We start from the raw sequence: 55,617 nt of genomic DNA on the forward strand, positions 1-55,617 counted from the left end.
GACGGTCTGGTAGAGCGAGGCCGCGCCGGGCTCGGGGCGCGGGTCGCGGACGGTGGGGACGGTGCCGCGGACGCGTTCGACGACCTGGCGCAGGTGTTCCGGGGTCGTACCGCAGCAGCCGCCGACCAGCGAGAGGCCGTACTCCTGGACGAAGGTCTCCTGCGCGTCGGCGAGGCCCTCGGGGCCGAGCGGGAAGTGCGCGCCGTCCTTGGTGAGGACGGGGAGGCCCGCGTTGGGCATGCAGAGCAGCGGGATGCGGGAGTGGCGGGTGAGGTAGCGCAGGTGCTCGCTCATCTCCGCCGGGCCGGTGGAGCAGTTCAGGCCGATCATGTCGACGCCGAGCGGTTCGAGCGCGGTCAGCGCGGCGCCGATCTCGGAGCCGAGCAGCATGGTGCCGGTCGTCTCGAAGGCCAGTGAGACCAGCAGCGGCAGGTCGCTGCCGAGCGCCTCCAGCGCCCGGCGCGCGCCCAGGATGGCGGCCTTGGTCTGGAGGAGGTCCTGGGTGGTCTCGACGATGAGCGCGTCGGCGCCCCCGGAGATCAGCCCTTCGGCGTTCTGCTGGAAGCCCTCGCGAAGCTGGGTGTACGGGGCGTGGCCCAGGGTCGGCAGCTTGGTGCCGGGGCCCATGGAGCCGAGCACCCAGCGCTGCTGCCCGGTGGAGGCGGTGAACGCGTCGGCGACCTCGCGGGCGATGCGGGCGCCGGCCTCGGAGAGTTCGTGGATGCGCTCGGGGATGTCGTACTCGCCCAGGGCCGAGGAGTTCGCACCGAACGTATTGGTTTCGACACAGTCGACGCCGACCGCGAAGTACTCCTCGTGCACGGAGCGCACGATGTCGGGGCGGGTGATGTTGAGGATCTCGTTGCAGCCTTCGAGGTCCTGGAAGTCTTCGAGCGTGGGGTCCTGGGCCTGGAGCATGGTGCCCATGGCGCCGTCGGCCACGACCACACGGGTGGCGAGTGCTTCGCGGAGTGCGTCAACCCTGCTCGGGCTGGCGGCGGAAGGGGTCGGCAACGAGGCCATGGATGATCTCCCAGGGATGCGACGGCTGTCGGCTTTGCGCACTTCCGGCAGAAGGCGCACCCGGCCAGCGTAGCCCGCTACCGGTGACCCCTGTGCGGGTGTCCCACCGACCGGACTGCATGCTGTGGCGGAAAAGGTGCGGCGGGGAAGCGACGGAACACCGCCCCTTGCCCCGCGCGGAGGTCGGCATCGGCCGATAGTGTTCAGCATTGTCGAACCGAGCGGACGAGTGGAGGAGTACGGCGCGATGGCCAAGAACATCCAGTCGCTGGAGCGGGCGGCGGCGATGCTGCGCCTGCTGGCGGGCGGCGAGCGCCGGCTCGGCCTCTCCGACATCGCCTCGTCCCTGGGCCTCGCCAAGGGCACCGCCCACGGCATCCTGCGCACCCTCCAGCTGGAGGGCTTCGTCGAACAGGACCCGGCGTCCGGCCGCTACCAGCTGGGCGCGGAGCTGCTGCGCCTGGGCAACAGCTACCTGGACGTCCACGAACTGCGCGCCCGGGCCCTCGTCTGGACCGACGACCTGGCCCGGTCGAGCGGCGAGAGCGTCCACCTCGGCGTGCTGCACCAGCACGGGGTGCTGATCGTGCACCACGTCTTCCGGCCGGACGACAGCCGACAGGTGCTGGAGGTCGGCGCGATGCAGCCGCTGCACTCCACGGCGCTGGGCAAGGTGCTCGCCGCGTTCGACCCGGTGGCGCACAGCGAGGCCCTCGACGGTGAGCGGCGCTCCTTCACCGCCCGCACGGTCACCGCGCGGGACGCGTTCGAGGAGACGCTCGCGCTGACCCGGGCGCGCGGCTGGGCCGCCGACGCGGAGGAGACCTGGGAGGGGGTGGCGGCCGTGGCGGCCCCCATCCACGACGGCCGGCGGATGCCGGTCGGGGCGGTCGCGGTGACCGGCGCGGTGGAGCGGCTGCGCCCGGGGGGCGAGCTGCGCCCCGAACTGATCGCGGCAGTACGCGACTGCGCCCGGGCGGTCTCCCGCGACCTGGGGGCCGGCCGCTTCTGACGGCCCCGGCACCGGACCCGCGTGCGCCCGGTCCGCACCGGGCACCCCTGAGCCCGTCCGCGTCTCCCCGGCCGGGCGGGCTCACGCATGCGCGGCCCCGGCGTGCCGCTCCCCCGCCGGCGGGTCGCTCTCCGCGGGCCGCCACCCCCACCGGTCCCTCCCCGTCGGCCGCAGGTCGCTTTCCGCCGGAGCGCACCACCCGGTCCGAGTCGTATGCCACACCCCCTTGACTCCCCCTCGGCCGAGCGAAACACTGCCGTTCACCGGTCGGCATTGCCGAACGCTTCACGACCATAGGCGTTAAGGTGTGGCAATGCCGAGGGCCGGTCAAGCCCTTGCAGGCGGCGCATCCCCTTCGGAGGGGGCGTCATCTGGAGCGTGTACCCCCGGAGGGACCCGGTGGTGCGCATTCCCCTGGACGAAGGACAAAGGAGTCACGGTGTCCAGCTCCGACATCTTCATCGGCGAGACCATCGGTACCGCCGTACTCATCCTGCTGGGCGGTGGTGTCTGTGCCGCCGTCACGCTCAAGCGCTCCAAGGCGAAGGACGCGGGCTGGGTCGCCATCGCCTTCGGCTGGGGCTTCGCGGTGCTCACCGGCGCCTACCTGGCGGGGGGTGTGTCCGGGGCCCATCTCAACCCGGCCGTCACCATCGGACTCGCGATCCAGGGCGGTACGCCGTGGAGCCAGGTGCCCCTCTACATCGGATCGCAGCTGCTCGGTGCGGCCATCGGAGCGGTACTGGTGTGGGCCGTGTACTACGGGCAGTTCCGGGCCCACCTGACCGACCCGGAGATCACCGGCACCGAGAACCCCGCGGAGGGGATGGTCGACCAGACCACCGACCCCCACGCGGGACCGGTGCTCGGGGTCTTCTGCACCAGCCCCGAGATCCGCAACGCCGCGCAGAACCTGGTCACCGAGATCATCGCCACCCTCGTGCTGGTACTGGCCATCCTGACCCAGGGCCTCAACGACGACGGCAACGGGCTCGGCACGCTGGGCGCGCTCGTCACCGCGCTGGTCGTGGTCGGCATCGGGTTCTCCCTGGGCGGTCCGACGGGCTACGCGATCAACCCGGTCCGCGACCTCGGCCCGCGTATCGTGCACGCACTGCTGCCGCTGCCGAACAAGGGCGGCTCGGACTGGGGCTACGCGTGGGTACCCGTCGTGGGACCGCTCGTCGGCGGCGCCCTGGCCGGCCTCCTCTACAACGTCGCCTTCGCCTGATCCGGCCCGATCCGGACGGAAGACCCCAGGCGCCCGGCAAGCGCCTCCACCCACACCACCACAGACCCCGGGGAGCACACCGTGAACGACGCACACACCGCCGGCCCGTTCATCGCGGCCATCGACCAGGGCACCACCTCCACCCGCTGCATCGTCTTCGACAAGGACGGCCGGATCGTCTCGGTCGAGCAGAAGGAGCACGAGCAGATCTTCCCGAAGCCCGGCTGGGTCGAGCACGACGCCACCGAGATCTGGGAGAACGTCCAGGAGGTGGTGGCCGGAGCCGTCGTCAAGGCGGGTGTCACGGCCGACGACGTCAAGGCCATCGGCATCACCAACCAGCGCGAGACCACGCTGATGTGGGACCGGCACACCGGAGAGCCCGTCCACAACGCCCTCGTCTGGCAGGACACCCGTACCGACGCGCTCTGCAAGGAGCTCGGCCGCAACGTCGGCCAGGACCGCTTCCGCCGCGAGACCGGCCTGCCGCTCGCCTCCTACTTCGCCGGGCCCAAGATCCGCTGGCTGCTCGACAACGTCGAGGGACTGCGCGAGCGGGCCGAACGCGGGGACATCCTCTTCGGCACCATGGACTCCTGGGTCATCTGGAACCTCACCGGCGGCACCGACGGAGGCGTCCACGTCACCGACGTCACCAACGCCTCGCGCACCCTGCTGATGAACCTGCACAACCTGACGTGGGACGAGCGCATCCTGCGGTCCATGGACATCCCGGCCGCCGTCCTGCCGGAGATCCGCTCCTCCGCCGAGGTGTACGGGCTCGCCTCCGACGGGGTGCTCGCCGGAGTGCCGGTGGCCTCCGCGCTCGGCGACCAGCAGGCGGCGCTGTTCGGCCAGACCTGCTTCTCGGAGGGCGAGGCCAAGTCCACGTACGGCACCGGCACCTTCATGCTCATCAACACCGGCTCCACCCCGGTCAACTCGTACAACGGGCTGCTGACCACCGTGGGCTACCGGATCGGCGACCAGCCGGCCGTGTACGCGCTGGAGGGGTCGATCGCCGTCACCGGTTCGCTGGTGCAGTGGATGCGCGACCAGATGGGGCTCATCAACTCGGCCGCCGAGATCGAGACCCTGGCCTCTTCGGTGGACGACAACGGCGGCGCGTACTTCGTACCCGCGTTCTCCGGTCTGTTCGCCCCGTACTGGCGCCCCGACGCCCGGGGCGTCATCGCCGGGCTCACCCGGTACGTCACCAAGGCGCACATCGCCCGGGCCGTGCTGGAAGCGACCGCCTGGCAGACCCGCGAGATCAGCGACGCCATGACGAAGGACTCCGGCGTCGAGCTGACCGCGCTCAAGGTCGACGGCGGCATGACCTCCAACAACCTGCTGATGCAGATGCTCTCCGACTGTCTGGACGCACCCGTGGTGCGGCCGATGGTCGCCGAGACCACCTGTCTCGGCGCCGCCTACGCCGCCGGTCTCGCCGTCGGCTTCTGGCCGGACACCGACGCGCTGCGCGCCAACTGGCGCCGGGCCGCCGAGTGGACACCCCGTATGGACGCGGCCACCCGTGACCGCGAGTACAAGAGCTGGCTCAAAGCGGTGCAGCGCTCCATGGGCTGGCTCGACGACACCGAGGAGTAAGCAGACATGACCATCCCGCAGAGCGTCCCCGCCCCCGGGACGCGCCCGGCCGCCGGCTCCCTCCCGAGCCGCGCCGAAACCAGGGAGCGGCTCTCCCGCACGACGTACGACCTCCTGGTGATCGGCGGCGGCATCCTGGGCATCTCCACCGCCTGGCATGCCGCGCAGTCCGGACTGCGGGTGGCCCTGGTGGACGCCGGCGACTTCGCGGGCGCCACCTCCTCCGCCTCCTCGAAGCTGCTCCACGGGGGGCTGCGCTACCTCCAGACCGGCGCGGTGAAGCTGGTGGCGGAGAACCACTTCGAGCGGCGGGCGGTCTCCCGGCAGGTCGCCCCGCACCTCGCCAACCCGCTCACCTTCTACCTGCCGGTCTACAAGGGCGGCCCGCACGGGGCGGCCAAGCTCGGCGCGGGCGTCTTCGCCTACTCGGCGCTCTCCGCCTTCGGCGACGGCGTCGGCCATGTGATCAGCCCGCAGCGGGCCCGCCGGGACGTGCCCGAGCTGCGTACGGACGGGCTGAAGGCGGTCGCGGTCTACGGCGACGACCAGATGAACGACGCGCGGATGGCCCTGATGACCGTGCGCGCGGCGGTCGCGGCCGGTGCGGACGTGCTCAACCACGCGGCGGTCACCGGGCTCCGGTTCACCCGGGGCCGGGTCACCGGCGCGGAGCTCGCCGACCGGGTCGACGGTACGGAGTTCGGGGTGGACGCCCGCCTGGTGCTGAACGCCACCGGCCCGTGGGTGGACCGGCTGCGGAGGATGGAGGACCCGGGCGCCGCGCCCTCCGTACGGCTCTCGAAGGGTGCGCACCTGGTACTGCGGCGCACCGCCCCCTGGCGGGCGGCGCTGGCGACGCCGATCGACAAGTACCGGATCACCTTCGCCCTGCCGTGGGAGGACATGCTGCTGCTCGGCACCACGGACGAGGTGTACGAGGGCGAGCCCGAGGACCTGGCGGTGACGGAGAAGGACACCGCGCAGATCCTGGACGAGGCGGCCTTCTCCGTCCGGGACCAGCAGCTCTCGCGCGACCTGATCACGTACTCCTTCGCCGGTCTGCGGGTGCTACCGGGCGGTCCTGGCGACACCTCGAAGGCGAAGCGGGAGACGGTCGTGACGGAGGGGCGCGGCGGGATGCTGTCGGTGGCCGGCGGCAAGTGGACGACGTTCCGTCACATCGGCCGCACCGTGATGGCCAAGCTGGCCGCGCTGCCGGGGCATCCGCTGGGCGACGCGATGGAACCGATGGACCGGCTGCCGAAGCGGCTGCCGCTGCCCGGGATCGCCAGTCCCGGAGCGGTGACGCACCGGCTGCTGGCGGACGGCGCCGGCTCCGGCCCCCGGCTGTCGGCGGACACCGCGCGGCATCTGGCCACGCACTACGGTTCGCTCGCCTTCGACATCACCCGGCTCGCCGAGGCGGACCCGGCCCTCGCCCGCCGTATCCACCCGGACGCTCCGGAGATATGGGCGCAGGTGGCGTACGCGCGGGACCACGAGTGGGCCGAGACCGCCGACGACGTGCTGCGCCGGCGGACGACGCTGACGATCCGCGGGCTGGCCACCGAAGAGGTGCGGACCGGGGTCGAGGCGATGCTGGCGGAGCGCGGCTGAGCGGCGCGGGCGGGCGGGGGCATGCGGGGCGGCGCGGGGAGCGTGCCGGGGGTGTCCGGACGGAGCGGGGAGCGTGCGGGGCGGTGACGCTGCCATGCCGCCGCCACACCGCCGCAATGGAACGCGGGAACAGTGGAGGGCATGAGATTCTCCGTACTCTCCCTGATCGGGCATGCCCCGCACCCGCTGACCGGCGAACTCCTCTCCCCCGCCGACCGTTTCGCCGAGGTGATCGAGACCGCGTCGGACGCCGAGCGGCTCGGCTTCGACGCGTACGCCGTCGGTGAACGGCACGCCGGCGCCTTCCTCTCGTCGAGCCCGACCGTGGTGCTGGGGGCGGTGGCCGCGCGGACGACCTCCATCCGGCTGCTGACGGGCGTCACCGTCGTCGCGATCCTCGATCCGGTCCGGGTCGCCGAGGACTACGCCACCCTCGACCAGATAGCGCGCGGGCGGCTCGAACTGGTCATCGGCAAGGGGGCCGAGGCCGGTCACTTCGCGCTCTTCGGGCTCGACGAGGACCGGCAGTGGGACCTCCAGCAGGAGAAGTACGAGCTGCTGCGCCGGCTGTGGACCGAGGAGGGGGTGGACTGGGAGGGCGAGTTCCGTCCGCCGTTGAAGAACACGACCACCGTGCCGCGTCCGTACGACGGTGCTCCGCGCGTCTGGCACGGCTCGGCGACCAGCCTGCACTCCACCGAGCTGGCCGCCAAGCACGGCGACCCGCTCTTCACCGCCAACGCCATCCAGCCGAAGGCCGCGTACGCGAAGCTGATCGCGCACTACCGCGAGCGGTTCGAGGCGTACGGGCACGATCCGGCGGACGCCCGGGTGGCGGCCGGTTCCGGCGGGCTGCTGATCGCGGACAGCTCGCAGCAGGCGGTGGAGCGGTACAAGGAGCTGTACGAGGCGCGGGTGCGGCAGTCCTTCAGGCCGCACCTGGAGGGGAAGGCCGGGTACAACACGCCGTTCCGGACCATCGAGGACGCCATCGCGGGCGGCCCGCAGCTGATCGGCAGCCCTCAGCAGATCATCGACAAGATCCTCGGCTACTACGAGGAGTACCACCACGATCTCCAGTCGATCACCGTGGACGGCCTCGGTCTGAGCCGTCCCGAGCAGTTGGAGACCTTGCGGCGGTTCGCGGAGGAGATCGCTCCGGTGGTCCGCCGGGAGGCGCCGACGAGCCTGTGGGCGTGATCCCGGCTCTGGGCGCCGGGAGGCGGGCGGGGCGGACCGCATAATGGAATGAGACATCGGATGTCTGATTCCCGTCCGTACCCAGGAGGACCGTCATGGCTGTCACCGACGAGGCGATCGAAAAGATCAAGGGCATGATCGTCTCGGGTGCGCTCCGCCCCGGCGACCGGCTGCCGAAGGAGAGTGAACTCGCCGCGGACCTGGGGCTGTCCCGCAACTCCCTGCGCGAGGCGGTGCGGGCGCTGTCGCTGATCCGCATCCTCGACGTACGGCAGGGCGACGGTACCTACGTCACCAGCCTGGACCCCCAGCTCCTGCTGGAAGCGCTGAGTTTCGTGGTGGACTTCCACCGCGACGACACGGTGCTGGAGTTCCTCGCGGTCCGCCGCATCCTGGAGCCGGCGGCCACGGCCATGGCGGCGTCGCGGATCGGGGACGAGGAGCTCGACGCACTCGCGGCGGAGCTCGACGCGCTGGGCGAGGAGCCCTCGGTTGAGGAACTCGTCGCCGCCGACCTGCGCTTCCACCGGAGGATCGTCCAGGCCTCGGGCAACACGGTTCTCTGCTCGCTGCTGGACGGCCTGTCGGGGCCGACCACCCGGGCGCGGGTCTGGCGCGGGCTGACCCAGGAGGACGCGCTCAGCCACACCCTCCAGGAGCACCGCGCCATCCTGGCAGCCCTGCGCGACCGGGACCCGGAGGCGGCGCGGGCGTGGGCGACGGTGCACGTGGCGAGCGTGGAGCAGTGGCTGCGCTCGACGCTGTAAGGGCGGGGGCGGCACGGGCCGGCTGCCGGCGGTGACCGGCAGCCGGCGGCCGGTCAGTCCTCCGCGGGGCGCAGCCGCAGGCCCTGCATCCCGCCGTCGACGGCGAGGGCGGTGCCGGTGACGGAGGCGGCGGCGGGGCTCGCCAGGTAGACGACCGCGGCGGCGACCTCGTCGGCCGAGACCAGGCGGCCGAGCGGCTGGCGGGCGTTGAGCGCGGCCCGTTCGGCCTCGGGGTCGCCGGCCTGGCCGAGCAGCCGTCCGATCCACGGGGTGTCCGCGGTACCGGGGTTGACGCAGTTGACGCGGACGCCCTCGCGGACGTGGTCGGCGGCCATGGCGAGGGTGAGGGAGAGGACCGCGCCCTTGCTCGCGCTGTAGAGGGCCCGCTGCGGCAGTCCGGCGGTGGCCGCGATGGAGCAGGTCTGGGTGATCGAGACCGAGCCGGGCCGCTCGCGGGCCGCGGCCCGCAGGTGGGGCAGGGCGTGCCGGGCGGCGCGGACCATGCCGAGGACGTTGATGTCCAGGACCCGGGTCCACTCCTCGTCGGCGTTGTCCTCGACGGTGCCGATGGAGCCGATGCCGGCATTGGAGACCAGGGTGTGCAGCCCGCCGAACTCGGCGGCGGCGCGGTCGACGGCCGCGCGGACCTGGGCGTCGTCGGTCACGTCGGCCCGGACGGCGAACGTCCCCTCGGGTGCTCCGGTGGTGTCCCGGTCGAGCACCGCGACCCGGGCGCCGCGCTCCAGCAGCAGGGTGGCGACGGCGGCGCCGATGCCGGACGCGCCTCCGGTCACCAGCGCGGACAGTCCGTCGAAGTCCTTCGTACCGGTCATCGGCCGGCCTCCTCGTGGTCGGGGAGGGCCGCCCAGACGGGGCCCTCCGGGTAGCGGTGTCCGGCGATCGACGCGGGGAGCATCCGGGCCGAGAAGCCGGGGGCGCGCGGGGTGACGTAGCGTCCGCCGGTCACGACGGCGGGCTCGGTGAAGTGCTCGTGCAGGTGGTCGACGTACTCGATGACCCGGTCCTCCCAGGTGCCGGAGACGGCCACGAAGTCGAACATGGAGAGGTGCTGGACCAGTTCGCAGAGTCCGACCCCGCCGGCGTGCGGGCAGACGGGCACCTGGAACTTCGCCGCGAGCAGGAGGATCGCGAGGTTCTCGTTGACCCCGGCGACCCGGGCCGCGTCGATCTGGACGAAGTCCACGGCCCCGGCCTGGAGCAGCTGCTTGAACACGACCCGGTTGGCGCCGTGTTCGCCGGTGGCGACCTTGACCGGCTGCCCGGCGCGGATGGCGGCGTGCGCGAGGATGTCGTCGGGGCTGGTGGGCTCCTCGATCCAGTGCGGGTCGTACGGGGCGAGGGCGCTCATCCACTCCACCGCCTCGGCCACGTCCCAGCGCTGGTTGGCGTCCACGGCGATCCGGACGTCGGGGCCGACCGCCTCGCGGGCGAGCTTCAGGCGCCGTACGTCGTCGTCACGGTCCCCGCCGACCTTCAGCTTGATCTGGGTGAAGCCGTCGGCGACGGCCTCCCTGGCGAGGCGGACGAGCTTGTCGTCGTCGTACCCGAGCCAGCCGGGCGAGGTGGTGTACGCGGGGTAGCCCTGGGCCAGCAGCTCTGCGGTCCGCTCGGCGCGGCCCGGTTCGGCGGCCCGCAGGATCTCCAGCGCGTCCTCGGGGGTGAGGGCGTCGGTGAGGTAGCGGAAGTCGACCAGGGAGACGAGCTCCTCGGGGGTCATCGTCGCGAGGAACTGCCAGACGGGCAGCCCGGCCGCCTTCGCCGCGAGGTCCCAGGCGGCGTTGACGACGGCCCCGGCCGCCATGTGTGCGACCCCCTTCTCCGGGCCGAGCCAGCGCAGTTGCGAGTCGTGCGTCAGTTCGCGGTACAGGTCCCCGAGGTCCGCCGCGGTGCGCGGCACGGGCCGGCCCAGCAGGTACGGCTTGAGGGTCTCGATCGCGGCGGCCATGACATCGTTGCCGCGCCCGATGGTGAAGCAGAACCCGTGCCCTTCGAGGGGGGCCTCGTCACCGGTGCCGGGAGCGTCGGTGCGGAGCACCACGTAGGCGGCGGAGTAGTCGGGGTCGGGGTTCATCGCGTCCGAGCCGTCCAGTTCTCGGGACGTCGGGAAGCGGATGTCGTGGACCTCGACGTCCGTGACGGACTGACTCATGCGCGCCCCCAGGGCAATAACATCGGATCTCTACAGCGAACATCCGATGTATAGCGCCATACGAGCCTCTTCGTCCAGCTGCGGGAGAAATCTGGAGGCACACAGCTCGGATGAATACGGAGGCAGATGCCCCGATTCGATCACTGCCGCACTTCGGTGATCGAGGTTCACCCACCCGTGCAAAGGGGCTTCGGATGGGAATGCTCCAACCCGTAAGGTTGGTGCGTACGTGTACGCAAGGGAACTTCGGAAGGAGGCCTGGGTGATCGAGCTCGAGGGTGTACCCGAGCTGATCGACCCGGTCATGGTGGCCGCGTTCGAGGGCTGGAACGACGCCGGTGACGCCGCCTCCACCGCGGTCGGCCATCTGGACCGGGAATGGAAGGGCGAGGTGTTCGCGGCGCTCGACGCCGAGGACTACTACGACTTCCAGGTCAACCGCCCCACGGTGTGGCTGGACGGCGGTGTCCGCAAGATCACCTGGCCGACGACACGCCTCTCGGTGGTCCGCGTCGGCGGCGACAAGCCCCGTGACCTGGTGCTGGTCCGGGGCATCGAGCCGTCCATGCGCTGGCGCTCGTTCTGCAACGAGCTGCTCGGCTTCGCCCACGAGCTGGGCGTCGAGATGGTGGTCATCCTCGGCGCGCTGCTCGGCGACACCCCGCACACCCGTCCGGTGCCGGTCAGCGGGGTCACCTCGGACCCGGACCTGGCGGCGACCATGGACCTGGAGGAGACGCGGTACGAGGGCCCGACCGGCATCGTCGGCATCCTCCAGGAGGCCTGCACCCACGCGGGCGTTCCGGCGGTGAGCCTGTGGGCCGCCGTGCCGCACTACGTCTCCCAGCCGCCCAACCCGAAGGCGACGCTGGCCCTGCTGAACCGGCTGGAGGACCTGCTCGGGCTGCGCATCCCGCTGGGCGAACTGCCCGAGGACGCGCGCGCCTGGCAGATCGGCGTGGACCAGCTGGCCGCGGAGGACAGCGAGGTGGCCGAGTACGTCCAGACGCTGGAGGAGGCCCGGGACACCGCCGAGCTTCCCGAGGCTTCCGGGGAGGCCATCGCCCGCGAGTTCGAGCGCTATCTGAGGCGCCGCGACCCCGGCCCGGGTCCGGGCCAGGCGCCCGGCGGGCACGCCACGGAGAGCGGTGACGTCCCGTACCTGCGGGAGGCGAGCGGCCGCACCCGCCCGCCCAGGCCGCAGCGCCCGGCGGAGCCCGGTCCGGGCACGGCCGGTGGAGGGCCCGAGGAGAAGAAGCCGTCGGACGACGAGAGCACCGGCCCGGGTACGGGCTCCGGCTCGGGCTCGGACTCCGCCCCGGGCTCAGGCTCCCCCGACGAGGACAGGCCGGAGAGCTGACGCCGGTCCCCCGGTACGGAACCGGCCCCGGTCCTCTCTTCTCGGAGAGGACCGGGGCCGTTCGCGTACACGGGTGCGTCCGGTTCCGCGGAGCGACGCCGTCCCACACGGCGGACGCCGTACTACAGCGCGACGCCCAGGAGCGCGTCGACGGTACGGGAGACGAGGCCGGGTGCGCCCTCGTCCGTACCGCCCTCGGAGTGCTGGCGCTCGGCCCAGCGGTCCACGGCGGCCAGCGCGGTCGCCGCGTCCAGGTCGTCGGCGAGGGCCTCGCGGACCTCTTCGACCAGGGCGTCGGCGGACGGGCCGTCCGGGCGGGAGACCGCGGCGCGCCACCGTCCGAGCCGGGCGACGGCGTCGGCGAGGACCTGGTCGGTCCACTCCCAGTCGCTCCGGTAGTGGTGCGAGAGCAGGGCGAGGCGGATCGCCGCCGGGTCCACGCCCTCGCGGCGGAGGGTGGAGACGAACACCAGGTTGCCGCGCGACTTGGACATCTTCTCGCCGTCCAGGCCGACCATGCCGGCGTGGACGTACGCCTGGGCGAACGGGTGCTCGCCGGTCAGGGCCTGTGCGTGGGAGGCGCCCATCTCGTGGTGCGGGAACGCGAGGTCGGAGCCGCCGCCCTGCACGTCGAAGCCCATGCCGAGGTGGTCCAGGGCGATGGCGACGCACTCGATGTGCCAGCCGGGCCGTCCGGCTCCGAGGCTGCCGCCGTCCCAGCTGGGCTCGCCCTCGCGGGCGGCCATCCACAGCATCGGGTCGAGGGGGTTCTTCTTGCCGGGGCGCTCGGGGTCGCCGCCGCGCTCGGCGGAGAGCAGCCGCATGGCCTCCGCGTCGAGACCGGAGACCTCGCCGAAGTGCGGGTCGGCCTCGACCGAGAAGTAGACGTCGCCCTCCAGCTCGTACGCCGCACCCGCGTCACGCAGGCGCTCGACGAGGGGCACGATGCCCGGTATGGCTTCGACCGCGCCGATGTAGTGCTTCGGCGGGAGCATCCGCAGAGCGGTCATGTCCTCGCGGAACAGGGCGGTCTCGCGCTCCGCGAGTGCGGTCCAGTCCTCTCCGTCGCGCACGGCCCGCTCCAGCAGCGGGTCGTCCACATCGGTCACGTTCTGGACGTAGTGAACCTGCCGCTTGGTGTCGAGCCACACGCGCTGTACGAGATCGAACGCGTTGTAGGTCGCCGCATGACCCATGTGGGTCGCGTCGTACGGCGTGATGCCGCAGACGTAGATGCGGGCGACGGGACCGGGGTCAAGGGTGATCCGTCCGCCGGTCGCGGTGTCGTGGATCCGAAGGTCGCGGCCCTTGCCAGGCAGGGCGGGGACCTCAGAAGCGGGCCAGGCATGCATGTCATGAGCGTAACCGGACGGAGGTTCCGGATACGAACCGGATGGCGAATCGTGTCCGAAGACGCATGCTTGACGGAATCGTCCGGCCCGGCTAACCGGCGCCGGGCGCGGCTCCCCGACCGGGTTCCGGAAGCCCCGGCCACGCGCGCCCGCACCGGTCCGCCGCACGAGTGCGCCGCACAGATCCGCTCCACGGGTCCGCTCCACGGGTCCGTCAGACCGGCGGCCACGGGATGGCGGGCCACTGCCCGCTCGGCACCGGGTGCAGCCCGGTCGCCCGGAGTCCGGCGACCCGTTCGCGCACGGCGTCCAGCTCCACCGGGGTGATGAGCCCGCTCAGCCGCCCGGCCAGCGGCGCCTCGGGCACCAGCTCGTCGGCGAGCCGGTCCAGCACCTCCACCGCGTCGGCGGTCAGCGGCTCGCCCGCCCAGCCCCAGAGCAGGGTGCGCAGCTTGTCGTCGGAGTGGAAGGTGACGCCGTGGTCGATGCCGTAGAGCAGCCCGCCCGGCGCCGGCAGGAGGTGGCCGCCCTTGCGGTCGCTGTTGTTGATCACCGCGTCGAGCACCGCGAGCCGCCGCAGCCGGGCGTCGTCCGCGTGCACCAGCAAGGCTGTCCTCCCCTCGCCCACGTCGGCGAGGCCCACCGCCTTCCAGCCGTCCTCCGGCTCCTCCCCCTCGACGAGGGCGAGCATCGGACCGGCGTCCGGCTCGGCGTCGATCCACAGCTGGCACATGCCCTCGCCGTACGGGCCCTCGCGCAGCACGGTGGGCGGGACGAGCCCCCAGCCGGTGGCCTCCGACACCTCCCAGGCCGCCACCTCGCGCTGGGCGAGGGTGCCGTCGGGGAAGTCCCACAGCGGCTGCTCCCCGGCGACGGGCTTGTAGACGCACGGCAGCTCCACGCCCTCGTGGGCGACGGTGCAGCGCAGGACCGCGTTGGAGGCTCCGGGGACGCGGCCCAGGACGGTGAGCCGCCCCTCGGTGAGCAGGGTGACCAGTTCGGCTGCGGTCGTCATGCCCCGCGCCGGTATCCGTTCTGGCGCGGGCACACGTGTCCTTCCGGGTCGAGCGGCAGGCTGCACAGGGGGCACGGCGGGCGGCCTGCGGAGACGACGTCCAGGGCGCGCTTGGCGAAGGCCCGCGCCTGGGCGCCGCTGAGGCGTACCCGGAGCATCGGCGGGCCGTTCTCCTCGTCCTGGAGAAGCCTTTCCTCCGCCGCCGCGAGGTCGTCCTCGGTCTCGACGTCGATCTCGACGAGGGCCTGGGCCTCGACGACCATGCACTGCTCGTCGCCGTCCCAGGCCAGCGCCATCGTGCCGACCCGGAACTCCTCGTCCACGGGGGTGTCGAGCGGCGCGGTGTCGGCGACGGTCATCGGGGCGACCGCGGGGACCGGCGAGTTGCCGCCGGTGCGGCGGACGACCTCGTCCAGCAGCTCGTCGATCCGCTCCGCCAGCGCGGCGACCTGGGTCTTCTCCAGGGCCACGCTGGTGACCCGGCCGCCTGCGGACGCCTGAAGGAAAAACGTACGGCGTCCAGGCAGCCCGACCGTGCCGGCCACGAATCGTTCCGGCGGGTCGTAGAGGAACACCTGACGGGACACGTCCAGCTCTCCCTTGGGGAATCGGCGGCGGACGGGGTCTGACCCCCGCCGCCCGGGGACGGTTGCCGGGAAACCCATCGACGGGCCGCCTACGGCCCGTCCACCCTATCGCCAGGAGCGATCACGGCGCCCCAGCGCCGCCCCCCACCTGGGCGTGCGATCCGTGGTCCGCGTCGTCGGCCGGGGTTGCGTCGGCGCCGAGTCCCTGCTCGCGCGGGGCGAGTCCTGCCAGGTCGCCGGTGTCGCCGAGGCGCAGCAGGAACGGGCGCAGCCGCGTGTAGCGGACGGCGGTGACCGAGCAGGGGTCGACGTGGATGCGCTGGAAGAGGTCCAGGTGCATGCCGAGGGCGTCGGCGACGACGGCCTTGATGATGTCGCCGTGGGAGCACATCACGTAGACGGCGTCCTCGCCGTACTCGGCCTCGATGCGCGCGTTCCAGGCCCGTACGGCGTCGACCGCGCGGTTCTGCATCGCACGCATCGACTCGCCGCCCGGGAAGGCGGCGGCGGAGGGGTGCTGCTGCACGACGGACATCAGCGGCTCGTCGGAGAGCTCGGCGAGCTTGCGCCCGGACCAGTCGCCGTAGTCGCACTCGGAGAGGGCGTCCTCGACGTGCAGGGGGAGACCGGGGCGCGCGTCCAGCAGCGGCTGGAGGGTCTGCCGGCAGCGCTGGAGGGGGCTGCTGACGGCGGCCACGAGCGGCAGTCCGGCGAGGCGGCCGGGCAGTCCGGCGGCCTGTTCGGCGCCGCGCTCGTCCAGCTGGACACCGGGGGTACGGCCCGCGAGCACCCCGGAGGTGTTGGCGGTGGAGCGTCCGTGGCGTACGAGGATCAGGGTGGGCATACCGGCCAGCCTAACGACCCCTCGCGCAGGTCCAGGGGCGGGGCGAAGGTGTGCTTTCGGCCGGGGCAGGGAAGAATGCGCGCCGTGATTGTCGACTGTGCCATCTACCGGGACGGGCGCCGGACGGACGGCCCCGACGACTTCTCCGACGCGCTGGACGAGGCGCGGGCCGTAGGGGACGCCTTTCTCTGGATCGGGCTGCACGAGCCCACCGAGGAGGAGTTCTCCCTGGTGACCAAGGAGTTCGGGCTGCATCCCCTCGCCGTGGAGGACGCGCTCAAGGCGCACCAGCGGCCCAAGCTGGAGATCTACGACGACTCCTTGCTCATGGTGCTCAAGCCGATCGCGTACGAACCGGACGGTGACACGGTCAGCGCGGACGAGCTGATGGTCTTCGTGGGCGACTCGTTCGTGGTGACGGTCCGCCACGGCGAGAGCTCTCCGCTGGCGGACGTACGGCGCCGGCTGGAGGCCCAGCCCGGGGTGCTGCGGCAGGGGCCGACCGCCGTGCTGTACGCCGTCAGCGACTCGGTCGTGGACCACTACATAGACGTGGCGGGCGAGCTGCAGATCGACCTGGAGGAGCTGGAGACCCAGGTGTTCGCGCCGAGCGGCAACGCCGAGTCGCAGCACACCGCGAGCCGCATCTACACCTTCAAGCGCCAGGTGATGGAGTTCCGCCGCGCCGCCGGTCCGCTGGCCGGGCCGGTGACCCGGCTCGCGGGGACCGGGGTGCCGTTCGTGCACGCGGAGTCGCAGCCCTTCTTCCGGGACGTCGGCGACCACCTCACCCGCGCCAACGAGCAGGTGGAGGGGCTGGACCGGCTGCTGTCCGACATCCTCTCGGCGCATCTGGCGCAGATGGGGGTCCGGCAGAACGACGACATGCGCAAGATCTCGGCCTGGGCGGCGATGGCCGCCGTACCGACGATGGTCGCGGGCATCTACGGCATGAACTTCGACCACATGCCGGAACTCCACTGGGTGTGGTCCTACCCGGCGGTGATCGTGCTGATGGGCGGGGCGGTCCTCGGGCTGTACCGGATGTTCAAGCGGCGCGGCTGGCTCTGACCGCACCGCCCCGGCCGCCCTGCTCTGCTCGCGGGAACGTCAGGCGAACTCGGCGCCCGCCACGGCCGGGGACCCGAGGGCGTCTCGGCGCTCGGGCTCGGCCAGGCTCACCATCCGGCGCCAGCCGGCCAGCCGCTCGTACGCGTACATCGCGTGGATTCCCGCCGCCAGGGCCGCCGCCTTCGGCCGGGGCCAGCCGAGGATGCGGCCCATGTGGCCCATGACGGCGAGACTGACGTCGCGGTAGACCCTGATCTCGGCGAGGGCGCACTCGCGCAGGATGCGCTGGATCGTACGGCCGTGGCCGGTGCGGGCGAGGCGGAGGAGTTCCTCGTGGCAGTAGGCGAGGTGGTTGTCCTCGTCGTGCGAGATCATCCGCACGGCGCGGCCGATGACGGGGTCGTCGGCGAAGTACTTGAGCAGCAGGCGCATCTGCTCGGACGCCCGCTGCTCGGTGACCCGGCTGTGGGCCAGATAGGTGACGATGTCGCGCTCCGTGAGCGGTTCCTCGCCCTTGAGCCGCTCATGGGCGAGGCCGATCCCGTGGCGCTCCAGCAGCATCGTGTAGTCGGTGTCGGCCGGGACCTCGGCGGCGGGCAGCCCGCGCTTCTTCAGCAGCGCGTCGAAGATCCGCCCGTGCTTGTCCTCGTCCGCACCGTGCCGGACGATTTTCGGGGCCAGGGCGCGCTGGCTCCGGGGGACGAGCGCGGCGATACGGGCGTTCTCCCAGCCCCCCTGCGACTCACCGCCGGCGGCAATGGAGCAGAAGAGCCGGAACGACTCGTCGTCGTCGAGGATCTCCTGGAAGAGACTTTTTGCCGAGAGCATGACTGCCACCTCCGTACCGGTGTCCGCAGATAAGAAGTCAAAGGCTCCGCGGCGTTCCGGGCAACCGGAGCGGGCGGGGTGGTGTCCGGCCCTGATCCGCCGGGCCCTTGACGCACCGGACACCACCCCGGCCGATCCGGCCGGTGGCGGTTACCCGGCGGCGCCGGAGCGCTCCAGGGCCTCCGTACCGGCGCGCAGGGCGGCGATCCGCTCCTCCAGGGTGAATCCGGCCGGGGCGAGGGTGAGGGTGGTGACACCGGCCTCGGCGTAGGCGCGCATCCCGTCGGCGATCCGGTCGACCGGGCCGAGCAGGGTGGTCTGGTCGATCAGCCGGTGCGGGACGGCGGCGGCGGCGCCGCTCTTGTCGCCGGCGAGGTACTTGTCCTGGATCTCGGCGGCCTCCTTCTCGTACCCCATGCGCTGGGCGAGCTGGTTGTAGAAGTTCTGCTTCCGGCTGCCCATGCCGCCGACGTAGAGCGCCGTGTACGGCCGGAACATGTCCGCCAGGCCCTGCACGTCGTCGCCGACCGCCAGCGGGACGGTCGGGCAGACGTCGAAGCCCGCCAGGGGCAGCCCGGCCTTCTCGCGGCCGGCCCGCAGGTGCCGCAGCGCGGTCTCCTCCAGGTGTTCGGCGGACGGGAAGATCAGCAGGGCGCCGTCGGCGATCTCGCCGGTCTGCTCCAGGTTCTTCGGGCCGATGGCGGCGATGTAGAGCGGGATGTGCTCGCGCTGCGGGTGGACGGTGAGCTTGATCGGCTTGCCGGGGCCGCCGGGCAGCGGGAGCGTCCAGTGCTGCCCCTCGTACGTCAGGCGCTCGCGGGCCATCGCCTTGCGGACGATGTCGACGTACTCGCGGGTGCGGGCCAGCGGCTTGTCGAACTTCACGCCGTACCAGCCCTCGGAGACCTGCGGTCCCGAGACGCCGAGGCCCAGGCGGAAGCGTCCGCCGGAGAGGGAGTCGAGGGTGGCCGCCGTCATGGCGGTCATCGCGGGCTGCCGGGCCGGGATCTGCATGATCGCGGACCCCACGTCGATGGACTCGGTCTGCGCGGCGACCCAGGTGAGCACGGTCGGCGCGTCGGAGCCGTACGCCTCCGCCGCCCAGCAGACGTCGTAGCCGAGGCGGTCCGCCTCCTGCGCGACGGCGAGGTTGTCGGCGTCCATGCCCGCGCCCCAGTAACCGAGATTGATGCCGAGCCGCATATCCGCTCCCCTTACTGATCAGTAACGTCCCTGTGCGCCGGACTCTAGCGCGGCCGGACGCCGTCCGGCAGGGGCGGGGCCGCGCCATGGTTGTCCACAGGCTTCCCCGCTCCGGGGGCCCGGACAGTAATCTCTGCGCCCATGGAGCAGAGGCATCTCGGCCGTACCGGCCTTCGTGTGTCCCGGATCGGGCTCGGCACGCTCACCTGGGGCCGGGACACGGACGAGCACGACGCCGCCGACCAGTTGAAGGCCTTCTGGGATGCGGGCGGCACTCTGGTCGACACGGCGGACGCCTACGGGGGTGGGGAGGCGGAGTACCTCCTCGGACGGCTCCTGGGCGGGCTGGTGCCCCGGGAGGACCTCGTGGTGGCCACGAAGGCGGGCAGCGTGCGCGATCCGTACCGCAGGTTCAACGGCTCGCGCGGGCATCTGCTGACCGCGCTGGACGCGTCCCTGGAGCGGCTCGGCACGGACTACGTCGATCTGTGGCAGGTGCACGCCTTCGATCCGGTGACTCCGCTGGAGGAGACGCTCCAGGCGCTGGACCTCGCGGTCGCCTCGGGCCGGGTGCGGTACGCGGGGGTCTCCAACTTCTGCGGCTGGCAGCTGGCCAAGGCAGCGACCTGGCAGCTCGCGGCGCCCGGGGCGCGGACCCGGCTGGCCGGCACGCAGATGGAGTACTCCCTGCTGCAACGCGGCGTGGAGCGCGAGGTGCTGCCCGCCGCCCTCGATCTCGGGGTGGGGCTGCTGCCCTCGTCCCCGCTGGGGCGCGGCGTGCTGACCGGCAAGTACCGGACGGGCACCCCGTCCGGTTCGCGCGGGGCCTCCGAGCAGCTGGCGCCCTTCGTGGAGCCGTACCTCGACGAGGCGGCGAGCCGCATCGTGGAGGCGGTCGCGACGGCCGCCGACGGGCTGGCCACCACCCCGCTGCAGGTCGCGCTCGCGTGGGTGCGCGACCGGCCGGGCGTGGCCGCCCCGGTGATCGGCGCGCGCAACGCGCAGCAGCTCACCGAGGCTTTGTCAGTGGAGACGCTTACGCTTCCTGACGAGATCTGCCAGGCGCTCGACGACGTGTCGGCGCCCGTGCACCGCTATCCGGACCAGGACTGGAGCACGCTGTGACTGCGCTTCCCCGGGGGGAGACCCCGGGCCACTCGGCCGAGGACACCGAGAACCCCGAGCACCCGGAGGACCGCCCGGGGCTGCCCGAACATGGCGCCGAGGACCGCTCGGGGCTGCCCGCCGGCGTAGCGGACGGTTCCGCCGACGATCCGGCCGACGATCCGGCCGACGGTTCCGCGGCCGGCGAGACCCCCGGGGCCGCCGCCGCGGGCGAGGCGGGTGACGCCCCGGCCGTGTCCGAGGCGCAGGCCGAGCTCGCCGCCCAGCGCGAGCTGCGCAAGCGCATCGAGCAGCGGAAGGCCGAGAAGGACGGGCCGATCGCGGCGGGGACGCGGCTGAGCGGCACGGCCGCCGAGCTGCTGGCCGCCGTCCGGGCGGTGGAGAGCGGTGAGAAGACCGCCTCCACGTTCTACGAGGCTCCCGCCGCCCCCGCCGCGCGGGCGGCGGCCCCGGTGGCGGACCGCCCCCGCAATCCCCTCCCCCGGCCCGCCTCCGCCGCCCCGGTGTCGCAGGAGGCGCCGGAGGAGGCCGTGGAGGCGGTACGCGCCGTGCTCGCCGGGGCGGGCGCCCCGGTGGCGCTGGCTCCGGCGGCCGCCCGGACCCTGGGCGAGCAGGCGGCCGAGGTGCTGCGGCAGGACCCCTGGCAGTTGCTGGCCGTCCCCGGGGTGCGCCCCGAGGTGGCGGACGGGTTCGCCCGCGCGCTGCTGGGGCCGGAGTGCGGTCCCGACGACGAGCGCCGGACCGCGGCGCTGGTGGGGTGGCTGCTGGAGCAGGCCGCCGTGCGCGGCCACACGGCGCTGGACGTCGTCGCGGTACGGGCCGCGCTGGCCGGGCACGGGGTGACCGACCCGGAGACGGCCGTGGACGACGCGGTGGCCGAGGGGGTCGCGCTGCTCTTCGAGGAGGGCGTGGACCCGGCCGGGGCCGAGGAGCCCGTCGAGGGGTCCGCAGCCGGGGACACCGACGACGAGAGCGCCGGCACCGCCGGTGAGGCCGTCGCCGAGACCGCCGGTGCGGAGGCATCGGGCCCCGCTCTGCTGGGCCTCGACCGGTACGCCCTGGCCGAGGAGAGCCTCGCCGACGGGCTGGGCCGCCTGGCCAACGCGTGCGAGAAGGGCGCCGACTGGACGGACGCGGCCTCGGCCGCCCCCTCGCCCTCGGTCGCCGAGCTGATCCGTGCGGCCGCCGGGGCCGGCCTGGTCGTCCACTCCGGGGGTGAGGCGGCCCGCGCGGAGCCCGCCGCCCTGCTGGTGGCGGCTCGCGGACTCGGCCTGCGCGCGCTGGGTGCCACCCACAGCACGGACGGCCGCCGCCGGCTGGCCGCCGGGGCCGGGGACCCCGGCGCGGCCGTCACGCTCGCCGGGCTGCTCTCCGGCGCCGAGGGTCCCGGCCGGGACGAGGAGGGGGCGCTCGCGCTCGACCTGCTGGTGGTCCTGGACGCCCCGCAGCTGGACGTGGAGACCGCCGCGGCGCTCGTGGAGGCCCTCGCGGACGGTACGCGGCTGGTGCTGAGCGGCGACCCGGGGGTGCTGGGTTCGGCCGGTGCGGGCCGCGTCTTCGCGGACGTGCTCGCCGCCCGCGCCTGCCCGCAGGTGATCTCCCGCACACCCGATCCCGGACCCATCGGCGAGCTGGTCTCCGGTATCGGCATCGGTGAGCTGAGCCAGGTCGAGGCGCCGGGCAAGGAAGTGGTGATCGTGCCGGTGCGGGACGCGGGCGAGGCCGTGCACCGCACCGTGCAGCTGGTCGCCGACTCCGTACCGCGCGCGTTCGGCATCGACGCCGCGGACACCCGGGTGATCACCGTGGGCCACGGCGGCCCGGCGGGCACCCGGGCGTTGAACGCGGCGCTCAAGGAGCGCCTGAACCCCGGGCCAGGCCGGTTCGGCGGTTTCGACCCGGGCGACCGGGTGGTCCACGTGCCCGCGCCCGGCCGGACCGTGCCCGGAGTCGTGGTGTCGGCCGGCGCCGAGGGGCTGCGGCTGGACTGCGAGGGCACCGAGGTCGTCGTACCGCAGGGCCGGGTGGCCTCGGCCGTCCGGCACGGCTGGGCGCTCAGCGCCCACCAGGCGGCCGGGATGCGCTGGCCGGCCGCGGTCGTCGTGCTCCCCGGGGACGCGGCGCAGGGGCTCAGCAGGCCGTGGGTGTACACCGCGTTCGGCCGGGGCGAGCGCCATCTGTCCGTGGTGCACGGCGTGGACCGGGCGCTGCCCAGGGCCGTGGCCGAGATCCCGGCGCAGGAGCGCACCACACGGCTGCGCGCCCTCCTGGAGGCCCTGCCGACGCCCGACGCGTCGTCCTAGGTGACCTCGGCGCGCTGGGCCCCGGAGAACCCCGCACCGCCTCGGACAGGCCGGTGGCCCGGTGCGCGACGCACCGGGCCACCGGCCTTCCATGAGCCGTCCGGCTCGGCGGCTGCGGTCAGACGCCGGACGGGAGGCCGTCCAGATCGTCGTCGTCGGAATCGTCGTCCAGGTCGTCGTCGAAGACCGAGCTGACGTCGAACCGGCACACCACCAGTTCCGGGTCCACGTCGTCGAAGGGCGCCCCGAGCCACTCGCCCGGGTCCGCCGTCTCCTCGGCGGCGGCGATCCAGAGCGTGGAGTCCCCCTCGGCGAGGCCGAACTCCTTGTGGCGGGAAGCGATCTCGTCGGGTTCGTACTCGCCGAACAAAACGCCGAGTGCGGCGTGGACGCTCGTACCGACGACCGCGACGTGGCCGGTGTCGAGGTCGTCCGGATCGGCGTCCGCGAGGCGTTGCGCCTGGGCGAGCAGCCGCTGCGGGTCCGCCACCGCGTAGTCGCGCCGGATCAGCACGCTGAGCGCGCTCGGCTCGGCCGGTCCGGCGTACGGGGGCAGGGAGTCGTCCGTGCCCGGGATCTCGAAGGGAGTGACTTCGTCGTGCCGTTCGTAGAGGAGTTCGTCGTAGACCTCGGCGGCGGCGGCGAGAGCGTTGAACGCTTCGTAGACGGCGGGGTCCTCGTCCCCGCTACGGCGTTCGACCGCGTCGAGGTGACGGTCGATCGCGGCTTTGACCGCTTCGGCGGCGGCACGTACCTCGGCAGCGGTGGGCTGCGCAGCATCAGACATGAGGCAGACGCTATCCGTACCGGGGCTCTGCCCGCACAATAGATGCGATGCCGGAATACGAATTTGTCGACGTGTACGTGCCGCGCGGGGTCTCCCGCAAGGATGCGGCCCGCCTTCTGACCGACCACGCCGAGTACGGGCACTGGGAGTTGGACCGCCTGACGCTCCGCCACGACGGCAGCCGCAGGGTGCGGCTGCGACGGAGGATCATCCGCCAGCTCAGGGCCACTTGGTGACGCCAGGAGCGGGCCCCGCGACCGCGGGACCCGCTCCCCTTCCTCATGTCCGGCACCGGGCCCGGGGCGCCTCCGTCCGGACCGTGGCGGGCTCGCGCGCCCCGGCCCGGTCCGAACGGTGTGGCCCCTCCCGGTTCCGGTCCCGGAGGTCCGCCTAGGCGGCGCTGCGCGAGCGGCGGTAGAACACCGCTCCGGCGCCGGCGAGCAGCATGCCCGCGCCGGCCGGGATCAGCATGCTGAGGTCACCGGCACCGGTCTCCGCGAGCTGCGGAGGGGTGTGCACCTCGGGGGCGGGCGGCTCGTGGGCCGGCGGAGCGACGGGCTCCTCGGGCGGCGCGACCGGGACCTCCGGCACGACGGGCGGCGGGACGTACGTGGCGTCGTTGGCGCAGTCGTTGCCGAAGACCGGGTTGAGCAGACCCACGATGTCCACGGAGTTGCCGCAGGCGTTGACGGGGATGTCGACCGGCGCCTGGACGCTGTTGCCGGAGAGGATGCCGGGAGACCCCTGCGCGACCCCCTCCGCCGTGGCTCCGCCGCCGACGGCCTTGGTGGAGTCGGTGGCGCGGTGCTTGCCGGTCCCCGGGGCGGCGTTCCGGCCCTGGTGCGCCGAGGTGTCTCCGGCGCCCGCGTGCGGGGAGCCGGACGTCCGGCCGGTTCCGCCGCCGGTCACGGAGCCGCTCTGCGACGTGTTCGCGCAGTTGTTTCCGAATGCCGGGTTGAGCAGACCGATGACGTCGACGGAATTCCCGCAGACGTTGACCGGAACCTCGATCGGAATCTGGATGCTGTTCCCGGATGCCACTCCCGGGGAATTCGTCGCGGCGGCAGCCGCTCCGGAGTCGGCGTGCGCGTAGCCCCCACCGAGTGCGAGCACTCCGCCCGCTGCCGCCATGGTGATCAGGCCTTTACGAGTGACCTGTCGCATAGGTGTTTTCCTGCCTTCTGCACTTCCGAATTACCCCCGGACACGACCGTGCGAGGGCCGAATGCCGGTCGGCCCCGGAGCGCATGGCGCGCGCTCCGGGGCCGACCGGGCTCCAACCCTTACGGGTTGACGCTCAACGTCAGGCGTTGACGCAGGTGTTGCCGAAGGCCGGGTTCAGGAGCCCGATCACGTCGATGGTGTTGCCGCACAGGTTCACCGGAACGTGGACGGGGACCTGGATGACGTTGCCCGAGATGACGCCGGGGCTGCCGATGGCGGCACCCTGGGCACCCGCGTCGGCAACGGCCATGCCGGCGCCCGCGAGCACGAGACCACCGGTGACAGCCGCAGCGGCGGCAATCTTCTTGATCATTGTTCCTCCTCGTTGGAAATGCGGTCCCAGCCGCGGACCGCATCACCTGTAACGAGGAGAAATTCAGAGGGCTACGAGCCCAACCCCCCTTTCACTCTTTCCGGTGAGATACGGACAGGCGGGCGAATTACGTCACCGGGGCGGGTCGGAAGCGTGGAGTACCGGCTCAGCTGTGGTCGATGAACCGGTCCAGCACCCGTACGCCGAACTGCAGGCCGTCCACCGGTACGCGCTCGTCCACGCCGTGGAACATGCCGGCGAAGTCGAGCTCCGGCGGCAGCTTGAGCGGCGCGAAACCGAATCCCCGGATGCCCAGGTCGTCGAAGGACTTGGCGTCCGTGCCGGCCGACAGCATGTACGGCACGGCACGCGCGATCGGGTCCTCGGCCACCAGGGCCTTCTGCATGGCGTCCACCAGGGCGCCGTCGAAGGTCGTCTCCAGCGCCTTGTCCGCGTGCACGTCCTCGCGCCGTACGTTCGGGCCGAGGATCCGGTCGATGTCGGCGAGGAACTCCTCCTCGTACCCCGGCAGGAAGCGGGCGTCCACGTGGGCGGTCGCCTGGCCCGGGATGACGTTGACCTTGTAGCCCGCGCCGAGCTGCGTCGGGTTGGCGGTGTTGCGCAGGGAGGCACCGATCAGCTTGGCGACGCTGCCCAGCCTGGCGAGGGTCTCCTCCATGTTCTCCGGGTCGAGCTCGACGCCCAGGGCGTCCGAGAGCTCGTCCAGGAAGTGGCGCAGGGTCTTGGTGACCCGGACCGGGAACTGGTGGCGCCCGAGCCGGCCGACCGCCTCGGACAGCTCGGTGATGGCGTTGTCCTTGTGGATCATCGAACCGTGCCCGGCGGTGCCGTCCACGGTCAGCTTCATCCAGTGCATGCCCTTCTGGGCCGTCTCCACCAGGTAGAGGCGCAACTGCTCGTTGACCGTCAGCGAGAAGCCTCCGACCTCGCTGATGGCCTCGGTGACGCCCTCGAAGAGCCCCGGGTGGTTGTCGACGAGGTAGCGGGCGCCGTACGTGCCGCCGGCCTCCTCGTCCGCGAGGAACGCCAGCACGATGTCGCGCGGGGGCTTGCGGCCGCTGCGCATCCGCTCACGGACGACCGCGAGCGTCATGGCGTCCATGTCCTTCATGTCGACCGCGCCGCGTCCCCAGACACAGCCGTCCGCGATCTCGCCGGAGAACGGGTCGTGGGTCCAGTCGGCGGCGTTGGCCGGGACGACGTCCGTGTGCCCGTGGATGAGGAGCGCGGGCCGGGAGGGGTCCTCGCCCTCGATCCGGGCCACGGTCGACGCGCGGCCCTTGTGCGATTCGAAGATCTGCGGTTCCAGCCCGACCTCGGCGAGCTTCTCCGCGACGTACTCCGCGGCGAGCCGCTCGCCGGGGCCGGAGTGGTCCCCGTAGTTGCTGGTGTCGATCCGGATCAGCTCACGACAGAGGTCCACGACCTCGTTCTCGGCGTTGCCGGTCTTCCCGGACGGACCTGCCTGGGAGGCGCTGCTCTCGCTCACACTGATTCCTTCCACTGTCACGGTGGTGCTCCCCCTCATCCTCGCGCGCCCGCCCCGCGCAGCCCAAGGCCGTCCCCCCGACGACATACGCCCGTCACACGGGGCTGCCCCACGAGCGGGAACGGGGGCGGCGAGGGGCGCCCGAGGGGTGGGCCGGAGGGGTGGACCCGGGGGTGATCGGGAGCCCCCGAATGTTTGGTATTGTTTTCCACGTCGGAACGGGACGGGAACAACGGCCCCGGGAACGACAGACACCTTGTCCGGGTGGCGGAATGGCAGACGCGCTAGCTTGAGGTGCTAGTGCCCTTTATCGGGCGTGGGGGTTCAAGTCCCCCCTCGGACACCGGCGAGAGACCCCAGATCCATCTGGGGTCTCTCTGCGTTTCCGGTCGGGGACGGGCGACTCCGGTGCGGGAACGGGACGTCCCGCCGGCTCGCTGCGGCCGGTCATGCGTGGTGCGACCCGTCGACTCCGCCGATGAACGCACCGACCGCCCGGGGCGGCTCCGGAGCCGCCCGGCCGCTCGGGTCGAGCGTGCTCCGAGGGGCGGCCCGGCCCCCGTTCATCGCGCCGCCAGCGCCTCGCGGTACCAGGGAGCGGCGAGCGGGAAGTCCGCTTCGAATCCCTCCCCGGGGCTCATCCCCAGGTCGCGCCAGAGGGGAAGGCTGTCGAAGACATGATCGGTCAGGACCATGTCCAGTCCTGAGGTCTGGAGCGCGGCCCTCTCCATCTGGGCCCGCGCTTGCGCTGCGGTGATCTCGCGGTCCGGCCACGCGAAGCCGGTGCAGGCGGCAACGGCCCGCAGGACGTCTCCCACCACACCGGGCACGGGGTGCGCCGCGTGGTAGACGGGCGCCGTCAGCGTCGACGCCGGGGCCAGGGCGGCGGCCACCAGGAGGCGCGACAGATCCGTCACGGGAATCAGGGAGACACGCGCGGCCCAGCCGTCCACCGTGGCCCGTACGTTGCGCAGCAGGCCATCCAGACCGGGGACCACCCACCGGTCTCCTTCCCCGTAGACCAGATGGGGTCGCAGGACGATGCCGCCGGCCGCGAGCACCTCGTCCTCGGCGACGGCCCGCGTCGCCGAGGTCGGTGAACGCGGATGGCGTACGAGTTCCTCGGGACGGCTGCCCCGAAAGGTGCCGCGCCCGTAGACGGACGCGGTGCTGAGGTAGACGATGCGGGAGACCCCCGCCCTGCGCGCCTCGCGCACCAGGGCCCGGGTGCCGCGCGCGTTCACGGCCTCGTTCGCCTCGGCTCCGCCCCCGATCCGGGAGGCGCAGTGGATCAGGACGTCGACGCCCTCGCAGGCACCACGCAGGGTGTCGGGTGAGGCCAGATCGGCACGGACCTCCGGCAACCCGGTCCGCGGTGAACGCCGGTGGGACATGAGCCGGACCGCGGCCCGTCGGCGCACCGCCTCACGAACCACGTGGCTGCCCACGAAGCCGGCCGCACCGGTGATCAGGAGGGTGGACACGCTTTCGTCTTCCGGGGAGGTGTCGTTCCGGGGTGTCTCCGCCGTGGAGCGTCGTCGCCCGGGATGCCCGTCGGCCCCGGCGCGTCGGCCGGCGGCGCGGTCGCCCCTCACGGGGTGCGCGGCCGCAGGACCAGGTCCGCGACGAAGACTTCTTCGTCGTGCTGCACGCCTCGTACCCTCACCGCACCGTCCGGACCGTCGCCCTCGCGCACCGGGACGGCCTCGATCCAGCACGGGGCGTCGAACTCCGCGTACCGCAGGAAGCGGCTGCGCAGCCCGAGCATGAGCCAGTCGGGCATGCCCACGGCAGCCCGTGCCGCCTGCCGAGCGGCCTCGAGCAGCATCATCCCGGGGATGTGGTCGACGGGATGGTCGAAGAAGGCGGGGTTGCCGGTGTCGACCCGGAGCTCCCAGCGGTTGTCGGCCGAGCCGGGCCGGGTACGGGCCAGCAGGACCTGCCGCTCGCAGCTCTGCCCCACGCCGGCCGGATCGGCGGCGGCCGGAACGGCACGGCACGCCGTGTTGGGCCGGCCCGCGCGCAGCCTCCGGTGGACGGCGGGGCTGACACAGGTGAAGGAGGCCGCGGCGGTGGCCAGCGCCTTCCCGTCACGCAGGGCCGCGACGTGGTAGCGCATACCGCTCAGCGCACCGCCGGACCGGACAGTGGGGTGGCAGTCCACCCGGAGTTCGACTTCGGTCGGCGTGGGCCGCACCGCGAGGAGCTCCGGATCGGTCGTGAACGACATGCCCTCCATCAGGAACTGATGACCCAGCGGAACACCGAACTCCGCGTGGGCGAGGAGCGATCCGGCCTGACGGGCGGACTCGATCAGCAGCATCGAGTCCTGAGTACCGCTCGAAGCGGCGAACAAGGAGTGGGCACGGGGCCATTGGGCGCTGACGAAGAAGGTCCGGGGCGAGCCGGCAGTGGCTGCTCCGACCGCCTTCCAGCCGGTGAGGAAGACTTCCGAGACGGCGGAGCGGTGCACGTATTCGCGCGGGACGGTCGTGGTCAGCCGCAGGGACGCGTCGTTCGTCCAGCCCCGGGCGGCGTCGCCGGACACGTGCCCGGTCGGATCTGCGACGGCTTCGCGCATCGAGTCGGTGGCGGCGGGTCTGGTGAGCGTGTTCACGAGCAGCACTCCTGTCAGTCCGGGCAGGCAGGGGTGACCACAACGCCGCGACCACCCCCCACTGGCCGTCATCAGCTTGATGAAATAAACATACAGATATGTCTGTCGGTTTGGGCAAGTAAAGATTTGGCATGGTCACCACACCGCCGGTCACCCCTTTCGGAACCGGTCCCCCTCCGCCCGAGGGGGGCTATTCAAGCCATCCGAGGAGGGCATCACGCGACTCCACGGGCCGTCGGGTGCCGGGGCGGATCGTTCGCGGCGTCGGCACCGATGTGGGATGCGGACCCGCTGACCCCGCCCTACGGTGCCCAGTGAATCACTCAGAGTAAATCAAACATACAAGTCTGCATGTTAAGGTCTTCCCTGCTTACTCGTCCTAGACCACACCCCGGTAGACCAGGAGGAGCGTATGAATGGCCATGTCGCAGACCTGCACGAACACTGTGCGGGTCTGCACCGGCGCGCCGGAGGGGCACTACAGCTGCCGCCCAAGGCCGCTCCGGGCCGGCCGGCCGTCCTAGGCAGTCGAGTCGGACCCGTCGAGACACTGCGTGTACTGGTGGCCGAGAGCGACACCACTGCCGCCGACTCGCTCGTCCGGAATCTGGTCCGGCAGGGCTTCGCCGCCCGGAGCGTGACGACCGGTGCCAAGGCGCTCCAAGTCCACGGCGACGCCGACCTGGTGCTGCTCGATCTGGACCTCCCCGACCTCGACGGGCTGGAGGTCTGCCGGAGCATAAGGTCTGTCAGCGAGGTCCCGGTCATCGCGGTCACGGCACGCGGCACGGAGCTGGACAGGGTCCTGGGTCTCCAGGCCGGCTCCGACGACTATCTCGTGAAGCCTTACGGGTTCCGCGAGTTGGTGGCCCGCATGGACGCCGTGATGCGTCGCGTCAGGCACCGGCCGGACCGCCTGAACGTCGTCGTGCGCGGGCCGCTGCACATGGACGCCGGCACCCGGGAAGCCAGGCTCGGCGAGCTGCCGGTCAGCCTCACCCGCAAGGAGTTCGGCCTGCTGCATCTGCTCGCCTCGCAGCCCGACCAGGTGCTCTCGCGGCGCCAGATCATGGCCCGGGTGTGGGGGGACACCTCTCCCCAGCAGCTGCGGACCGTCGACACCCATGTGAGCAGCGTGCGGGGCAAGCTCGGCTCCAGCGACTGGATCGTCACCGTTCGTGGCATCGGGTTCAGGATCGGTCACCCATGACTCTCGCCCGTCGGTGACCGCGCCAGAGGGTGGTGCGCTCGTGGGCCTCCGCCGACGGCCGGCGGTTAGGTTGGAGGCAAGTCGATGCAGTTCACATGAGAACGGAAAGCACCATGGCCCAGCAGAAGCGGGGGGAGCGGTCACGACAGTTGATCCTGGAGGCAGCCGCCCGGTTGTTCGACGAGCGCGGCTACGACGCCGCCAGCACGACCGACATTCTCGCCAGCACCGGTCTCACCCGCGGCTCCCTCTACCACCACTTCCCCTCCAAGGAAGCGATCGCCATGGCCCTGGTGTCCGCGCACGGGGAGGCGCTGAACATCCCGGAGCAGCCCATCATGATCCAGGCCGTCATCGACCTGACCTTGGGGTTCGCCCAGCGACTGGAGCTGGACCCGGTACTGCGCGCGGGTGTACGGCTGGCGACGGAGCGCACCTCGTTCCCGCCCCGGCAGATCACTCCGTACGAGCAGTCCAACAAGGCCATCCTCGACGCGCTGCGCCGGGCCGAGCAGCGGGGGGAGCTTCTGCCAGGGGTGAACCTGGTCGACGCGGCCTCGACCATCGTGGGTTCCTTCACGGGCCTGCAGACGATGTCGCAGATCTACAGCGACCGACGTGACCTCGTCGGACGGGTCGGCGTCTTCTGGCAGTTCATCCTGCCGGGGCTGGCGATCCCGGGGCTGCTCGGAAGACTGCGCACCACTCCGCCGCCGCAAGAAGCCTGAGGCCGTCCCGTACGCGGAGGCCGATCCGTACGGTGGCGGTCCCGGCCTGAGACGGGACCGCCAAGGCCGGCGGACGCGCGGCCCTCGTACGCGTCCGCTCCACCGGGTCACCCGGTCATTGCTCGGCCCGCGGCCCGGCGGCGACGAACAGGGGACGCAGCAGCCGCCATACCCGCTCGACCTCCGCGTCCCCGTGGTTCGTCGCGGTCAGACCCGCGGTCAGCATCACGGCCAGATCGGCCAGCTCCTCCCGGGAGAGCTCTCCCGAGGGCTCGTCGCCGGCCACGTACCGGCGGACGAGTGCCAGCACTTCGTCGCGCAGCAGCGGCGGCCCGGTGGTGCCGTCCGCCGCCAGCTGGAGGCCCGCCCGGACGATGTCGTCCGTGCGGCACGTGTACGTCAGAGCGCACAGGAACCGCCCGAGCCCGTCCGGCGCGGTGCTGACCAGCGCCTTCTCCGCCACTTCGGCGACGCGCGCCCGTGCCTGCTGATAGACGCCCGCCGCCAGCTCCGCGGTGGAGGAGTAGTGGTGGTAGAGCGCCCCCCGGCTCACTCCCGCCCGCCTGCAGATGTTGATCAGACCCGCATCGGAAGGTTGGCCGTTCGCGATCAGCTCCGCCGTGGCACACAGGAGCGCCTGGCGAGTGCGCGCGGACCGGTCCTGCATCTGACGACACCATCCCTTTTCTACACATGCGCGATGGACGGGCGCGGCGGAGCCGAGCCGAGTCGACGGGGAGGAACCATCAAAACATACAATGCTGCCTGGTTTGAATGGCCCGTTCTCGGGGATCCGCGACCGATCGGATGCCATGGACGGGCGTTTTCCGCCCCATCGCCCCTCCCGCTGCCAGGAAGCACTCCCGAGAAGCGGTCCACCCGGTGGAGTGTCTGGACTTGCCTGTTTGTTTTCGGTGGAGCGGGACGGGTGGAGCGGGACGGGTGGAGCGGGACGGGTGGAGCGGGACGGGTGGAGCGGGAAGGGTGACGGGGGCACACGGTGGCGGCGGGCTGCGCGGTGGCGGCGGGCTGTTCGCTCAGGAGGAGGGGCTCGCCCCGACACCGGAAGCGTCGGCGGCGTGGCCGGCGGGCGGCGGTGAGTCGGGCTGCCGGGCCGACGGCTCCTTCGCGCGCGAGGCGTCGGGCGTACTCCCGCCCTGGGCGATGGTGCGCTCCGCCCAGCGGGTGGCGGCCGGCACGGCGAGGCCGGTGAGCGCGAAGCCCGCGCCGACGATCCACCATCCGATGCGGCCCTGTCCTATGCACAGGGCGATGAGGACCGAGGGGCCAAGGGTGGTGCCGAGGCCGAGGCCCATGCCGAACAGACCCTGGTACTGCCCCACGGACTCCTTCGGCGCGAGGGCGAAGGACAGCTCGAAACCCCCGGCCGCCTGCCAGATCTCACCGAGCGTATGAACCGTGACCGCGGCCATGAGGACCACGACGGCTGCCCACGTGGGAAGTCCGGGCAGCAGGGACATCGCGACGCAGGCCGCCAGGAACGCGAACCCTGCCCTGCGGAAGGCGGTCGCACCGGTCGCGACAGTGTCGATGTTCCTGCTGCCACGCACCTGGAGGCACACGACCAGAGCGGTGTTGACCAGCATCACGGCGGAAACGGTCCACGGCGGAGCCGAGGTCCGGCCCAGCAGCCAGAGCGGCAGGGCCACGCTGAGAATGCGGTACTGCACCGCCATCAACCCGTCGAGGACGGTGATCACCACGTACGGCCTGTCCCGCAGCGCGACCCAGCGCGGGCCCGGCCGGGCCTGGAGCGGCGCGAGACTCGGCAGGAAACCCGCCGTGACCGCACCGACCGCGTACGAGAGCGCGCTCGCGCCGATGATCAGGACGTAGGCCGCTCGGGTGTCCTGCTCGATCGCCCAGGCCGCCACCACCGAGCCGCCGGCGATACCGAGGTTGGTCACCGACCGCAGGTAGCTGCGGAACTCCGCGGGACGTTCTCCTCCGTACTTCTGGACCAGCGGGCTTCGGGCGGCCGGCGCGGCGGCCTGGGCCACGGCCCCGAGGGTGGCGAAGACGACGAAGGCCCAGAAGTCCCGTACGAGGCAGAGCCCGACCATCGCCGAGCAGCCGAGGAGGAGCGTCGCCGTGTAGACGACCCGTGCTCCGGCACGGTCGGCGAGGTGTCCGATCGGCACCCCCATCGCGAGCGAAACCGCTCCGGCGATACTCATGCCGAGCCCGACCTGTCCGGCCGGCAGATGGAGTCCACGCGTCATGTACAGCACGCCGGCCGTGAGGTAGATGCCGTATCCCAGCATCGTGGTCAAGGTGGCGGCGACCAGCAGCCGCCGGGGTCTGCCTTCGGGCAGAAGCATGGATACGACTCTCTCTGTGAGGCGGCGCGCGCCGCGGACCAGTCGTCGGGCCCGCGCCGCGCGCGATGAGGGGGAAGCGGCCGGTTCGGCGCTTCCCGGTGCGGGGCCCGGCTTCGCCGCGGTCCCGTTCGGAGCTTGCCCGGGGCAGCCCGCCCGGGCGGCCGGACACCGTCTAACGCTCCATCAGTGCCAGCGCGCTGTTCATGCCGCCTCCGAAGGCGGCCATCAGCACGGTCTCCCCGGGTGCGATCCGCTCCGCGCGGATCGCCTCGTCGAGCGCGATGGGAATGGAGGCCGCGCCGGTGTTGGCGACCCTGTCGACGTTGATGTGGGTGGTTGCCCCGGGAAGGTCCAGCCGGTCGCCGAGTTCGCCGAGCATGACCCCGTTCGCCTGGTGGGGCACGATGTGGCGGACCGTCCCGGAGGGGATTCCGTGCTCGGTGAGCACTTCGTTCACCAGCTTGGGAACGTGGTCCGCGACGAAGTCGCGTACGGCCCGGCCGTCCATCCTGAAGTGGTGGGCGCCGTCGCGCACGGTCTGTTCCGACGCCGGGAGCCGGGAGCCGCCCGCGTGGACGCCGATCAACGCGTGGTCCCGGCCGAAGCCGCGCAGCTGACTGGCGTACACGCCCCGTCCCCGGGCGACGGGCCCGAGCACCACGGCCCCGGCACCGTCGCCGAAGAGGATGGCCGTTCTGCGGTCGGCGCGATCGAGGATGCGGGAGTACGTGTCTGCCCCGATCACCAGAGCCGCGCCGCCTTGGGGCCGCCCCGCGAGGTGGCCCCGGGCCAGGTCCAGGGCGTAGACGAAGCCACTGCACACGGCATTGACGTCGACGGCGCCCGCCCGGTCCGCGCCGAGCAGGTCCTGCACGAAACTGGCCGTCGCCGGCTGGGGCTGATCGGGAGTGGAGGTGGCGACCACCACGAGCGAGATCTCCGAGGCGTCCATGTCCGCCGCGGCCAGGGCGCGTTCGGCCGCCCGGGCCGCCAGGTCGGACGTGGCCTGCCCCTCGCGGGCCCAGTGTCGTTTGCGGATGCCGGTCTTGCGCTCGATCCACGGGCCGTCGACACCGGCTCGGGAGCCGACCTCGTCGTTGGACACCACTCGGTCGGGAAGGTACGAGCCGGTGCCGAGTACGCCTATGGCATGATTCATGACTTTTCCTCAGGTGGAGTGGAGGGACCGACGGTTCGGGCCGCGCGGAATGTCAGACCGACGGTGCGGACGAGCCGGTCCCTTCGACGGTGAAGACGACCGAGTCGACCAGTTCGCGCGCGAGCGCCTCGGCAGTCCGGCCGTCCTCGGCTCCCACGACGAGCAGCCCCACCCGGTCGCTCGACCTGCGCAGCGGGGCTATCTCGTCGCCCGCCGCCACGGCGAGCTCGGAGTACAGCACCGCGGGGTGACGACGGACCTCCTCCCAGCCCCGCAGGGAGACGAGCCGGCCGGGCGGCGGCGTGAAGTAGCGCACGGCCGCGCCCCGGGAGGCGGTCAGGCCGGACGCGTCGAGCGGGCGCCCGAGCATGTCGTCGAAGATCAGACCGTGCATTTCGAGCCCGGGTATCGCGTGGGCGAGCATCCGGTGGATCCAGTCACCGCCGAAGCGGCCGTGCACCTCCCCGAGCACCACCTCGTCGGGGGTGAGCCAGAGCTCCACGTGGAAGGCGCCGGTACGCATGCCGAGGGCGTCCAACGCCGCAGTGACGCTCTCGTGCACCCGGGCCTCGTCCTTGCTGCCGAGCGGGGCGGGAAGCGTGTGACCGACCTCGACGAAGAAGGGGGGCTGCGCCTTGTCCTTCGCGGTCACGGCCAGAACGCGGGGGCGGCCCTCCAGGAAGATCCCCTCCACGCTGAACTCCGGCCCGTGCACGAACTCCTCGATCAGGAACAGGCCGGGGTCGGGCAGCGCGTCGATGGCCGCGGCGAGCCGGTCAGCGGTCTCGACCAGGCTGACCCCGGCGCTGCCCATGGCATCGCGGGGCTTGACCACCCACGGGCCGGGTACCTCCGTGAGGAACTCCTCGGCCTGCGCCCGGCTGTCGCACAGCCGCACCCGGGGCTGCCGGAAGCCCGCCTCCGCCAGAGCCGTCCGGCAGAGGTCCTTGGCACGGATGCGCCGCACCGTGCCCGGAGGGTTGCCCTGCGCACCGACGGCCTCGGCGGTCTCCGCGACCGTGACCTGCGCCATCTCCTGGAGGGCGTACACGGCGTCGATCGGCCGGCCCTCCGCGGCCTGCGTGGTGGCCCACCGCGCGGTGGCGTCGGGATCGGTGAAGCCGACCGCGGATACCGCGTCGGCGGCTTCCAGGACGGCGGGGACGGCCGCGAGCGCGGCGGCCGGCGCGGTGACGTGGGTACGGATGCCGCGCGCCCGGGCCTGTGCCAGCGCGTCGAGCACGCTGTCGACGCTGACCGTCACCGCGCGGGCCCCGCCGACCAGCAGGAGAGTGGGACGGTTCTTCTCGTCAGACGTCATTTCGTTCCATTCCGTTCGTGGACCGCGCCGGCTGCTCCGGTGCGGTCTCCGTGGCTTCGTCGGGCTGCAGTACGGCCATCACCTGACCGGCGGTCACCTGGTCCCCGACCGCGCAGTCGAGCGACGCGATCGTGCCGGTGAGAGGGGCGGTGAGCCGGTGTTCCATCTTCATGGCCTCGACCACGGCGACCGTCGCACCGGCTTCCACACGGTCACCCACGGACCGGGGAAGGGCCACGACCGTGCCGGGAAGGGTGGTGCGCACCTCGTTGTCGGAGGACTGGGCGCCCTGGCCCGTCCTGATGTCGTCGAGGAGGGTGAACCGCTGGCCGGCGACGCTGAGTTCGGTACTCGCCCCGCAGCGGGTCCCCGACCACGGGACGCCCGACACCTGCCCGGTCCACAGGCTGCCCTCCCGGGTGGCGGTGGCGTCCAGGCGCCGGCCGTCGACCGCGATCGTGAGGACCTGGCCGGCTCTGCCCACGACGGCCGCCCGACGGCGCGTCCCGCCCTGCCGGAAGGTCACCCCGCCCAGCGGCTCGTCCGGCCTCAGGGCCCGCCTGTCCAGGGGCCCCAGACCGCCCGCCCACGGGGAGACACCGGCTTCCGGCGGCATCGCGGCCATCGCGGCGGCGCAGGCCAGGGCGCGGTCCTGGTACGAAGGCCCTTCGACCGAGGCGACCCCGTCCACCAGGTGGGTGTCGGTGCTGCCGCCGACCACGCGCGGTTCGTCCAGCAGCCGGGTGAGGAACCCGATGTTGGTCGTCAGGCCCAGGACGCTGGTGGAGCGCAGCCCCGCGCCCAGCCGGCGCAGCGCCGTGGAGCGGTCGGGACCGTGCGCCACGAGCTTGGCGATCAGCGGGTCGTAGTGCTCGGAGGCCGTGCCGCGAGTGTCGAAGGCCGCCTCGACCCGCAGCGTGCCGGGCCAGCGGGTGATCCGGGCCGTGCCTGGAGACGGTGTGAATCCGGCGGCTGGGTCCTCGGCGTAGACGCGGCACTCGATCGCGTGACCGCTGCTGGTGATCTCCTGCTGCGTCAGCGGCAGAGCCTCTCCCGACGCGACGCGCAGCTGCCATTCGACCAGGTCCAGTCCGGTGATCTCCTCGGTGACCGGGTGTTCCACCTGAAGGCGGGTGTTGACCTCCAGGAAGTAGAAGTCGCCGTCGGGTCCCACGATGAACTCGAAGGTCCCCGCGTTCACGTAGCCCAGCGCTTCGGCGCCGCGTACGGCGGCTCGCTGCATGGACTCGCGGACGGCCGGGTCGAGTCCGGAGGCGGGCGCCTCCTCCACGATCTTCTGGTGCCGGCGCTGCAGGGAGCAGTCCCGCTCGTAGAGATGCACCACATGGCCGAGGGTGTCCCCGAACACCTGGACCTCGATGTGCCGGGGCGCGGGGACGTACCGCTCGGCGAGCACACGGCCGTCTCCGAAAGCGGTACGGCCCAGGCGGATGGCCTCGGCCGCCGCCTCCGCCAGCCGGGACTCCTCCTCGACGACGCGCATGCCCTTGCCGCCTCCGCCGGCGGCGGGTTTGAGGATGACCGGGTAGCCGATCTTCCGCGCGTCCTCGACGAGGGTGGCGACGGACTCGGTGGCTTCCGCGGACCCCGGCAGGACCGGGACACCGGCCTCGGCCATCAGGGTCCGGGCCGTCGCCTTGTCGCCCATGGACCGGATCGTCCCGGGCCCGGGCCCGATGAAGACCAGACCGGCCTCACCCACCCGCTCGGCGAAGAGCGGGTTTTCGGAGAGGAAGCCGTAACCCGGGTGCACGGCGTCACAGCCCTCGCGTACCGCCACGTCGACCAGCTTGTCGATGTTCAGGTAGCTCTCCAGTGCGGGAGCCCCGCCGATGGAGACCTTCGAAACGGCGCCCGCCAGATGGTCCGCCCCCGCGTCCGCCTCGGAGTGAACACAGACGTACTCGATGTCCAGCCGGGCACAGGTACGGGCGATCCGCCGGGCTATCTCGCCGCGGTTCGCTATCAGAATTCTCTTCAGCATCCGGCTCTCACATCCTGAAGACGCCGAACCGCGTCTCCTCCTTGGGAGCACCGGCGGCCATGGCCAGGCTCAGTGTCATCCACTCCCGGGTCGACACGGGGTCGATCACGGCGTCCACCCACAGCCGGGCCGCGAAGTACACCGGGCGCGACTGCTTCTCGTAGGCGTCGATGATCGGACGGGCGATGGACTCCTCCTCCTCTGCCGACAACGTCGCTCCTTGCTTGGCGAGTTGCTCGGCGCGCAGCGTGGTCATCACCTTGGCCGTCTGTTCGGCACCGACCACGGTGGAGCTGGCGCTCGGCCACATGGCCATCAGTCGGGGGCCCATCGCACGGCCGCACATCGCGAAGTTGCCGGCTCCGTAACTGCCGCCGATCACGATGCTGAACTTCGGGACCCGTGCGGTCGAGACGGCGTTGACGAGCTTCGCACCGTGCTTGGCGATGCCCTCGGCCTCGTACTGCGAGCCGACCATGAAGCCGTTGATGTTGTGGAGGAACAGCAGCGGGATGTCCTGCTGGACGCAGAGTTCCACGAAGTTGGCTGCCTTGAGGCTGCTGTCCGAGAAGAGGACGCCGTCGTTGATGACGACTCCGATCGGATAGCCACCGATGTGTCCGGTTCCGCAGACGATGGTGGGCCCGTAGCGTGCGCGGTATTCGACGAGTTCGCTTCCGTCGAGAAGGCGGGCGAGGATCTCGCGGGCGGGTATCGGCTCTCGCAGTCCGGCGCTGACGATGCCGGGCAGCTCCGCCGGGTCGTACAGGGGCTCCTGTGCCTCCACCGGCGGCGCGCCGACCGCCGGTGCCGGCCGGCGGGACACGATCTCCCGGACGAGCGACAGGGCGTGCTCGTCGTCCTCGGCCAAGTGGTCGGCCACTCCGGAGACCCGCGTGTGCAGGTCGGCGCCCCCGAGGGTCTCGGCGTCGACGACTTCCCCGGTGGCCGCCCGGACGAGCTGGGGACCCCCCAGGAAGACCGTTCCCGTCCCGCGTACGATCACCGTCTCGTCGCACATGGTGGGGACGTATGCGCCGCCCGCGGTGCAGGACCCCATGACGGCCGCGATCTGGGCGAGGCCCGAGGCAGACATCTCGGCGATGTTGCGGAAGATGCGCCCCAGGTGGTTCTCCCCGGGGAAGAGATCCTCCTGGAGCGGGAGGAAGACTCCCCCGGAGTCGACCAGGTAGATGCTGGGGAGACCGTTCTCCCGGGCGATTTCCTGTGCGCGCAGCTGCTTGCGGACGCCCAGCGGGAAGTAGGTCCCGCCTTTGACCGTCGCGTCGTTCGCGTGCACCATCACCAGACGTCCGGCCACCACTCCGATCCCGGTGACCAGCGCGGCCGAGGGCACCGGGCTCTCGTACACCTCGTGGGCCGCGAGCTGCCCGACTTCCAGGAACGCGGTGCCCGGGTCGAGCAGGAGCGAGATCCGTTCCCGCGCGGTGAGCTTGCCGCGTTCGGCGTGCTTGCGGTGCGCGCGCGGGTCCCCGCCCGCGACGGCCAGTGCGCTGGCCCGTTCGACGGTCTTCCGCCGGGTTTCGAAGTCTTCGGTGTTCCGGCGGAACGTTCCCGATCCGGTGTCCACGTTCGTCGTGAGTACGGCCATCCTGCTGTCCCTTCAGCTCCGCCCGACAGGGCGCGTCTTCGGACTGTCGTCGTTCGGCCGGAGGCCGGGCCGGGCGGCGTCCGGTGCGTGCGTTCGCGAGGCGGAGGGTCGCCCCGGTACCGGATGTGCCGGGGTGATCCCGACGACGCGGCGGGCGTGCGTGCCAGGCGTCGCCCGGCAGACGCCAGTGTGGAGACGCGCCCCAGGTCGTGGTGAACGCGATCCGCTCAGCGGAGCCGGTCCCACTGCTTGTTGAGTACGGTGCAGAAGTCCTCGACCATGGTCTTCTCCATGTTGGCGCGCAGCATGAGGCGCAGGCCGGCCTTGCCCCGGCCGATGACCGGGAAGAAGATCGGGGAGGTGTAGTAGCCCTCCTCGAAGAGTCCCTGCGCCAGCTTCACCGTCAGGCTCTCGTCACCGAGGTTCACGTGACGGATCGGGAGACCGTCACCGCGCTGCTCGGTCTCGACCTGGCTGTCGAAGAGCGCGATGTTGTCCTGCAGCCGCTGCTGGAGATCGGTGAGTTCGGAGGTCCGGTGCAGCTCGGCGGAGGCCAGTACCGCACCGAGCCCGGCCGTGTTGATGCGCTGGGACCACATGATCGGGCCACCGTTGCGGATGGTGAGGGTACGCCGCCGTTCGGAGCCCCGACGTCCCAGCAGCACCGCTCCGCCGGAGGCGCCGAAGCCCTTGTTGAGGGAGGTGATGATCAGCGTCCGGTCGTTGATCGCCCCCATCTCCTCGAGGACCACCCCGCGGCCGTGCTCGCCGATGGTGGAGATGCCGTGCGCCTCGTCGAAGAACAGGAACAGGCCGTACTTCTCCTGGAGGCGGAGCAGTTCCCTGACGGGAGCCTGGCCACCCGTGCTGTAGACGCCGTCGGCGATGTAGGCGACCCTCTTGTGCTGCTTGCACAGCTCTTCCAGGGCCTCCAGGTCGTTGTGCCGGACCGTGGTCACCTCCGCCTCGTCGGCCACGCTGGGCTTCATGGCGTTGAGGCAGAAGTGCGCGTTGCGGTCGAAGACCATGAGCGGGGGCTCGTCGTCGGTGAAGAGGCCGGAGGCGAGCAGCGGGAGCATGGCCCAGGCGGCCGCGGCGCACGAGGCGACGGTGACCACTTCGGCGTCCCACAGTTCCGACAGGGCGTTCTCGGCGTTGCGCAGCGACTCGAACCGGATCCGCATGCGCGAGGTCGAGGTGTTCAGCGCTCCCTCGGCCAGGACGGCGTCCGCCGCCGCGGCGACGAGCGCCGGGTGGGTGTCCAGACCGAGATAGGAATAGGAGGACATGTTGAGGAATTCGCGGCCGGTGTCCACCGAGCGGTGGGCTCCGTCCCCCAGGCCCTTGACGACGATGTCGAACAGGCCGGCCTCGTCGGTGATGTCCCAGAAGACGTCACTGGTCCGGGCGGACTTCTTGACGTTCAGAAATGAATTCACGGTAAATCCTTCGCGTCATACGGAAAGGGGTGGATTCAGACGTAGGTGTGGAAACCGCGGCCAGTTTTGCGGCCGAAGTGTCCGGTCTCGACCATCCTCAGCAGCGAGGCCGGGGCGGCGTACTGGGGCTGCTTGAACTCCGTGTGCAGGGCCTCGGCGATGGCCGCCACCACGTCGAGCCCGATGAGGTCCGCCAGGGCCAGCGGGCCCATGGGGTGACCACAGCCGAGTTCCATCGCCAGATCGATCTGCTCCACGTCGGCGGTCCGCGTCTCGACCATGCGGATCGCGGCCAGCAGGTAGGGCACGAGGAGGGCGTTGACGACGAACCCGCTGCGATCGGCGGTCCGCACGCTCGTCTTGCCGAGGACGTCCACGGCGAAGTGTTCCGCCCGGTGGCAGATCTCCTCGCCGGTGAGCAGCGCGGGCACGATCTCGACCAGCCGCATCGAGGAGACCGGGTTGAAGAAGTGGATGCCGACGACCCGTTCGGGGTGGGCGGTCGCCATGGACAGCTTGGTGATGGACAGGGCTGACGTGGTGGATCCGAGGACCACGTCGGGGGCGACCACCTTGTCGAGAGTCGCGAAGATCTCCTTCTTCACCCTCTCGTCCTCGACCACGGCTTCGATCACCGTCTGGACGTCCCCGAACGCCCCCAGGTCCATGGTCGTCCGGATGCGCCCGAGGGCGTCGTCCCGCTCCTGGCCGGAGATCCGCCCCTTCGCGACCTGCCGGTCGAGGGAGGCCGCGATCCGCAGGGGAGCAGCCGAGAGGGATGCCTCGCGGGACACGGCGAGCAGCACGTCGAGACCGCGCAGGGCGCAGAGTTCGGCGATTCCGGCGCCCATGGTGCCGGAGCCCACGACGCCCACCCGGGTGACGGGTTCGACGGGAGGGCGGCCCGCGGCCGCGTCGGTGACGGGTGAAAGGGACAAGGTAGCTCCTACGGCTGGCCCGGCGACGGGCTGTTGGCGGTTGGACGGGGGTGATGACGCACCTCGGTACGCCCGGCCGCGGCACGGCCGGAAGCCGCTCGCGCGGCCTGGGGCGGCTCGTCGGCCGGTCGGGCCGGTGCGTGCCGACACAGCGGCTCTCGCGTCACGCGGGTCTGTGCGCCGTCCCGCGGCGGGCAGCCGGTCCGATGCGTGACGAAAAGCCCCTGGACCTCTCACCCGCGTAACCCTGTTCGGCTTTCGGCTTCCGCTCCGAACGGCCGAATCAGGTTTTTCTTTCCATGGTTTCCACTCTCGGATTTCCGCGGCACCGACGGTGATTCCCGCCGCGCCCTCGGCTTTATCCTCCTGGAACCCGAATCGCCGGACAAGGCTCCTCTCCTCAGGGTTCCTGACGTTTATCAATAGGCTGTGCACGAACGACAGGGGGGCGTCACGCCCAGTACAGGGAATTGACAGGTTCCGGGTTCTGCGCCCGTCGCGACGTACCGGACGGGGTGGGCCTCGGGACGGGGTGGGCGTCGGCAGGCCCGGGCCGCGCTGCCGGTGCGTGCTCCGCGTCGCCGGCGTCCGGCTCGGGCTTTCACGGCCGTCCGGCCTGGTGGCGTACCTTGTGGATGCCTGAAGCGCCGCGCGGTGGCGACACGTGGACGGTTTCTCCACGGGTGCCGGCCGGCCGCCACCCGGCCCCCTCCCCGTCGCGCACGGGCTTGGGTGTCGACGCGAGGCCGGCTGTCGCGCGCCCGCCCGCCACCCGTCACCCGTCACCGGAAAGGCCGTCCCCATGCCCCGCCCCGCGCCCGCCCGCCCGTCGCCCCTGCCTGCGGGCGGGCTCCGTGCCGTACGGCTCCGGGAGGGGGCCCGGTGAGGGGGCGCCGGAAGTCAGCCGCCCCGCCGCTCCCGCAGCGCGAGGGCGTCGATCCCGTGCGGGTGCGGCTGCCCGTGGACCCCGAGGGGGCGTGGGCGACGGTGGGCGACCATCTGCGGGAGCGGTTCGGTGCCGCGGTCGGGCCGGCGCGGGTGGAGGCCATGCTGACGGAGGGGCTGTTCGTCGGGGCGGACGGGCGGCCGGTGCCGGGGACGCGGCCGTACGAGAGCGGGCTCGGGCTCTGGTTCCACCGGGAGTTCGCACCCGAGGAGCCGGTGCCGTTCCCGGTCGGGGTGGTGTACCGCGACGAGCACGTCGTGATCGCCGACAAGCCGCACTTCCTCGCCACCACCCCGCGCGGCCGGCACGTGACGCAGACGGCGGTGGCACGCCTGAGGCACGGGCTGGGGCTGCCGCACCTCCAGCCCGCGCACCGGCTGGACCGGCTGACGGCGGGCCTGGTGCTCTTCGTCGTACGCCCCGAGGACCGGGGCGCGTACCAGACGCTGTTCCGGGACCGGCTGGTGCGCAAGGAGTACGAGGCGGTGGCCGGGTACGACCCCGGGCTGGCGCTCCCCCGGACCGTGCGGAGCCGGATCGTGAAGGAGCACGGGGTGGTGGCCGCGCGCGAGGAGCCGGGCGAGCCGAACAGCGAGAGCCGGGTCGAGCTGCTGGAGCACCGGGGCGGGCTCGGCCGCTACCGGCTGCTGCCCGCCACCGGGCGCACCCACCAACTGCGCTTGCACATGAGTGCGTTGGGGCTCGGGCTGGTCAACGACCCACTCTATCCGGTGGTGCTGCCGGAAGGCGCGCCCGACGACTGGTCACGCCCGTTGCAACTCCTGGCCCGGGAGCTGGAGTTCACCGATCCGGTCACGGGTGAGCAGCGCCGCTTCAGGAGCGGGCTGCGGCTCTCCGCGTGGCCGGACCGGTGACCGGGACGGGTCGCGGCGGTCAGTGACCGCGGGCGATCCACTCCTCCAGGTGCGGGGCCTCCGCGCCGATGGTGGTGGAGTCGCCGTGTCCGGTGCGGACGGTGGTGTCCGCCGGGAGGGCGAGCAGCCGGTCCCTGATCGAGTCGACGATCGTCGGGAAGTGCGAGAACGACCGGCCGGTGGCGCCGGGCCCGCCCTGGAAGAGGGTGTCCCCGGTGAAGACCGTGGCCAGCTCGGGGGCGTACAGGCAGACGGCCCCCGGGGCGTGGCCCGGGGTGTGCAGGACGGTCAGCCGGGTGCCGGCGACCTCCAGCTCCTGACCGTCCGCCAGTTCGCCGTCGGGCGTGCGGTCGGGGTGGGTCTGCTTCCACAGCGGCAGGTCGTCCGGATGGAGCAGCACCGGGGCGCCGGTGGCCTCGGCGAGGGCCGGGGCGGCGTCGATGTGGTCGTTGTGCGCGTGGGTGGAGACGATGGCGCGCAGCGTGCGTCCGCCGAGGGCGGCCAGGATGGCGTCGGCGTCGTGGGCGGCGTCGATGACGATCGCCTCGTGGTCGTCGCCGACGATCCAGACGTTGTTGTCGACGTCCCATTCCCCGCCGTCGAGGGCGAAGGTGCCGGAGGTGACCAGGTGGTCGATGCGGGCGGCCATCAGAAGACCACCACCGAACGCAGCACGTCGCCGTCGTGCATCCGCTCGAAGGCGCGCTCGACGTCGCCGATGCCGATGGTCTCGGTGACGAACGCGGAGAGGTCGATCCGGCCCTGCTGGTGCAGGTCGACGAGCATCGGGAAGTCGCGGGACGGCAGGCAGTCGCCGTACCAGGACGACTTCAGCGAACCGCCGCGGCCGAACACGTCGAGGAGCGGGAGTTCGAGGCGCATCTCGGGCGTGGGGACGCCGACCAGGACGACGGTGCCGGCCAGGTCGCGGGCGTAGAACGCCTGCTGGTACGTCTCCGGGCGGCCGACCGCCTCGATGACGACGTCGGCACCGTTGCCGTCGGTGAGGGCGCGGATCGCCTCGACCGGGTCGCCGCTGCGGGAGTTGACGGTGTGCGTGGCACCCATCTTCTTCGCCGTCTCCAGCTTGCGGTCGTCGATGTCCACGGCGATGATCTTCGCCGCGCCCGCGAGCCGTGCGCCCATGACGGCCGCGTCGCCGACGCCGCCGCAGCCGATGACCGCGACGGAGTCGCCCCGGCCGACCTCGCCGGTGTTGATGGCGGCGCCGATGCCCGCCATGACACCGCAGCCGAGCAGGCCGGCGACGGCCGGGGACACCTCGGGGTCGACCTTGGTGCACTGGCCGGAGGCCACCAGGGTCTTCTCCGCGAACGCGCCGATGCCGAGCGCCGGGGAGAGCTCGGTGCCGTCGAGCAGCGTCATCCTCTGCTTGGCGTTGTGGGTGTTGAAGCAGTACCAGGGGCGTCCGCGCAGACAGGCACGGCACTGGCCGCAGACGGCCCGCCAGTTGAGGATGACGAAGTCGCCGGGCGCGACGTCGGTGACGCCCTCGCCGACCGACTCCACGACGCCCGCCGCCTCGTGGCCGAGGAGGAACGGGAACTCGTCGTTGATGCCGCCCTGCTTGTAGTGCAGGTCGGTGTGACAGACACCGCACGCCTGGATCTTCACCACGGCCTCGCCGGGTCCGGGGTCGGGGATCACGATCGTCTCGACCCGCACCGGCTCGTTCTTGCCCGGCGCGATGACGCCTTGCACCTGCTGCGGCATACCCTGGTCTCCTTCTGAAGTGGCGGCCCCGGGGCGTGCCGGACCGTTCCCGCCGGGCGGGACGGTCCGGCACGGCCCGGGCCCCTGCGACGTCCGACCGCTGTCCGAAGATCGAACTCGGACAAAGGTACGCGCTGCGGGGTGGGCGTGCGCAGACGCGGGCGGGGGTTCAGGGCGCGAGTACGTCCAGTTCGTCCAGGGCGCCGAACGCGATCTCACGGGTGAGCCGCTCGGCGGCCTCCGCGTCCCCCTCGCGTACCGCCTCGGCGACCCTGACGTGCAGGGTCACGGCGGCCGGGTCGGGGTCTTCGAACATCACCCGGTGGTGGGTGCGGCCGGCCAGGACCTCGGCGACGACGTCCCCGAGCCGGGCGAACATCTCGTTGCCCGAGGCGTTCAGCACCACCCGGTGGAAGGCGATGTCGTGGCGGAGGTACTCCTCCAGCCGCTGGCCCCGCGAGGTCTCGACCATGCCGAGGGCGCACTCGGTGAGGGCCGCGCACTGCGCGGGGGACGCGTGCCGGGCGGCGAGCGAGGCGGCGACGGGCTCGATCGCGGACCGGAGGACGGTCAGCGAGCGGAGCTGGCGGGGGCGGTCGGCGCCGGCGAGCCGCCAGCGGATGACCCGGGGGTCGTAGACGTTCCACGCCTCGGTGGGGCGCACGGTCACGCCGACCCGGCGCCGGGACTCGACGAGGTGCATCGACTCCAGGACGCGGACCACCTCGCGGACGACCGTGCGGGAGACCTCGAACCGCTGGGCGATCTCGTCGGTCCGCAGGACGTCGCCGGGCCTGCGCTCCCCCGAGGTGATCTCCAGACCAAGGGCGTCCAGCACATGCGTATGGAGCCCCTGGCTCGTCGTGGTCATGGGGCAAGGGTACGGGGCGATTCCGGGACACCCCGGACGGGTTGCGGCGGGAGACGCCCGCGTCCGGTGTGACGGGCGGGGGCCGGGGAAGGCGCCGGATGCCGGTGCCGCTCCGGAGCTTCCGGAAGCACGTCGGCGGGTCGTTCCGGCGGCTTGTTCCGGCGGGCTGCGCGGGCCGGCTGCGGGCTGAGCGATCCCCGGGAGACCATTAAGTACGACGTTTACGTCACACTCACTTGAATAAGTACGACCTAATGGGTTTCAGTAGCGCGACGGACCGATGTCGAAGAAGACAGCGAGGCACCAATGAGCACCCCCCACGTCGTCGTGGTGATGGGCGTGGCAGGGACCGGCAAGACCACGATCGGCCCCCTGCTCGCCACCGCACTCGGCGTCCCGTACGCCGAGGGCGACGACTTCCACCCCGAGTCGAACATCGCCAAGATGTCCGCCGGTACCCCGCTGGACGACTCGGACCGCTGGCCCTGGCTGGACGCCATCGGACAGTGGGCACACGGCCGGGCCGGGCTCGGTGGTGTCGTCTCCAGCTCGGCGCTCAAGCGGGTCTACCGCGACCGGCTGCGCGCCGAGGCGCCCGACGCCGTCTTTCTGCACCTGACCGGAGACCGCGCCCTCATCGAGGGGCGGATGTCCGCGCGCAAGGGCCATTTCATGCCGACGGCACTGCTCGACTCGCAGTTCGCCACCCTCCAGCCGCTGGAGGCGGACGAGGCGGGCGTCGAGGTCGACGTGACCGGTACTCCCGAAGAAATCACCGAACGGGCCGTCGCCGCACTGCGCCGGCTCGCGAGTTAAGGACCCCCCACCGTGACAAGTCTCAGCGTCGAGACGTTGGCAGCGGACGCCGTCGATCCCATCACCTCCGCGGGCAACGCGCAGTTGGGCATCGCCGTCGTCGCAGGCATCGCCGTCATCGTCCTGCTCATCACCAAGTTCAAGCTGCACGCCTTCCTGGCGCTCACCATCGGCTCGCTGGCGCTCGGCTCCTTCGCCGGGGCTCCGCTGGAGAAGACAATCGCCAGCTTCACGGCGGGGCTCGGCTCCACCGTCGCGGGCGTCGGCGTCCTCATCGCGCTGGGCGCGATACTCGGCAAGCTGCTGGCCGACTCCGGCGGCGCCGACCAGATCGTGGACACCATCCTCGCGAAGGCGAGCGGCCGGGCGATGCCCTGGGCGATGGTGCTGATCGCCTCCATCATCGGGCTGCCCCTCTTCTTCGAGGTCGGCATCGTCCTGCTGATCCCGGTGGTGCTGCTCGTCGCCAAGCGCGGCAACTACTCCCTGATGCGGATCGGCATCCCGGCGCTCGCGGGTCTCTCCGTGATGCACGGGCTGATTCCCCCGCACCCCGGTCCGCTCGTCGCGATCGACGCGCTCGACGCCAACCTCGGGGTCACGCTGGCCCTCGGTGTGGTGGTCGCCATCCCGACGGTGATCCTCGCCGGTCCGGTCTTCTCCCGCGTCGCCGCCCGCTGGGTGGACATCAAGGCGCCCGAGCGCATGGTCCCCGAGCGCGCCTCGGAGGATCTGGAGCGCCGCCCGAGCTTCGGCGCGACGCTGGCCACCGTGCTGCTGCCGGTCGTGCTGATGCTGGCGAAGGCCCTGGTCGACATCGTCGTGGACGACCCCGGGAACGGCGTCCAGAAGGTCACGGACGTCATCGGCTCCCCGCTGATCGCTCTGCTCGCCGCCGTGATCGTCGGCATGTTCACGCTGGGCCGGGCCGCCGGGTTCACCAAGGACCGGCTGGCCGGCACCGTCGAGAAGTCGCTCGCCCCGATCGCGGGCGTGCTGCTGATCGTCGGCGCGGGCGGTGGCTTCAAGCAGACGCTGATCGACGCCGGCGTGGGCCGGATGATCCTGGAGTTCTCCGAGGACTGGTCGATCCCCGCGCTGCTGCTCGGCTGGCTGATCGCGGTCGGCATCCGGCTCGCGACCGGTTCGGCGACGGTGGCGACCATCTCGGCGGCCGGTCTGGTCGCCCCGCTGGCGGCCGACATGTCGACCGCGCACGCGGCCCTGCTGGTCCTCGCGGTCGGGGCGGGTTCGCTCTTCTTCAGCCACGTCAACGACGCGGGTTTCTGGCTGGTGAAGGAGTACTTCGGGATGGACGTCGGCCAGACGGTCAAGACCTGGTCGGTGATGGAGAGCATCATCTCCGTCTGCTCGCTCGTCTTCATCCTGCTCCTCTCCCTGGTGTTGTAGGGCCCCACGCGGGTCCCTGACGGCCCCGCCCCTGCTCCACCGGGCAGGTCCCGCCCGGAGCCGACGAACCCGGCGGGACCACAGGCGCCCGACCGGTCCGGTACGCATGCCCATACATGCTTCCCGGACCGGTCGGGCGTCTTCGTGCCCGGTGCGGCCGTCGCTCCCGGCCGGAGCCCGTCAGCCGAGGGCCGCCGCGGCCGCCCGGCCCGCCGTGCGGCCGGAGAAGATGCAGCCGCCGAGGAAGGTGCCCTCCAGCGAGCGGTAGCCGTGCACCCCGCCGCCGCCGAACCCGGCCGCCTCACCCGCCGCGTACACCCCGGGCAGCGGGGAGCCGTCCGCCGTCAGCACCCGGGAGGAGAGGTCCGTCTCCAGGCCGCCGAGCGACTTGCGGGTGAGGATGTTCAGCCGGACGGCGATCAGCGGCCCGGCCTTCGGGTCGAGGATGCGGTGCGGCTTCGCCGTGCGGATCAGTTTGTCCCCGAGGTACGAACGCGCCCCGTGGATCGCCGTGATCTGGAGGTCCTTGGTGAACGGGTTGGCGATCTCGCGGTCGCGTGCGGTGATCTCGCGGCGCAGCTCGTCCTCGTCGATGAGCCCGTCGCCGGTCAGGGCGTTCATGCCCCTCACGAGCGCGCCGAGGTCGTTCTCCACCACGAAGTCCACGCCGTGGTCCATGAACGCCTTGACCGGCCCGGGGACCTCGGCGCGGGCGCGGCCGATGACGTCGCGGACCGACTTGCCGGTGAGGTCCGGGTTCTGCTCGGAGCCGGAGAGCGCGAACTCCTTGCCGATGATCCGCTGGTCCAGGACGAACCAGGTGTAGTCGTACCCGGACTTCATGATGTGTTCGAGGGTCCCGAGCGTGTCGAAGCCGGGGAAGAGCGGGACCGGCAGTCGCTTGCCCCGGGCGTCGAACCAGAGGGAGGACGGGCCGGGCAGGATGCGGATGGCGTGCTTGTCCCAGATCGGATTCCAGTTCTCGATGCCCTCGGTGTAGTGCCACATCCGGTCGCGGTTGATGTGGTGGGCCCCGGCCTCCTCGGCGACGCCGAGCATCAGTCCGTCGACGTGGGCGGGAACTCCGGAGAGCATCTTCGCGGGCGGGGTGCCGAGCCGCTCCGGCCACTGGGCCCGCACCAGGTCGTGGTTGCCGCCGATGCCGCCGGAGGTGACGATCACCGCCTGGGCCCGCAGCTCGAAGGCGCCGGTCGTGGTCCGGCTGCTGGCGGTGCCGCGCTCGGCCGCGCTGGGCTCCAGGATCTCGCCGGTCACCGTGTCGACGGCTCCCCCGGTGCGGCCGAGTCCCGTCACCCGGTGCCGGAAGCGGAACTGCACGAGCCCCTTGGCGACGCCCTCGCGCACCCGCCGTTCGAAGGGGGCGACGACCCCGGGGCCGGTGCCCCAGGTGATGTGGAAGCGGGGGACGGAGTTGCCGTGGCCGGTGGCGTCGTAACCGCCGCGCTCGGCCCAGCCGACCACCGGGAAGAGCCGCAGCCCCTGCGCGCGCAGCCAGGAGCGCTTCTCACCGGCGGCGAAGTCGACGTACGCCTCGGCCCACTTCTTCGGCCAGTGGTCCTCCTTCCGGTCGAAGCCGGCCGTGCCGAACCAGTCCTGGAGGGCCAGCTCCCGGCTGTCCTTGATCCGGAACCGGCGCTGCTCCGGCGAGTCGACGAGGAAGAGGCCGCCGAAGGACCAGTGCGCCTGGCCCCCCAGCGACTGCTCGGGTTCCTGGTCGAGCAGGATCACGGAGCGCCCCGCGTCGGCCAGCTCCGCCGTGGCGGCCAGCCCCGCGAGGCCGGCTCCGATCACGATCACGTCGGCGTCGTACGCCATGGTTCCATCCTTCGGGCGAGGCGGTGCGGAATCCGGCCGGGGCGCGGCACCGGGGCGCGGGGCGGCGGACGTGCGCGGGAGCGCCGGCCGGTGTCCCGCAGGCCGGTTCGTGGAGAGGCCCGGAGGTCGCAGAGCGCGGAAGTTACTCGTGCGTCAGATCTTCGGCACCCCTCGACACCGGAGTCAACAGGCCGGTCGGACCAATCTCACCGCTCCCCTACGCCAAGGGGCATATCGTTCGGAACACACCGTTTCCGCCCGCCCGATCCGAGGAAGAAACCTGTGTCCTTGCTGGTCGTCCTCCTCTCCGTGGGCGCGGCGGCGTGCCTGGGTTTCGGCTTCGTCCTGCAGCAGGACGCCGCCCGCCGCGCCCCGATGAGCGATTTCCTCTCCCCCCGGCTGCTGCTCGACCTGATGAAGGTGCGGAGCTGGCTGGCCGGCATCGGGTTCATGGTCTGCGGGATGGTGCTCGGGGCACTGGCTCTCGGCCAGGGCGAGCTGTCGGTGGTGGAGCCGCTGCTGGCCACCAACCTGCTCTTCGCGCTGGGGCTGTCGCGCGGCCTCACCGGACAGCGGCTCGGCCGCCAGGGGTGGAGCGGGCTCGTGCTGCTCTCCTGCGGGGTCGCCGCGTTCCTGCTGGCGGGTCAGCCGACCGGCGGCCGGGCGGAGACCGACCCGCTGCGGCACTGGCTGATCATCGGCGTGGTGGTGGGACTCGCGCTGGTCCTCGCGGCCTCCGCCCGGCACGCCCGCCCCGCGGTGGCGCCTTCGTTGCTGGCCCTGGCCGCGGGGCTGCTGTACGGACTCCAGGACGCCCTCACCCGGGAGAGCGGCCAGTTGCTGACCGACGGCGGCTGGCCCGCACTGGTGGGCAGCTGGCAGCCGTACGTCGTGCTGGTGATCGGCGTGACCGGGCTGATCCTGGTGCAGAGCGCGTTCGAGATGGCGCCGCTGCGGATGTCGCTGCCCGCGCTGACCGCAGCGCAGCCGCTGGCGGGGATCGCCTGTGGCATCGGGTTCCTCGGCGACCAGGTGAGGATGGACCCGGCGGCGCTGGCGGGCCAGGCGGCCGGGCTGGCGGCGATCGTCGCCGGGATCGTGCTGCTGGGGCTGCATCCGGCGCTGCCGGGCGGCAAGGGCGGCGCCCATCCCGCCCGGGACCTGCTGCCCACGGACGGGGGCGGGATCTGACGGGATCGGCCCGGCTCCGGTCACGGCTCGACGGCCTCGGCGTGCTGTTGGATGGGCGGCATGAATCCTGCTGACGAGATCCTGGACATCGTCGACGAGAACGACGAGGTGGTGGGGCGGGCGACGCGCGGTGAGGCGACCGCGCGCGGGCTGCGCCACCGGTGCGTGTTCATCGAGGCGCGGGACGCCGAGGGGCGGGTGTTCGTGCACCGCAGGACGGCCACCAAGATGGTCTTCCCCTCGCACTACGACATGTTCGTCGGTGGCGTGGTCGGGGCGGGCGAGTCGTACGACGAGGCGGCGCTGCGGGAGGCGGAGGAGGAGCTCGGCGTCCTGGGGCTGCCGCAGCCCGAGCCGCTGTTCTCGTTCCTGTACGAGAAGGACGGGCACTCCTGGTGGTCACGCGTCTACCAGGTGCGGTGCGAGCTGCCGGTCGATCCGCAGAAGGAGGAGATCGACTGGCACGGCTTCCTCGCGGACGGGGAGCTGGCGGAGCGCATCCCCGAGTGGGCGTGGACGCCCGACGGGCTGGAGGCGTACCACCGGCTGCGGGCGGTCCGGGGCGAGGAGGCGGGCTGACTCCGGGTTCTGATCACCCCGGCTCGATGTGATCAGAACCGCCCACAAAGGGGCGGATAGGGTTCCCACGTGAAGGAATTCGTACAGAGCCTGCGGTTGTGGTTCGCGCCGCAGCGAATCCGCGACGAGGGCGACACCCCGGACTACCGCTTCTCCCTCGCCAACGAGCGGACGTTCCTCGCCTGGATCCGTACGGCCCTGGCGCTGATCGGCGGCGGCTTCGCCGTCGACCAGTTCCTTCCGGGTCTCGCCCGGGGAGTGCGCGCGGGCCTGGCGTTCGGACTCCTCGCCGCCGGAGTGCTCTGCGCCCTGCGGGCCGTGAACCACTGGGTCCGCTGCGAACGGGCCATGCGCCGGGGCGAAGACCTGCCCGTCTCCCGGTTCCCGACCCTGCTGAGCCTGGTGGTCGCGGTGGTGGCCGTGGCGATGGTGGTGGTCGTCCTCTTCGGCTGGGAGGGCCGGTGACCGGACCCGTACCCGGGCCCGCTTCCGGGCCCGCCCGGGACCCGGGCCTCCAGCCCGAGCGCACCCGCCTGGCCTGGCGGCGCACCACGCTGTCGGCGACCGTGGCGGCGGTACTCGCGGGCAAGCAGGCCCTGCACGGCGGCGCGACCCTCGCCGCGACGATCGCGCTGGCCCTGAGCGCGGCGGCCTGGCTCGGCTTCCTGCGGGTGGCCCACCGGCGGGTACGGGAGACCGGTACGGCGCAGCCGGTGCCGCTTGCTCCGCGGGCGGCCCTGGTGGCCGCCGCGTGCACGGTGGCCCTGGCGGTCTTCGCGGCGGCGATGGTGTTCTGAGCGGCGCGCGCCGGTGGTCCGCGCGGCGTGCGCCATTCCGTCGTGCGCCGCCCACACCCCCGTACGCCCGGGGACCCGGGCCGAAGGGCGTTTCCCCGTGCCCGGTACGGGCATGCCGGACGGGATACCGGCGCATCGGCCGGGACCCCGTCGGCCGCTGCACCGCGGCCGGACGACCCGAGGATGGTGGTTGAGCTGCCCGTACCGGACGCTTCCGAGAGGTCCAGCACCGCCGTGATCATCACCAACGGCCGCGGCGAGTACCTCCTGCATCTGCGCGACGCCAACAAGCCGATCTGCGACAGCGGCACCTGGTCCCTGGTGGGCGGCGGCGCCGAGGGGGCGGAAACGCCGGACGACGCCATCCGGCGGGAGATCCAGGAGGAGACCGGCCTCGTGCTGCCCGGCGTCACGGCCTTCACCGCCGTGCGCGACGAAGGCCCGTACGTGACCGAGGGGCACATCCACGTCTACAGCGCCCACTGGGACGGTGACGCGCACGCCCTCCCGGTGAGCGAGGGCATCATGTTCCACTGGTTCGATCTGGCCACGATGGAACATCTGACCATGTGCCCGTGGGCCCACCGGGCCATCAAGGCGCACCACTCCGCACGGGCCGGCTGAACCACAGGCCTGCTGGAGTACGGGCCGGCGGAACCCCGTGCACGTCCGCGCCGGGTCAGCGCACCCCGCGCGGACGGTACTGGATGCTGACCCTCGGGCCGCAGGCGCGGGCCGTCTTCGGCACCGCGTGCTCCCAGGTCCGCTGGCAGGACCCTCCCATGACGATCAGGTCCCCGTGCCCCAGCGGGCGGCGCAGCGTCCCGCCCGCGTGGCCGCGGGGGCGCAGCAGCAGGTCGCGCGGGGCGCCCACGGAGAGGATGGCGACCATGGTGTCCTCGTGCGAGCCCCGGCCGATCCGGTCGCCGTGCCAGGCGACGCTGTCCCGGCCGTCACGGTAGTGACAGAGTCCCGCCGTCGCGAAGGGCTCCCCGAGTTCCTCGGCGTAGTGCGCCGACAGGGCGTCGCGGGCTTCGGCGAGGACGGGGTGGGGCAGGGCATCATCCGCGCGGTAGAAGGACAGCAGGCGCGGGACGTCGACGGTGCGGTCGTACATCCGGCGCTGTTCGGCGCGCCAGGGGACTTCGGTCACGAGGCTCGCGAAGAGTGCGTCGGCGCCGGTCAGCCAGCCCGGCAGCAGGTCGATCCAGGCTCCGTGGCCGAGCTCGGTGCGACGCAGGCCGGTCAGGGGTGCGAGAGCGGGGCCGTCGGACTGACCGAAGAGCGATGGCTGGAGAAATGAGGACATGGGACCGACGAGTCTAGTTCATCTGTTCGAATATGGACGGGGCCCGCCCCTCGGGGACCCCTGCCGCCTCACGAGACAGGGTCCGGTCGGGCTCGGCGGCGCCCGCGCCCCCAGGCCCGCACGACCGCCCGGGCGTACACGAGGCGGACGCCCGGTACGACCGCCAGGGGGTACGCGACGCGGGTGTCCGGCCGCCCCGCCGGCTCCGTCCGCGGCGGACCCGAGTGCGGCCACCCCGCCGCCCGCCTCCTCACTCGGGGAGCAGCTCACCCGCGGGCGCCTCGGCGGCCTCCGCCGCGGAGTACGAGGAGGTGAAGGTGAAGGCGCGCGGGGACGGGCCGTTGGTGCGCAGGTCGGCCAGCCGCTCCAGCGCCTCGCCGACGGTCGGGACGTGCCCGGCGGGGATCCACCAGAGCACCAGGTGCGCCTCGACGTGCCGGTCGAACCAGTCGCGGCGCCGCCGCACCACTTCCAGGTGACCGCTGCGGTAGGTGAAGTCCCAGAGGGCTTCCGGGGTCTCCCACACCGACATGTTGACGATGACGTTCTCGCCGGCCGGGCGCAGGGCCGTGGCGTCGGCCGTTCCGTCGGCCACGAGCCGCCACACGAAGCCGGGCGCGCCGTCCGCCGTGGCGTTGACCGGATCGAGGGCTTCGACGAACGGCGCGATGCGCGGGTCGTCGAGGGGGTGGAGGAGCGTGGCGACGTTGAGCTGGGCCAGGTGGGCGGCGCGCGGGGGTGCGGTCATGGCCTCATCCCAGCACGGCCCGCTTTTCTATGTCAATCGACATTGGTTTTAGAATTTTCGACGACCACGCAGCACTCCCCCGGCCTGGGGTCCATGCGGGCGCGGACGGGGCCGTCCGCCCCGAGCAGTCCTTCCAGCAGAGCGAGGTTCATGCCGCAGACGAGCGGCGGGAAGCGTTCGGCGACCGCGTGGAAGGGGCAGTTGCGCATGCGGACCACGGGGGTCGCCGCTTCCGGGCCCCCCTGGGCACCCTCACCCTCCAGATGAGGTTCGTAGCCGCGTGCGGCCAGCAGCCGCGCGGCCTCTTCGAGGTCACCGCAGGGCGCCGCCCCACCGCGCAGCGCCTCGCCCCGGCGGCGCGCGGCCGCACCGAGTCCGGCATCGAGCCCGGCCTCCTCGGCCGCCTCGGCGAGGAGTTCGGCGGCGATGCGGTAGTCACGGGCGGGGAGCGAGACCGCGAACTCGGCCCGCACCCGCGCGTACACCTTGGCGGGCCGCCCGGCCCCCGGCCCCGAGCGGCCGGACAGCCGCCGGCTGCCGCTCTCCAGCAGGCCGGCCTCGGTCAGCTTGTCGAGATGGTGCGCGGCCAGGGTGCGCGTCACCCCGACCGCCTCGGCGGCCTCGTTGCGGCCGACCTCGCGCCCCTGGGCCGCCACGTACTCGTACAGGCGGCGGCGTACCGGGTCCTGCAGCATTGCGATCGCGTCGATGTCCTCCACCCGGCCATTCTAGGAACAACGCGGGTTGGAGATAGAAGCGACGGAGGGCGCTCCGCACGCGGGACCCGCCTACAGGACGGCGTCCAGCAGCCCCGGGAAGCGCGCGTCGAGGTCGTCACGGCGCAGGGTGAGCGAGCGCTGACGCCCCTGGGGGACGTTGCGGACGAGACCGGCCTCACGCAGGGTCTTCAGGTGGTGGGAGAGCGTCGACTTCGGAATGGGGCCGGAGTCCGGCTGGCACTCCGCGACCTCCAGGGAGCCG

52 protein-coding genes and 1 tRNA gene (2 of these 53 cut by a window edge) are annotated in these 55,617 nt (G+C 72.2%); 22 read left to right on the forward strand and 31 right to left on the reverse strand.

Going from position 1 to position 55,617, the window contains the following annotated elements:
• Positions 1-1,023, reverse strand: partial view of a methionine synthase gene (metH, locus tag ACWCSV_RS18565; protein ID WP_451143425.1) — the beginning only. Its footprint begins 2,490 nt before the window's first position; only the first 1,023 of its 3,513 coding nucleotides appear in the window; its start codon is at positions 1,021-1,023; its stop codon lies beyond the left edge, outside the window.
• 247 nt (positions 1,024-1,270) lie between these two features.
• Here metH and ACWCSV_RS18570 point away from each other — a divergent pair, with 247 nt between their 5' ends.
• The 6 genes from ACWCSV_RS18570 to ACWCSV_RS18595 all read left to right on the forward strand — a co-directional run bounded on the left by ACWCSV_RS18570 (position 1,271) and on the right by ACWCSV_RS18595 (position 8,461).
• Positions 1,271-2,035, forward strand: coding sequence for an IclR family transcriptional regulator (locus ACWCSV_RS18570; RefSeq protein ID WP_451143427.1), 765 nt, complete (start codon positions 1,271-1,273; stop codon positions 2,033-2,035).
• A gap of 439 nt (positions 2,036-2,474) precedes the next feature.
• The gene (locus tag ACWCSV_RS18575) at positions 2,475-3,266 is read left to right on the forward strand and encodes an MIP/aquaporin family protein (protein ID WP_451143429.1); all 792 of its coding nucleotides are present in this window, start codon (positions 2,475-2,477) and stop codon (positions 3,264-3,266) included.
• Between the two features lie 81 nt (positions 3,267-3,347).
• Positions 3,348-4,877: a glycerol kinase GlpK gene (gene glpK, locus ACWCSV_RS18580; RefSeq protein WP_390964903.1), complete on the forward strand. Its 1,530-nt coding sequence runs from the start codon at positions 3,348-3,350 to the stop codon at positions 4,875-4,877.
• A gap of 6 nt (positions 4,878-4,883) precedes the next feature.
• Positions 4,884-6,494 (forward strand): FAD-dependent oxidoreductase, encoded by a 1,611-nt coding sequence (locus tag ACWCSV_RS18585; protein ID WP_451143431.1) that lies wholly within the window; start codon positions 4,884-4,886, stop codon positions 6,492-6,494.
• Between the two features lie 141 nt (positions 6,495-6,635).
• Positions 6,636-7,694: an LLM class flavin-dependent oxidoreductase gene (locus ACWCSV_RS18590; protein WP_451143433.1), complete on the forward strand. Its 1,059-nt coding sequence runs from the start codon at positions 6,636-6,638 to the stop codon at positions 7,692-7,694.
• Positions 7,695-7,789: 95 nt separating this feature from the next.
• Entirely contained in the window at positions 7,790-8,461 is a 672-nt protein-coding gene (locus ACWCSV_RS18595) for a FadR/GntR family transcriptional regulator (RefSeq protein WP_451143435.1), read from the forward strand.
• Positions 8,462-8,514: 53 nt separating this feature from the next.
• Here the strand turns inward: ACWCSV_RS18595 and ACWCSV_RS18600 are convergent, their stop codons facing one another.
• Together ACWCSV_RS18600 and ACWCSV_RS18605 are read right to left on the reverse strand one after the other, a co-directional pair.
• Positions 8,515-9,294 (reverse strand): SDR family NAD(P)-dependent oxidoreductase, encoded by a 780-nt coding sequence (locus ACWCSV_RS18600; RefSeq protein WP_451143437.1) that lies wholly within the window; start codon positions 9,292-9,294, stop codon positions 8,515-8,517.
• The gene (locus ACWCSV_RS18605) at positions 9,291-10,631 is read right to left on the reverse strand and encodes an enolase C-terminal domain-like protein (protein ID WP_451143439.1); all 1,341 of its coding nucleotides are present in this window, start codon (positions 10,629-10,631) and stop codon (positions 9,291-9,293) included. The genes ACWCSV_RS18600 and ACWCSV_RS18605 overlap by 4 nt, the downstream gene beginning before the upstream one ends.
• A 262-nt stretch (positions 10,632-10,893) precedes the next feature.
• Here ACWCSV_RS18605 and ACWCSV_RS18610 point away from each other — a divergent pair, with 262 nt between their 5' ends.
• Complete coding sequence (locus ACWCSV_RS18610) at positions 10,894-11,991, forward strand: PAC2 family protein (protein WP_451143441.1); 1,098 nt, start codon at positions 10,894-10,896, stop codon at positions 11,989-11,991.
• A gap of 122 nt (positions 11,992-12,113) precedes the next feature.
• Here the strand turns inward: ACWCSV_RS18610 and mshC are convergent, their stop codons facing one another.
• The 4 genes from mshC to ACWCSV_RS18630 form a co-directional block, all read right to left on the reverse strand.
• Entirely contained in the window at positions 12,114-13,343 is a 1,230-nt protein-coding gene (gene mshC / locus ACWCSV_RS18615) for a cysteine--1-D-myo-inosityl 2-amino-2-deoxy-alpha-D-glucopyranoside ligase (RefSeq protein WP_451143443.1), read from the reverse strand.
• A 214-nt stretch (positions 13,344-13,557) separates the two neighbouring features.
• Positions 13,558-14,391: an SCO1664 family protein gene (locus ACWCSV_RS18620; protein WP_451143445.1), complete on the reverse strand. Its 834-nt coding sequence runs from the start codon at positions 14,389-14,391 to the stop codon at positions 13,558-13,560.
• On the reverse strand, positions 14,355-14,945 hold the full coding sequence (locus ACWCSV_RS18625; protein ID WP_451143447.1) for a DUF3090 domain-containing protein: 591 nt from the start codon (positions 14,943-14,945) through the stop codon (positions 14,355-14,357). The genes ACWCSV_RS18620 and ACWCSV_RS18625 overlap by 37 nt, the downstream gene beginning before the upstream one ends.
• Before the next feature lie 121 nt (positions 14,946-15,066).
• A complete protein-coding gene (locus ACWCSV_RS18630; RefSeq protein ID WP_451143449.1) occupies positions 15,067-15,789 on the reverse strand; it encodes a histidine phosphatase family protein in 723 nt (240 codons plus the stop codon).
• Positions 15,790-15,864: 75 nt separating this feature from the next.
• On the opposite strand from ACWCSV_RS18630, the gene ACWCSV_RS18635 reads away from it, so the two are divergent.
• Entirely contained in the window at positions 15,865-16,860 is a 996-nt protein-coding gene (locus ACWCSV_RS18635; RefSeq protein WP_451143451.1) for a magnesium and cobalt transport protein CorA, read from the forward strand.
• Positions 16,861-16,899: 39 nt separating this feature from the next.
• On the opposite strand, the gene ACWCSV_RS18640 is transcribed toward ACWCSV_RS18635, so the two are convergent.
• Entirely contained in the window at positions 16,900-17,688 is a 789-nt protein-coding gene (locus ACWCSV_RS18640) for a ferritin-like domain-containing protein (protein WP_451143453.1), read from the reverse strand.
• A gap of 150 nt (positions 17,689-17,838) precedes the next feature.
• Positions 17,839-18,891 (reverse strand): LLM class F420-dependent oxidoreductase, encoded by a 1,053-nt coding sequence (locus ACWCSV_RS18645; protein ID WP_451143455.1) that lies wholly within the window; start codon positions 18,889-18,891, stop codon positions 17,839-17,841.
• Positions 18,892-19,032: 141 nt separating this feature from the next.
• Between ACWCSV_RS18645 and ACWCSV_RS18650 the strand changes: the two genes are divergently transcribed.
• Positions 19,033-20,016, forward strand: a complete 984-nt coding sequence (locus ACWCSV_RS18650; RefSeq protein WP_451143457.1) for an aldo/keto reductase — start codon at positions 19,033-19,035, stop codon at positions 20,014-20,016.
• Positions 20,013-22,319 carry a helix-hairpin-helix domain-containing protein gene (locus tag ACWCSV_RS18655; protein ID WP_451143459.1) on the forward strand — a complete coding sequence of 769 codons (2,307 nt, stop codon included), beginning with the start codon at positions 20,013-20,015 and terminating at the stop codon, positions 22,317-22,319. The genes ACWCSV_RS18650 and ACWCSV_RS18655 overlap by 4 nt, the downstream gene beginning before the upstream one ends.
• Before the next feature lie 118 nt (positions 22,320-22,437).
• Here the strand turns inward: ACWCSV_RS18655 and ACWCSV_RS18660 are convergent, their stop codons facing one another.
• Entirely contained in the window at positions 22,438-23,106 is a 669-nt protein-coding gene (locus ACWCSV_RS18660; RefSeq protein WP_451143461.1) for a hypothetical protein, read from the reverse strand.
• Positions 23,107-23,153: 47 nt separating this feature from the next.
• Here ACWCSV_RS18660 and ACWCSV_RS18665 point away from each other — a divergent pair, with 47 nt between their 5' ends.
• Complete coding sequence (locus ACWCSV_RS18665) at positions 23,154-23,342, forward strand: DUF5703 family protein (protein WP_266702672.1); 189 nt, start codon at positions 23,154-23,156, stop codon at positions 23,340-23,342.
• A gap of 154 nt (positions 23,343-23,496) precedes the next feature.
• On the opposite strand, the gene ACWCSV_RS18670 is transcribed toward ACWCSV_RS18665, so the two are convergent.
• From ACWCSV_RS18670 to ACWCSV_RS18680, 3 genes are all read right to left on the reverse strand, one after another.
• Complete coding sequence (locus ACWCSV_RS18670; RefSeq protein ID WP_451143463.1) at positions 23,497-24,270, reverse strand: chaplin; 774 nt, start codon at positions 24,268-24,270, stop codon at positions 23,497-23,499.
• A gap of 139 nt (positions 24,271-24,409) precedes the next feature.
• On the reverse strand, positions 24,410-24,643 hold the full coding sequence (locus tag ACWCSV_RS18675; protein ID WP_451143465.1) for a chaplin: 234 nt from the start codon (positions 24,641-24,643) through the stop codon (positions 24,410-24,412).
• Between the two features lie 166 nt (positions 24,644-24,809).
• Positions 24,810-26,153, reverse strand: a complete 1,344-nt coding sequence (locus tag ACWCSV_RS18680; RefSeq protein WP_451143467.1) for a M20/M25/M40 family metallo-hydrolase — start codon at positions 26,151-26,153, stop codon at positions 24,810-24,812.
• Positions 26,154-26,411: 258 nt separating this feature from the next.
• Between ACWCSV_RS18680 and ACWCSV_RS18685 the strand changes: the two genes are divergently transcribed.
• Positions 26,412-26,496, forward strand: a tRNA-Leu gene (locus ACWCSV_RS18685).
• Between the two features lie 220 nt (positions 26,497-26,716).
• Here ACWCSV_RS18685 and ACWCSV_RS18690 read toward each other — a convergent pair.
• Together ACWCSV_RS18690 and ACWCSV_RS18695 are read right to left on the reverse strand one after the other, a co-directional pair.
• Positions 26,717-27,637, reverse strand: a complete 921-nt coding sequence (locus tag ACWCSV_RS18690) for an NAD-dependent epimerase/dehydratase family protein (protein ID WP_451143469.1) — start codon at positions 27,635-27,637, stop codon at positions 26,717-26,719.
• Between the two features lie 107 nt (positions 27,638-27,744).
• A complete protein-coding gene (locus ACWCSV_RS18695) occupies positions 27,745-28,770 on the reverse strand; it encodes a ScbA/BarX family gamma-butyrolactone biosynthesis protein (protein WP_451143471.1) in 1,026 nt (341 codons plus the stop codon).
• A 562-nt stretch (positions 28,771-29,332) separates the two neighbouring features.
• On the opposite strand from ACWCSV_RS18695, the gene ACWCSV_RS18700 reads away from it, so the two are divergent.
• Together ACWCSV_RS18700 and ACWCSV_RS18705 are read left to right on the forward strand one after the other, a co-directional pair.
• Complete coding sequence (locus ACWCSV_RS18700) at positions 29,333-29,980, forward strand: response regulator transcription factor (protein ID WP_451143473.1); 648 nt, start codon at positions 29,333-29,335, stop codon at positions 29,978-29,980.
• Positions 29,981-30,075: 95 nt separating this feature from the next.
• Positions 30,076-30,708 (forward strand): ScbR family autoregulator-binding transcription factor, encoded by a 633-nt coding sequence (locus ACWCSV_RS18705; RefSeq protein WP_451143475.1) that lies wholly within the window; start codon positions 30,076-30,078, stop codon positions 30,706-30,708.
• Positions 30,709-30,823: 115 nt separating this feature from the next.
• Here ACWCSV_RS18705 and ACWCSV_RS18710 read toward each other — a convergent pair whose 3' ends face one another.
• The 8 genes from ACWCSV_RS18710 to ACWCSV_RS18745 all read right to left on the reverse strand — a co-directional run bounded on the left by ACWCSV_RS18710 (position 30,824) and on the right by ACWCSV_RS18745 (position 41,524).
• A complete protein-coding gene (locus ACWCSV_RS18710; protein ID WP_451143477.1) occupies positions 30,824-31,375 on the reverse strand; it encodes a TetR family transcriptional regulator in 552 nt (183 codons plus the stop codon).
• Positions 31,376-31,745: 370 nt separating this feature from the next.
• Complete coding sequence (locus tag ACWCSV_RS18715; RefSeq protein ID WP_451143479.1) at positions 31,746-33,050, reverse strand: MFS transporter; 1,305 nt, start codon at positions 33,048-33,050, stop codon at positions 31,746-31,748.
• Between the two features lie 172 nt (positions 33,051-33,222).
• The gene (locus ACWCSV_RS18720) at positions 33,223-34,209 is read right to left on the reverse strand and encodes a 3-oxoacyl-ACP synthase III family protein (RefSeq protein ID WP_451143481.1); all 987 of its coding nucleotides are present in this window, start codon (positions 34,207-34,209) and stop codon (positions 33,223-33,225) included.
• A 52-nt stretch (positions 34,210-34,261) separates the two neighbouring features.
• The gene (locus ACWCSV_RS18725; RefSeq protein ID WP_451143483.1) at positions 34,262-35,530 is read right to left on the reverse strand and encodes an ATP-grasp domain-containing protein; all 1,269 of its coding nucleotides are present in this window, start codon (positions 35,528-35,530) and stop codon (positions 34,262-34,264) included.
• Positions 35,520-37,535 (reverse strand): ATP-binding protein, encoded by a 2,016-nt coding sequence (locus ACWCSV_RS18730; RefSeq protein WP_451143485.1) that lies wholly within the window; start codon positions 37,533-37,535, stop codon positions 35,520-35,522. Before ACWCSV_RS18730 ends, ACWCSV_RS18725 begins: the two co-directional genes overlap by 11 nt.
• Before the next feature lie 7 nt (positions 37,536-37,542).
• The gene (locus ACWCSV_RS18735; RefSeq protein ID WP_451143487.1) at positions 37,543-39,147 is read right to left on the reverse strand and encodes a carboxyl transferase domain-containing protein; all 1,605 of its coding nucleotides are present in this window, start codon (positions 39,145-39,147) and stop codon (positions 37,543-37,545) included.
• Positions 39,148-39,374: 227 nt separating this feature from the next.
• Complete coding sequence (locus ACWCSV_RS18740) at positions 39,375-40,586, reverse strand: aminotransferase class I/II-fold pyridoxal phosphate-dependent enzyme (RefSeq protein ID WP_451143489.1); 1,212 nt, start codon at positions 40,584-40,586, stop codon at positions 39,375-39,377.
• A gap of 35 nt (positions 40,587-40,621) precedes the next feature.
• Positions 40,622-41,524 carry a 3-hydroxybutyryl-CoA dehydrogenase gene (locus tag ACWCSV_RS18745; protein WP_451143491.1) on the reverse strand — a complete coding sequence of 301 codons (903 nt, stop codon included), beginning with the start codon at positions 41,522-41,524 and terminating at the stop codon, positions 40,622-40,624.
• An 882-nt stretch (positions 41,525-42,406) separates the two neighbouring features.
• On the opposite strand from ACWCSV_RS18745, the gene ACWCSV_RS18750 reads away from it, so the two are divergent.
• Complete coding sequence (locus ACWCSV_RS18750; RefSeq protein ID WP_451143493.1) at positions 42,407-43,345, forward strand: pseudouridine synthase; 939 nt, start codon at positions 42,407-42,409, stop codon at positions 43,343-43,345.
• Positions 43,346-43,364: 19 nt separating this feature from the next.
• Here ACWCSV_RS18750 and ACWCSV_RS18755 read toward each other — a convergent pair whose 3' ends face one another.
• The 3 genes from ACWCSV_RS18755 to ACWCSV_RS18765 form a co-directional block, all read right to left on the reverse strand.
• Complete coding sequence (locus ACWCSV_RS18755; RefSeq protein ID WP_451143494.1) at positions 43,365-43,994, reverse strand: MBL fold metallo-hydrolase; 630 nt, start codon at positions 43,992-43,994, stop codon at positions 43,365-43,367.
• A complete protein-coding gene (locus ACWCSV_RS18760; RefSeq protein WP_451143496.1) occupies positions 43,994-45,079 on the reverse strand; it encodes an S-(hydroxymethyl)mycothiol dehydrogenase in 1,086 nt (361 codons plus the stop codon). Before ACWCSV_RS18760 ends, ACWCSV_RS18755 begins: the two co-directional genes overlap by 1 nt.
• 169 nt (positions 45,080-45,248) lie before the next feature.
• Positions 45,249-45,950 (reverse strand): FadR/GntR family transcriptional regulator, encoded by a 702-nt coding sequence (locus ACWCSV_RS18765; RefSeq protein ID WP_451143498.1) that lies wholly within the window; start codon positions 45,948-45,950, stop codon positions 45,249-45,251.
• Positions 45,951-46,256: 306 nt separating this feature from the next.
• On the opposite strand from ACWCSV_RS18765, the gene ACWCSV_RS18770 reads away from it, so the two are divergent.
• Together ACWCSV_RS18770 and ACWCSV_RS18775 are read left to right on the forward strand one after the other, a co-directional pair.
• Positions 46,257-46,766: a gluconokinase gene (locus tag ACWCSV_RS18770; protein ID WP_327174885.1), complete on the forward strand. Its 510-nt coding sequence runs from the start codon at positions 46,257-46,259 to the stop codon at positions 46,764-46,766.
• 12 nt (positions 46,767-46,778) lie between these two features.
• Positions 46,779-48,176, forward strand: a complete 1,398-nt coding sequence (locus ACWCSV_RS18775) for a GntT/GntP/DsdX family permease (protein WP_451143500.1) — start codon at positions 46,779-46,781, stop codon at positions 48,174-48,176.
• Between the two features lie 180 nt (positions 48,177-48,356).
• Here ACWCSV_RS18775 and ACWCSV_RS18780 read toward each other — a convergent pair whose 3' ends face one another.
• A complete protein-coding gene (locus ACWCSV_RS18780; RefSeq protein WP_451143502.1) occupies positions 48,357-50,012 on the reverse strand; it encodes an FAD-binding dehydrogenase in 1,656 nt (551 codons plus the stop codon).
• 282 nt (positions 50,013-50,294) lie between these two features.
• On the opposite strand from ACWCSV_RS18780, the gene ACWCSV_RS18785 reads away from it, so the two are divergent.
• From ACWCSV_RS18785 to ACWCSV_RS18805, 5 genes are all read left to right on the forward strand, one after another.
• A complete protein-coding gene (locus ACWCSV_RS18785; protein WP_451143504.1) occupies positions 50,295-51,203 on the forward strand; it encodes a DMT family transporter in 909 nt (302 codons plus the stop codon).
• Positions 51,204-51,263: 60 nt separating this feature from the next.
• A complete protein-coding gene (locus ACWCSV_RS18790) occupies positions 51,264-51,782 on the forward strand; it encodes an NUDIX domain-containing protein (protein ID WP_451143506.1) in 519 nt (172 codons plus the stop codon).
• Positions 51,783-51,851: 69 nt separating this feature from the next.
• Positions 51,852-52,247: a YidH family protein gene (locus ACWCSV_RS18795; RefSeq protein WP_266702702.1), complete on the forward strand. Its 396-nt coding sequence runs from the start codon at positions 51,852-51,854 to the stop codon at positions 52,245-52,247.
• The gene (locus tag ACWCSV_RS18800; protein ID WP_451143508.1) at positions 52,244-52,579 is read left to right on the forward strand and encodes a DUF202 domain-containing protein; all 336 of its coding nucleotides are present in this window, start codon (positions 52,244-52,246) and stop codon (positions 52,577-52,579) included. Before ACWCSV_RS18795 ends, ACWCSV_RS18800 begins: the two co-directional genes overlap by 4 nt.
• 183 nt (positions 52,580-52,762) lie before the next feature.
• Entirely contained in the window at positions 52,763-53,203 is a 441-nt protein-coding gene (locus tag ACWCSV_RS18805) for an NUDIX domain-containing protein (protein ID WP_451143510.1), read from the forward strand.
• A 55-nt stretch (positions 53,204-53,258) separates the two neighbouring features.
• On the opposite strand, the gene ACWCSV_RS18810 is transcribed toward ACWCSV_RS18805, so the two are convergent.
• From ACWCSV_RS18810 to ACWCSV_RS18825, 4 genes are all read right to left on the reverse strand, one after another.
• Entirely contained in the window at positions 53,259-53,888 is a 630-nt protein-coding gene (locus ACWCSV_RS18810) for an alpha-ketoglutarate-dependent dioxygenase AlkB (protein ID WP_451143512.1), read from the reverse strand.
• A gap of 250 nt (positions 53,889-54,138) precedes the next feature.
• A complete protein-coding gene (locus tag ACWCSV_RS18815; RefSeq protein WP_451143514.1) occupies positions 54,139-54,636 on the reverse strand; it encodes a DUF3291 domain-containing protein in 498 nt (165 codons plus the stop codon).
• 32 nt (positions 54,637-54,668) lie between these two features.
• On the reverse strand, positions 54,669-55,355 hold the full coding sequence (locus ACWCSV_RS18820; RefSeq protein WP_451143516.1) for a helix-turn-helix transcriptional regulator: 687 nt from the start codon (positions 55,353-55,355) through the stop codon (positions 54,669-54,671).
• A 69-nt stretch (positions 55,356-55,424) separates the two neighbouring features.
• Positions 55,425-55,617 carry the 3' portion of an ArsR/SmtB family transcription factor gene (locus ACWCSV_RS18825; RefSeq protein WP_451143518.1) on the reverse strand. The gene runs 119 nt beyond the window's last position, so the window shows 193 of its 312 coding nt (coding positions 120-312); its start codon lies beyond the right edge, outside the window; its stop codon occupies positions 55,425-55,427.

Source organism: Streptomyces sp. NPDC001770 (assembly GCF_053596135.1).

What these genes read in the sequence shown, in the direction of transcription:
- ACWCSV_RS18570 (WP_451143427.1), top strand. Translation starts at nt 1,271, where the DNA reads ATGGCCAAGAACATCCAGTCGCTGGAGCGGGCGGCGGCGATGCTGCGC.
- ACWCSV_RS18585 (WP_451143431.1), top strand. Translation starts at nt 4,884, where the DNA reads ATGACCATCCCGCAGAGCGTCCCCGCCCCCGGGACGCGCCCGGCCGCC.
- ACWCSV_RS18590 (WP_451143433.1), top strand. Translation starts at nt 6,636, where the DNA reads ATGAGATTCTCCGTACTCTCCCTGATCGGGCATGCCCCGCACCCGCTG.
- ACWCSV_RS18595 (WP_451143435.1), top strand. Translation starts at nt 7,790, where the DNA reads ATGGCTGTCACCGACGAGGCGATCGAAAAGATCAAGGGCATGATCGTC.
- ACWCSV_RS18600 (WP_451143437.1), bottom strand. Translation starts at nt 9,294, where the DNA reads ATGACCGGTACGAAGGACTTCGACGGACTGTCCGCGCTGGTGACCGGA.
- ACWCSV_RS18605 (WP_451143439.1), bottom strand. Translation starts at nt 10,631, where the DNA reads ATGAGTCAGTCCGTCACGGACGTCGAGGTCCACGACATCCGCTTCCCG.
- mshC (WP_451143443.1), bottom strand. Translation starts at nt 13,343, where the DNA reads ATGCATGCCTGGCCCGCTTCTGAGGTCCCCGCCCTGCCTGGCAAGGGC.
- ACWCSV_RS18630 (WP_451143449.1), bottom strand. Translation starts at nt 15,789, where the DNA reads ATGCCCACCCTGATCCTCGTACGCCACGGACGCTCCACCGCCAACACC.
- ACWCSV_RS18635 (WP_451143451.1), top strand. Translation starts at nt 15,865, where the DNA reads ATGCGCGCCGTGATTGTCGACTGTGCCATCTACCGGGACGGGCGCCGG.
- ACWCSV_RS18640 (WP_451143453.1), bottom strand. Translation starts at nt 17,688, where the DNA reads ATGCTCTCGGCAAAAAGTCTCTTCCAGGAGATCCTCGACGACGACGAG.
- ACWCSV_RS18645 (WP_451143455.1), bottom strand. Translation starts at nt 18,891, where the DNA reads ATGCGGCTCGGCATCAATCTCGGTTACTGGGGCGCGGGCATGGACGCC.
- ACWCSV_RS18650 (WP_451143457.1), top strand. Translation starts at nt 19,033, where the DNA reads ATGGAGCAGAGGCATCTCGGCCGTACCGGCCTTCGTGTGTCCCGGATC.
- ACWCSV_RS18660 (WP_451143461.1), bottom strand. Translation starts at nt 23,106, where the DNA reads ATGTCTGATGCTGCGCAGCCCACCGCTGCCGAGGTACGTGCCGCCGCC.
- ACWCSV_RS18665 (WP_266702672.1), top strand. Translation starts at nt 23,154, where the DNA reads ATGCCGGAATACGAATTTGTCGACGTGTACGTGCCGCGCGGGGTCTCC.
- ACWCSV_RS18670 (WP_451143463.1), bottom strand. Translation starts at nt 24,270, where the DNA reads ATGCGACAGGTCACTCGTAAAGGCCTGATCACCATGGCGGCAGCGGGC.
- ACWCSV_RS18675 (WP_451143465.1), bottom strand. Translation starts at nt 24,643, where the DNA reads ATGATCAAGAAGATTGCCGCCGCTGCGGCTGTCACCGGTGGTCTCGTG.
- ACWCSV_RS18705 (WP_451143475.1), top strand. Translation starts at nt 30,076, where the DNA reads ATGAGAACGGAAAGCACCATGGCCCAGCAGAAGCGGGGGGAGCGGTCA.
- ACWCSV_RS18710 (WP_451143477.1), bottom strand. Translation starts at nt 31,375, where the DNA reads ATGCAGGACCGGTCCGCGCGCACTCGCCAGGCGCTCCTGTGTGCCACG.
- ACWCSV_RS18715 (WP_451143479.1), bottom strand. Translation starts at nt 33,050, where the DNA reads ATGCTTCTGCCCGAAGGCAGACCCCGGCGGCTGCTGGTCGCCGCCACC.
- ACWCSV_RS18720 (WP_451143481.1), bottom strand. Translation starts at nt 34,209, where the DNA reads ATGAATCATGCCATAGGCGTACTCGGCACCGGCTCGTACCTTCCCGAC.
- ACWCSV_RS18725 (WP_451143483.1), bottom strand. Translation starts at nt 35,530, where the DNA reads ATGACGTCTGACGAGAAGAACCGTCCCACTCTCCTGCTGGTCGGCGGG.
- ACWCSV_RS18730 (WP_451143485.1), bottom strand. Translation starts at nt 37,535, where the DNA reads ATGCTGAAGAGAATTCTGATAGCGAACCGCGGCGAGATAGCCCGGCGG.
- ACWCSV_RS18735 (WP_451143487.1), bottom strand. Translation starts at nt 39,147, where the DNA reads ATGGCCGTACTCACGACGAACGTGGACACCGGATCGGGAACGTTCCGC.
- ACWCSV_RS18755 (WP_451143494.1), bottom strand. Translation starts at nt 43,994, where the DNA reads ATGGCCGCCCGCATCGACCACCTGGTCACCTCCGGCACCTTCGCCCTC.
- ACWCSV_RS18760 (WP_451143496.1), bottom strand. Translation starts at nt 45,079, where the DNA reads ATGCCGCAGCAGGTGCAAGGCGTCATCGCGCCGGGCAAGAACGAGCCG.
- ACWCSV_RS18765 (WP_451143498.1), bottom strand. Translation starts at nt 45,950, where the DNA reads ATGACCACGACGAGCCAGGGGCTCCATACGCATGTGCTGGACGCCCTT.
- ACWCSV_RS18770 (WP_327174885.1), top strand. Translation starts at nt 46,257, where the DNA reads ATGAGCACCCCCCACGTCGTCGTGGTGATGGGCGTGGCAGGGACCGGC.
- ACWCSV_RS18780 (WP_451143502.1), bottom strand. Translation starts at nt 50,012, where the DNA reads ATGGCGTACGACGCCGACGTGATCGTGATCGGAGCCGGCCTCGCGGGG.
- ACWCSV_RS18790 (WP_451143506.1), top strand. Translation starts at nt 51,264, where the DNA reads ATGAATCCTGCTGACGAGATCCTGGACATCGTCGACGAGAACGACGAG.
- ACWCSV_RS18805 (WP_451143510.1), top strand. Translation starts at nt 52,763, where the DNA reads ATGGTGGTTGAGCTGCCCGTACCGGACGCTTCCGAGAGGTCCAGCACC.
- ACWCSV_RS18810 (WP_451143512.1), bottom strand. Translation starts at nt 53,888, where the DNA reads ATGTCCTCATTTCTCCAGCCATCGCTCTTCGGTCAGTCCGACGGCCCC.
- ACWCSV_RS18815 (WP_451143514.1), bottom strand. Translation starts at nt 54,636, where the DNA reads ATGACCGCACCCCCGCGCGCCGCCCACCTGGCCCAGCTCAACGTCGCC.